The 53,289-nt window shown below is 73.8% G+C and carries 56 protein-coding genes, 2 tRNA genes and 1 pseudogene (1 of these 59 only partly in view); 29 read left to right on the top strand and 30 right to left on the bottom strand.

The genetic code is table 11. The features are described from left to right. Both PSR1_RS03140 and PSR1_RS03135 read right to left on the bottom strand, forming a co-directional pair. Positions 1-59: the 5' end (the start) of a hypothetical protein gene (locus PSR1_RS03140; protein WP_059436186.1), read on the bottom strand. Its footprint begins 277 nt before the window's first position; the window shows 59 of its 336 coding nt (coding positions 1-59); it begins with the start codon at positions 57-59; the stop codon falls past the left edge of the window. 344 nt (positions 60-403) lie between these two features. Beyond that, positions 404-1,372: a LysR family transcriptional regulator gene (locus PSR1_RS03135; RefSeq protein ID WP_237757799.1), complete on the bottom strand. Its 969-nt coding sequence runs from the start codon at positions 1,370-1,372 to the stop codon at positions 404-406. Positions 1,373-1,445: 73 nt separating this feature from the next. Between PSR1_RS03135 and PSR1_RS03130 the strand changes: the two genes are divergently transcribed. The 3 genes from PSR1_RS03130 to PSR1_RS03120 all read left to right on the top strand — a co-directional run bounded on the left by PSR1_RS03130 (position 1,446) and on the right by PSR1_RS03120 (position 3,510). Beyond that, positions 1,446-2,039, top strand: coding sequence for an arsinothricin resistance N-acetyltransferase ArsN1 family B (locus PSR1_RS03130; protein ID WP_059436184.1), 594 nt, complete (start codon positions 1,446-1,448; stop codon positions 2,037-2,039). A 104-nt stretch (positions 2,040-2,143) separates the two neighbouring features. Continuing rightward, entirely contained in the window at positions 2,144-2,503 is a 360-nt protein-coding gene (gene yedF, locus PSR1_RS03125) for a sulfurtransferase-like selenium metabolism protein YedF (protein WP_059436183.1), read from the top strand. 14 nt (positions 2,504-2,517) lie between these two features. Continuing rightward, on the top strand, positions 2,518-3,510 hold the full coding sequence (locus PSR1_RS03120) for an aldo/keto reductase (RefSeq protein WP_059436182.1): 993 nt from the start codon (positions 2,518-2,520) through the stop codon (positions 3,508-3,510). On the opposite strand, the gene PSR1_RS03115 is transcribed toward PSR1_RS03120, so the two are convergent. Next, positions 3,507-3,878, bottom strand: a complete 372-nt coding sequence (locus PSR1_RS03115) for an antibiotic biosynthesis monooxygenase (protein WP_059436181.1) — start codon at positions 3,876-3,878, stop codon at positions 3,507-3,509. The genes PSR1_RS03120 and PSR1_RS03115 overlap by 4 nt on opposite strands. 86 nt (positions 3,879-3,964) lie before the next feature. On the opposite strand from PSR1_RS03115, the gene PSR1_RS03110 reads away from it, so the two are divergent. Further along, entirely contained in the window at positions 3,965-4,738 is a 774-nt protein-coding gene (locus tag PSR1_RS03110; RefSeq protein WP_059436180.1) for an AraC family transcriptional regulator, read from the top strand. Here the strand turns inward: PSR1_RS03110 and PSR1_RS03105 are convergent. Further along, complete coding sequence (locus PSR1_RS03105; RefSeq protein ID WP_059436179.1) at positions 4,711-5,292, bottom strand: pyridoxamine 5'-phosphate oxidase family protein; 582 nt, start codon at positions 5,290-5,292, stop codon at positions 4,711-4,713. The genes PSR1_RS03110 and PSR1_RS03105 overlap by 28 nt on opposite strands. An 80-nt stretch (positions 5,293-5,372) precedes the next feature. Next, a complete protein-coding gene (locus tag PSR1_RS03100; protein WP_059436178.1) occupies positions 5,373-6,383 on the bottom strand; it encodes an alpha/beta fold hydrolase in 1,011 nt (336 codons plus the stop codon). A gap of 122 nt (positions 6,384-6,505) precedes the next feature. Between PSR1_RS03100 and PSR1_RS03095 the strand changes: the two genes are divergently transcribed. Continuing rightward, positions 6,506-7,462 carry a LysR family transcriptional regulator gene (locus tag PSR1_RS03095; RefSeq protein ID WP_059436177.1) on the top strand — a complete coding sequence of 319 codons (957 nt, stop codon included), beginning with the start codon at positions 6,506-6,508 and terminating at the stop codon, positions 7,460-7,462. Here the strand turns inward: PSR1_RS03095 and PSR1_RS03090 are convergent. Both PSR1_RS03090 and PSR1_RS03085 read right to left on the bottom strand, forming a co-directional pair. After that, the gene (locus tag PSR1_RS03090; RefSeq protein WP_059436176.1) at positions 7,449-7,919 is read right to left on the bottom strand and encodes a hypothetical protein; all 471 of its coding nucleotides are present in this window, start codon (positions 7,917-7,919) and stop codon (positions 7,449-7,451) included. The two genes, PSR1_RS03095 and PSR1_RS03090, sit on opposite strands and share 14 nt — an antisense overlap. A gap of 54 nt (positions 7,920-7,973) precedes the next feature. Further along, a complete protein-coding gene (locus PSR1_RS03085) occupies positions 7,974-8,912 on the bottom strand; it encodes an alpha/beta fold hydrolase (protein ID WP_059436175.1) in 939 nt (312 codons plus the stop codon). A gap of 116 nt (positions 8,913-9,028) precedes the next feature. On the opposite strand from PSR1_RS03085, the gene PSR1_RS03080 reads away from it, so the two are divergent. After that, positions 9,029-9,628, top strand: a complete 600-nt coding sequence (locus PSR1_RS03080; RefSeq protein WP_059436174.1) for an ABATE domain-containing protein — start codon at positions 9,029-9,031, stop codon at positions 9,626-9,628. A 10-nt stretch (positions 9,629-9,638) separates the two neighbouring features. Here the strand turns inward: PSR1_RS03080 and PSR1_RS03075 are convergent, their stop codons facing one another. Next, positions 9,639-10,550, bottom strand: a complete 912-nt coding sequence (locus PSR1_RS03075; RefSeq protein WP_059436173.1) for an SDR family oxidoreductase — start codon at positions 10,548-10,550, stop codon at positions 9,639-9,641. 202 nt (positions 10,551-10,752) lie between these two features. Between PSR1_RS03075 and PSR1_RS03070 the strand changes: the two genes are divergently transcribed. The 4 genes from PSR1_RS03070 to PSR1_RS03055 all read left to right on the top strand — a co-directional run bounded on the left by PSR1_RS03070 (position 10,753) and on the right by PSR1_RS03055 (position 15,633). Next, positions 10,753-12,240, top strand: a complete 1,488-nt coding sequence (locus PSR1_RS03070) for an MFS transporter (RefSeq protein ID WP_059436172.1) — start codon at positions 10,753-10,755, stop codon at positions 12,238-12,240. Between the two features lie 195 nt (positions 12,241-12,435). Beyond that, positions 12,436-13,626, top strand: a complete 1,191-nt coding sequence (locus PSR1_RS03065) for a right-handed parallel beta-helix repeat-containing protein (protein ID WP_059436171.1) — start codon at positions 12,436-12,438, stop codon at positions 13,624-13,626. A gap of 123 nt (positions 13,627-13,749) precedes the next feature. Continuing rightward, positions 13,750-14,322: a TMEM175 family protein gene (locus PSR1_RS03060; RefSeq protein WP_059436170.1), complete on the top strand. Its 573-nt coding sequence runs from the start codon at positions 13,750-13,752 to the stop codon at positions 14,320-14,322. Between the two features lie 195 nt (positions 14,323-14,517). Continuing rightward, a complete protein-coding gene (locus PSR1_RS03055) occupies positions 14,518-15,633 on the top strand; it encodes a beta-propeller fold lactonase family protein (RefSeq protein WP_059436169.1) in 1,116 nt (371 codons plus the stop codon). A 97-nt stretch (positions 15,634-15,730) separates the two neighbouring features. Here PSR1_RS03055 and PSR1_RS03050 read toward each other — a convergent pair whose 3' ends face one another. Beyond that, entirely contained in the window at positions 15,731-16,645 is a 915-nt protein-coding gene (locus PSR1_RS03050; protein ID WP_059436168.1) for a LysR substrate-binding domain-containing protein, read from the bottom strand. A gap of 119 nt (positions 16,646-16,764) precedes the next feature. On the opposite strand from PSR1_RS03050, the gene PSR1_RS03045 reads away from it, so the two are divergent. The 5 genes from PSR1_RS03045 to PSR1_RS03025 all read left to right on the top strand — a co-directional run bounded on the left by PSR1_RS03045 (position 16,765) and on the right by PSR1_RS03025 (position 19,468). Beyond that, entirely contained in the window at positions 16,765-17,316 is a 552-nt protein-coding gene (locus PSR1_RS03045; RefSeq protein ID WP_059436167.1) for a carboxymuconolactone decarboxylase family protein, read from the top strand. Between the two features lie 155 nt (positions 17,317-17,471). Beyond that, positions 17,472-17,801: a hypothetical protein gene (locus PSR1_RS03040; RefSeq protein ID WP_059436166.1), complete on the top strand. Its 330-nt coding sequence runs from the start codon at positions 17,472-17,474 to the stop codon at positions 17,799-17,801. 160 nt (positions 17,802-17,961) lie between these two features. Further along, complete coding sequence (locus PSR1_RS03035) at positions 17,962-18,630, top strand: RNA polymerase sigma factor (protein WP_237757798.1); 669 nt, start codon at positions 17,962-17,964, stop codon at positions 18,628-18,630. 8 nt (positions 18,631-18,638) lie between these two features. Then, complete coding sequence (locus PSR1_RS03030; RefSeq protein ID WP_059436165.1) at positions 18,639-18,887, top strand: anti-sigma factor; 249 nt, start codon at positions 18,639-18,641, stop codon at positions 18,885-18,887. After that, positions 18,884-19,468: a hypothetical protein gene (locus tag PSR1_RS03025; protein ID WP_152643286.1), complete on the top strand. Its 585-nt coding sequence runs from the start codon at positions 18,884-18,886 to the stop codon at positions 19,466-19,468. Before PSR1_RS03030 ends, PSR1_RS03025 begins: the two co-directional genes overlap by 4 nt. 13 nt (positions 19,469-19,481) lie before the next feature. On the opposite strand, the gene PSR1_RS03020 is transcribed toward PSR1_RS03025, so the two are convergent. The 3 genes from PSR1_RS03020 to PSR1_RS03010 form a co-directional block, all read right to left on the bottom strand. After that, complete coding sequence (locus tag PSR1_RS03020) at positions 19,482-20,426, bottom strand: DMT family transporter (protein ID WP_059436163.1); 945 nt, start codon at positions 20,424-20,426, stop codon at positions 19,482-19,484. A gap of 4 nt (positions 20,427-20,430) precedes the next feature. Next, positions 20,431-20,937: a redoxin domain-containing protein gene (locus PSR1_RS03015; protein WP_059436162.1), complete on the bottom strand. Its 507-nt coding sequence runs from the start codon at positions 20,935-20,937 to the stop codon at positions 20,431-20,433. Positions 20,938-21,032: 95 nt separating this feature from the next. Then, positions 21,033-21,803 carry an SDR family NAD(P)-dependent oxidoreductase gene (locus PSR1_RS03010; RefSeq protein ID WP_059436161.1) on the bottom strand — a complete coding sequence of 257 codons (771 nt, stop codon included), beginning with the start codon at positions 21,801-21,803 and terminating at the stop codon, positions 21,033-21,035. A gap of 119 nt (positions 21,804-21,922) precedes the next feature. Between PSR1_RS03010 and PSR1_RS03005 the strand changes: the two genes are divergently transcribed. Further along, positions 21,923-22,816 carry a LysR family transcriptional regulator gene (locus PSR1_RS03005; protein WP_059436160.1) on the top strand — a complete coding sequence of 298 codons (894 nt, stop codon included), beginning with the start codon at positions 21,923-21,925 and terminating at the stop codon, positions 22,814-22,816. Positions 22,817-22,861: 45 nt separating this feature from the next. Here the strand turns inward: PSR1_RS03005 and PSR1_RS03000 are convergent, their stop codons facing one another. Genes PSR1_RS03000 through PSR1_RS02990 form a run of 3 tightly spaced genes read right to left on the bottom strand, consistent with a single transcriptional unit; the run spans position 22,862 to position 24,061 of the window. After that, positions 22,862-23,287: a hypothetical protein gene (locus PSR1_RS03000; RefSeq protein WP_059436159.1), complete on the bottom strand. Its 426-nt coding sequence runs from the start codon at positions 23,285-23,287 to the stop codon at positions 22,862-22,864. Further along, complete coding sequence (locus PSR1_RS02995; protein ID WP_059436158.1) at positions 23,284-23,562, bottom strand: hypothetical protein; 279 nt, start codon at positions 23,560-23,562, stop codon at positions 23,284-23,286. Before PSR1_RS02995 ends, PSR1_RS03000 begins: the two co-directional genes overlap by 4 nt. Then, complete coding sequence (locus PSR1_RS02990) at positions 23,555-24,061, bottom strand: RNA polymerase sigma factor (protein ID WP_059436157.1); 507 nt, start codon at positions 24,059-24,061, stop codon at positions 23,555-23,557. The genes PSR1_RS02995 and PSR1_RS02990 overlap by 8 nt, the downstream gene beginning before the upstream one ends. 128 nt (positions 24,062-24,189) lie before the next feature. On the opposite strand from PSR1_RS02990, the gene PSR1_RS02985 reads away from it, so the two are divergent. From PSR1_RS02985 to PSR1_RS02975, 3 genes are all read left to right on the top strand, one after another. After that, positions 24,190-24,843, top strand: coding sequence for a hypothetical protein (locus PSR1_RS02985; RefSeq protein WP_059436156.1), 654 nt, complete (start codon positions 24,190-24,192; stop codon positions 24,841-24,843). Positions 24,844-24,869: 26 nt separating this feature from the next. Continuing rightward, positions 24,870-25,250, top strand: a complete 381-nt coding sequence (locus PSR1_RS02980) for a hypothetical protein (protein ID WP_059436155.1) — start codon at positions 24,870-24,872, stop codon at positions 25,248-25,250. Between the two features lie 139 nt (positions 25,251-25,389). Continuing rightward, entirely contained in the window at positions 25,390-26,307 is a 918-nt protein-coding gene (locus PSR1_RS02975; protein WP_152643285.1) for a hypothetical protein, read from the top strand. Here the strand turns inward: PSR1_RS02975 and PSR1_RS02970 are convergent. Both PSR1_RS02970 and PSR1_RS02965 read right to left on the bottom strand, forming a co-directional pair. Further along, the gene (locus PSR1_RS02970) at positions 26,304-27,635 is read right to left on the bottom strand and encodes a DUF2314 domain-containing protein (RefSeq protein WP_059436153.1); all 1,332 of its coding nucleotides are present in this window, start codon (positions 27,633-27,635) and stop codon (positions 26,304-26,306) included. The genes PSR1_RS02975 and PSR1_RS02970 overlap by 4 nt on opposite strands. Beyond that, positions 27,632-27,931: a hypothetical protein gene (locus tag PSR1_RS02965; RefSeq protein WP_059436152.1), complete on the bottom strand. Its 300-nt coding sequence runs from the start codon at positions 27,929-27,931 to the stop codon at positions 27,632-27,634. Before PSR1_RS02965 ends, PSR1_RS02970 begins: the two co-directional genes overlap by 4 nt. On the opposite strand from PSR1_RS02965, the gene PSR1_RS02960 reads away from it, so the two are divergent. The 3 genes from PSR1_RS02960 to PSR1_RS24160 all read left to right on the top strand — a co-directional run bounded on the left by PSR1_RS02960 (position 27,918) and on the right by PSR1_RS24160 (position 30,982). Next, on the top strand, positions 27,918-29,003 hold the full coding sequence (locus PSR1_RS02960) for an AAA family ATPase (RefSeq protein WP_059436151.1): 1,086 nt from the start codon (positions 27,918-27,920) through the stop codon (positions 29,001-29,003). The two genes, PSR1_RS02965 and PSR1_RS02960, sit on opposite strands and share 14 nt — an antisense overlap. A gap of 505 nt (positions 29,004-29,508) precedes the next feature. Next, positions 29,509-29,682, top strand: a complete 174-nt coding sequence (locus tag PSR1_RS24950) for a helix-turn-helix domain-containing protein (protein WP_370539081.1) — start codon at positions 29,509-29,511, stop codon at positions 29,680-29,682. A 235-nt stretch (positions 29,683-29,917) separates the two neighbouring features. Further along, positions 29,918-30,982 (top strand): hypothetical protein, encoded by a 1,065-nt coding sequence (locus PSR1_RS24160; protein ID WP_059436150.1) that lies wholly within the window; start codon positions 29,918-29,920, stop codon positions 30,980-30,982. A 139-nt stretch (positions 30,983-31,121) separates the two neighbouring features. Here PSR1_RS24160 and PSR1_RS02950 read toward each other — a convergent pair whose 3' ends face one another. The 6 genes and pseudogenes from PSR1_RS02950 to PSR1_RS02930 all read right to left on the bottom strand — a co-directional run bounded on the left by PSR1_RS02950 (position 31,122) and on the right by PSR1_RS02930 (position 35,799). Beyond that, positions 31,122-33,068, bottom strand: a complete 1,947-nt coding sequence (locus PSR1_RS02950; RefSeq protein WP_152643284.1) for a DUF3732 domain-containing protein — start codon at positions 33,066-33,068, stop codon at positions 31,122-31,124. A gap of 2 nt (positions 33,069-33,070) precedes the next feature. After that, positions 33,071-33,568, bottom strand: a complete 498-nt coding sequence (locus PSR1_RS23715) for a three component ABC system middle component (RefSeq protein WP_152643283.1) — start codon at positions 33,566-33,568, stop codon at positions 33,071-33,073. Then, the gene (locus PSR1_RS02940; protein ID WP_059436147.1) at positions 33,565-34,773 is read right to left on the bottom strand and encodes an ABC-three component system protein; all 1,209 of its coding nucleotides are present in this window, start codon (positions 34,771-34,773) and stop codon (positions 33,565-33,567) included. The genes PSR1_RS23715 and PSR1_RS02940 overlap by 4 nt, the downstream gene beginning before the upstream one ends. A gap of 537 nt (positions 34,774-35,310) precedes the next feature. Then, positions 35,311-35,451 (bottom strand): annotated as a pseudogene (locus tag PSR1_RS23325) (IS481 family transposase); the annotation flags it as partial. A 190-nt stretch (positions 35,452-35,641) separates the two neighbouring features. Continuing rightward, positions 35,642-35,718, bottom strand: a tRNA-Asp gene (locus PSR1_RS02935). A gap of 6 nt (positions 35,719-35,724) precedes the next feature. Beyond that, positions 35,725-35,799 (bottom strand) — tRNA-Val (locus PSR1_RS02930). A 158-nt stretch (positions 35,800-35,957) separates the two neighbouring features. Between PSR1_RS02930 and PSR1_RS24775 the strand changes: the two genes are divergently transcribed. Further along, positions 35,958-38,654, top strand: coding sequence for an SNF2-related protein (locus PSR1_RS24775; protein ID WP_059436146.1), 2,697 nt, complete (start codon positions 35,958-35,960; stop codon positions 38,652-38,654). 95 nt (positions 38,655-38,749) lie between these two features. On the opposite strand, the gene argE is transcribed toward PSR1_RS24775, so the two are convergent. Together argE and PSR1_RS02915 are read right to left on the bottom strand one after the other, a co-directional pair. Continuing rightward, positions 38,750-39,865: an acetylornithine deacetylase gene (gene argE / locus PSR1_RS02920; RefSeq protein WP_059436145.1), complete on the bottom strand. Its 1,116-nt coding sequence runs from the start codon at positions 39,863-39,865 to the stop codon at positions 38,750-38,752. 45 nt (positions 39,866-39,910) lie between these two features. Beyond that, positions 39,911-41,308 carry a formimidoylglutamate deiminase gene (locus PSR1_RS02915; RefSeq protein ID WP_059436144.1) on the bottom strand — a complete coding sequence of 466 codons (1,398 nt, stop codon included), beginning with the start codon at positions 41,306-41,308 and terminating at the stop codon, positions 39,911-39,913. A 158-nt stretch (positions 41,309-41,466) separates the two neighbouring features. On the opposite strand from PSR1_RS02915, the gene dapF reads away from it, so the two are divergent. The 4 genes from dapF to PSR1_RS02895 are packed head-to-tail and all read left to right on the top strand — an operon-like array spanning position 41,467 to position 46,425. Beyond that, positions 41,467-42,267: a diaminopimelate epimerase gene (gene dapF / locus PSR1_RS02910; protein WP_059436143.1), complete on the top strand. Its 801-nt coding sequence runs from the start codon at positions 41,467-41,469 to the stop codon at positions 42,265-42,267. Then, positions 42,268-44,136 (top strand): response regulator, encoded by a 1,869-nt coding sequence (locus tag PSR1_RS02905; protein ID WP_059436142.1) that lies wholly within the window; start codon positions 42,268-42,270, stop codon positions 44,134-44,136. Between the two features lie 12 nt (positions 44,137-44,148). After that, entirely contained in the window at positions 44,149-45,615 is a 1,467-nt protein-coding gene (locus tag PSR1_RS02900) for a DUF4388 domain-containing protein (protein WP_059436141.1), read from the top strand. Positions 45,616-45,624: 9 nt separating this feature from the next. Next, positions 45,625-46,425: a PhzF family phenazine biosynthesis protein gene (locus PSR1_RS02895; RefSeq protein ID WP_059436140.1), complete on the top strand. Its 801-nt coding sequence runs from the start codon at positions 45,625-45,627 to the stop codon at positions 46,423-46,425. Between the two features lie 26 nt (positions 46,426-46,451). Here the strand turns inward: PSR1_RS02895 and PSR1_RS02890 are convergent, their stop codons facing one another. The 4 genes from PSR1_RS02890 to PSR1_RS02875 form a co-directional block, all read right to left on the bottom strand. Next, positions 46,452-46,769 (bottom strand): hypothetical protein, encoded by a 318-nt coding sequence (locus tag PSR1_RS02890; RefSeq protein WP_059436139.1) that lies wholly within the window; start codon positions 46,767-46,769, stop codon positions 46,452-46,454. Between the two features lie 101 nt (positions 46,770-46,870). Further along, on the bottom strand, positions 46,871-47,305 hold the full coding sequence (locus PSR1_RS02885; protein ID WP_059436138.1) for a bacteriohemerythrin: 435 nt from the start codon (positions 47,303-47,305) through the stop codon (positions 46,871-46,873). Between the two features lie 154 nt (positions 47,306-47,459). After that, positions 47,460-48,881 (bottom strand): pitrilysin family protein, encoded by a 1,422-nt coding sequence (locus PSR1_RS02880; RefSeq protein WP_059436137.1) that lies wholly within the window; start codon positions 48,879-48,881, stop codon positions 47,460-47,462. Further along, complete coding sequence (locus PSR1_RS02875; RefSeq protein WP_059436136.1) at positions 48,878-50,428, bottom strand: HAMP domain-containing sensor histidine kinase; 1,551 nt, start codon at positions 50,426-50,428, stop codon at positions 48,878-48,880. The genes PSR1_RS02880 and PSR1_RS02875 overlap by 4 nt, the downstream gene beginning before the upstream one ends. A gap of 168 nt (positions 50,429-50,596) precedes the next feature. Between PSR1_RS02875 and PSR1_RS02870 the strand changes: the two genes are divergently transcribed. Beyond that, positions 50,597-51,472, top strand: a complete 876-nt coding sequence (locus PSR1_RS02870) for a hypothetical protein (RefSeq protein ID WP_059436135.1) — start codon at positions 50,597-50,599, stop codon at positions 51,470-51,472. A gap of 89 nt (positions 51,473-51,561) precedes the next feature. Here PSR1_RS02870 and PSR1_RS02865 read toward each other — a convergent pair whose 3' ends face one another. After that, positions 51,562-52,188, bottom strand: a complete 627-nt coding sequence (locus tag PSR1_RS02865) for a DUF1054 family protein (RefSeq protein ID WP_059436134.1) — start codon at positions 52,186-52,188, stop codon at positions 51,562-51,564. Positions 52,189-52,268: 80 nt separating this feature from the next. Between PSR1_RS02865 and PSR1_RS02860 the strand changes: the two genes are divergently transcribed. Further along, the gene (locus tag PSR1_RS02860) at positions 52,269-53,273 is read left to right on the top strand and encodes a YafY family protein (RefSeq protein WP_059436133.1); all 1,005 of its coding nucleotides are present in this window, start codon (positions 52,269-52,271) and stop codon (positions 53,271-53,273) included. Positions 53,274-53,289 lie beyond the last annotated feature (16 nt).

The raw sequence follows: 53,289 nt of genomic DNA, 5'->3' as shown, positions 1-53,289 counted from the left end.
AGCCCGGCGATGATGCCGAGCCCGCCCGCGCGCAGCTGGTAGTACTCCAAGGTCTTCATCGGGCACGTTCCTTTCCCGTCCTGCCGCCCGGAGGCGCAGGCTGGACGACGCATCGCTGGGGACACCCCCCGGCGCGCCCACGGAACCGATTGGCAGCGCAGCCGGAACCGACGTTCATCCGAATACGGCCCCCGGCGGGTTGTCAACGGTGTGTAGATATACGGACAGTGAATCGCGTCCAGGGGCGCGAGGCGCAAGGGGATTGAGAGGGCCGCGGAGCGCGGGGCTCGCCTCCGCCGCCGACGTGGACTTCGCCCTTCGGGTGAGGGAGTCCCGCGGCGCGCGGGCGAGGTCCACACACGTACCGTGCGGATTTCGCACCCATCGTGCTGGCCGGCGGCCGCTACCGCGCGGCGCGCTTCCGCCGCTCCAGCACCCCCAGCGCCGCCGCCTGCCGGCGCAGCAGCTCCACCAGCGCGGCCGCGGCCGGCGAGAGCGGGCCGCCGCGCCGGCGCCGCACCAGCGCCGTGTCCCGGTGGAGGCGCGGGAGCTCGCGCACCGCGACCTCCGCCAGGGCGCCGCGCGCCAGGTCCTCGGCGACGTAGGTCCGCACGAAGAACCCGACCCCCGCGCCCTCCAGCGCGAGCGCGCGGGCCGTCTCCATGGGGAGCTCCACCGGCGTCCCGGCCTGCTCGGCGAGGCGGGTCAGGAGCGGGTGGTGCGCCTGCCACCACCGCAACCGGAACATGGGCCGGCCCAGCTCGACCAGCTCGCCGGCCGTGAGGGCCGGGCGCGTGGTGATGGGGTGGCCGGGGCGCGCCACCAGCACCACCGGCTCGTGGAACCGCAGCACGTCCTGCAGCTCGGCGCCGACCGGATCCGTGCAGGGCCACGTCACGATCCCGAGGTCGACGAGGCCGTCGAGCAGCAGCCCCACGATGCGTTCGTGGTCGCCGGCCCGCACCAGGCAGTCGACCTCGGGGTGGGCGCGCACGAACGCGCCGAGCGCCGGGCCCACCAGGCCGCCCGCGACCGAGCCGAGCGTGCCGAGCCGGACGCGGCCGCGCTGGCCGACCTGCGCGAGCCGCGACGCCTCCAGCCCCTCGGCCAGGACCTCCAGCGCGCGCCGCGCGTACGGCAGCAGGCTCTCGCCCAGCGCGGTGAGCGCCACCCGGCGGCCGCGCGTGAACAGCGCGCCGCCCACCTGCTCCTCCAGCGCGCGGATGCGCGCGCTCACCGCCGGCTGGCCGAGGCCGAGCGCGATCGCGGCGCGGGTGAAGCTCCCCTCCCGCGCCACCTGGTCGAACGCCGCGAGCTGCTCCCGGTCCATGCAGCCTCCATCGAGGTCGTCGATGCGAACTATACGGTTCATCGGCTGTGTCAATCGAGCGGCACGGCTATGTTGAGCGGCGTCCGGGGCCTCGACGCGCCCCGCGGAGGACGCCATGAGGACCATCCGGATGGCCACGCCCGACGACGCCGGCGACGTCGCGGAGATCTACGGCGCGGTGGTGACGGGGACGCCCATCTCGTTCGAGCTGGAGCCGCCCGGCCCCGAGGAGCTGGCGCGGCGGATGGAGGCGGTGCTCGCGCTCGCGCCGTGGCTGGTCTGCGAGGACGGGGGGCGGGTGGACGGGTACGTCTACGCCTCGCGCCACCACGAGCGCGCCGCGTACCGGTGGAGCGTGGACGTGACGGTGTACGTGCGCGAGGGCCGGCGCCGCGGCGGCATCGGGCGCGCGCTCTACACGGCGCTCCTCGAGCTGCTCCGCGCGCAGGGCTTCCACGCCGCCCACGCCGGGATCACGCTGCCGAACGCCGGGAGCGTGGGCCTGCACGAGGCGCTCGGCTTCCGCCCGATCGGCGTGTACCCGCGCGTCGGCTGGAAGATGGGCGCCTGGCACGACGTCGGGTACTGGCAGCTCGAGCTGCGCGAGCGGACCGGCTCGCCCGGGCCGATCCTGCCGGTCGAGGCGCTCCGCCGGTCGGCCGCGTGGGACCGCGCCCTGGCCGCCGGCGAGGCCCTGCTCGCGCGGTAGCCGCCCGCCGGCCGCTCCGACCCTTCCCCACGCCGCGGCGCCCCGGGTGTATGGATGGCCGGAACGGCGCCGCGCGCGGAGCGCGGCGGGCGCGCGGAGGAGCGATGGCGGACACGGCGGCGCGGCAGGGCGGCACGGTGGTGGTGGTGAACGCGGAGCAGATGGGCCGCGGGGACGACGGGCTCGGGGCGAAGCTGCTCGCGAACTACCTGCGCACGCTCGCGTCCCTCGAGCCGAAGCCCGAGGCGATCGTGTTCTACAACGGCGCCGTGCGGCTGCTCGGCCCCGGCTCGGCGCACCTGGAGGCGCTGCGCCAGCTCGACGACGCCGGCGTGGACCTGCTCGCGTGCATCACCTGCCTCGAGTTCTTCCAGCTCACCGGCAAGCTCGAGGTCGGCCACGTCAGCAACATGCGCGAGATCGCGCAGCGCACGCTGGCCGCGGCGAAGGTGATCACCCTCTGACGGAGGAGGCGTCCATGGCGCTCGCGACGCGCAGGCTGGGCAGCCAGGGGCTCGAGGTCTCGGCGCTCGGCCTCGGCTGCATGGGGATGAGCCAGTCGTACGGCGAGGCCGACGAGGCCGAGTCGATCGCCACGCTGCACCGGGCGCTCGAGCTGGGCGTCACCTTCCTCGACACCGCCGAGGTGTACGGGCCCTTCCACAACGAGGAGCTGCTCGGCCGCGCGCTGGCCGGGAAGCGCGACCGGGCGGTCGTCGCCACCAAGTTCGGCTTCGACCTCGCCGGGGGCGCGCGCAGGGGCGGCCTCGACAGCCGTCCCGAGCACGTGCGAGCGGCGGTGGAGGGCTCGCTCCGGCGGCTGCGCACCGACCGGATCGACCTCCTCTACCAGCACCGGGTCGATCCCGCGGTGCCGATCGAGGACGTGGTCGGGGCCATGTCGCGCCTGGTGGACGAGGGCAAGGTGCGGTACCTCGGCCTCTCCGAGGCGGGGGCGAGGACCCTCCGCCGCGCGCACGCCGTCCACCCGATCACCGCCCTGCAGAGCGAGTACTCGCTGTGGGAGCGGAACCTGCAGCCGGAGATCCTCCCGCTGCTCCGCGAGCTGGGCATCGGGCTGGTGGCGTTCTCGCCGCTCGGGCGCGGCTTCCTCACCGGCGCGGTGCGCCGGGCCGAGGAGTACCCCGACACCGACTTCCGCCGGCGCGACCCGCGCTTCCAGGGCGCGAACTACGACGCGAACGTGCGCGCCGCCGACGCGGTCCGCGCGCTCGCCGCGCGCAAGGGCGCGACGCCCGGCCAGCTCGCGCTCGCGTGGCTGCTGCACGAGGGCGACGACATCGTGCCCATCCCCGGGACGAAGCGCCGGCGGTACCTCGAGGAGAACGTCGCGGCCGGGGCGATCGCGCTCTCGCCCGCGGAGCGGGCCGAGCTGGACGCGGCGCTCTCGCCGGGCAAGGTGGCCGGCCCGCGCTACGACGAGGACCGGATGCGGACGGTGGACCGCTAGGGCTCTCGCGCCGGGTCCGGCGGGCGCAGCACCTCGTACCCGCCCAGCTCGGACCGGACCCGCCACCGGGCGAGGGCGGCGGTCCGGTCGAAGCCGATCCGCTCGTAGTGCGCGCGCACCGCCGCGACGGCGCCGTCGAGCGCCGCCCGGCTCTCCCACACGGCGAGCGTCAGGACGTCGAAGCGCGACGGTCCGCCGGTCTTGCGGAACACGAGGTGGCCGCGGAAGCCGGGGAGCCCGGCGAGGACCTCGAGGTTGCCGTGCATGGCGGCCTCGAACTCGGCGCGCGCGTCCTCGGGGACCTCGAACGCGTCGATGCGGAACTGCAGGGCGGGATCGTCCTCGAGGGGCGTGGTGAGCAGGGTCATGCCGGGGATCTGCGGCGCGCGGCGGCCCGGCGATTGTACGAATTCATGGCGTTGCGCCCGGGCCGGCGCGCCGCCAAGTATCGGCCGTGCAGGTGCGAACGTTCCCGCCCGGCGCCGCGCTCGCGGACGTCGTCCGCTGCTTCCAGATCGTGGAGGCGCCGGAGGAGGCGACGCGCACGCTCCTCCCCGACCCGGGCGTGGTCGTCGCGTTCCGCTACCGGGGCGCCGCCGTGCGGATCGAGGGCGCGGAGGCGACGCGGATCCCGGACGCCGCGGTCACCGGGCCGCGCGGGACGATCCGGCGCATCCGGACGCTCGCCGGCGGCGGCCTGGTGGTGGCGAAGCTCCGCGAGGACGGCGCCGCCCGGCTCCTCGACGTGCCGGTGCGCGAGCTGTACGGGGCCGTGCTGCCCGCGGACGCGCTCGCGCCGCGCGCCGCCGTGGCTCGCACCGCCGCCCGGATCGCGGAGGCGGCCACCGACGCGGAGCGCGTGGCGAGCCTCGAGGCGTTCCTGCTCGCCCGCAGGGCCGCGCGCGCGCCGGACCGGCTGGTCGCGGCGGCGGTGGAGGCCATCCGCGCGCGGCGCGGCGGCCTGCGGATCGCCGCGCTCGCGCGGCAGCTCGGGCTGGGCCAGGACGCGCTCGAGAAGCGCTTCCGGGCCGTGGTCGGCACCTCGCCCAAGCAGCTCGCCTCGCTGCTGCGCCTGCACCATGCGATCGAGGTCCACCTGGGCGGCGCGCCGCTGTCGAGCGCGCCGTACCAGGCCGGCTACTACGACCAGTCGCACTTCATCCGCGAGTTCCGGGCGGTGACGGGCGAGCCGCCCGGGCGCTACTTCGCCGCCGGCACCCACGGCTGACCGGGCCCGAGGCCGGCCTCGAGCTCGGCCTCGGTGAAGCGCGGCGTGATGTGCTGGGAGCAGTTCCAGTCGAACGCCGCCACCTCCACCACGAAGGCGCGCTCGACCCGCCCCGCGGCGGGCGAGGGCGCGAGCGCCGCGAGGAGCGCCGGGTCCTCCGGCCCGACCAGCCGCGCGTGGCCGAGCAGCTTCAGGCGCGTGCGCGCCGGGTAGTCCATGAAGAACAGCGCCACCCGGTCGTCGTGCCCGACGTTGCCGACGGTGACGTACTGCCGGTTGCCGCGGTAGTCGGCGAACGCGATCGTCCGCGGTCCGAGCACGTGCACGAAGCCCGGCGGGCCGCCGCGGTGCTGCAGGTACGGCCAGCCGGTCTCGCCCACGCTCGCGAGGTAGAAGCTGTCGCGCGCGGCGATGAACCCGGCCTCGTCCGGGCCGAGCGCGTCGTGGTGGTCGGGGCCGCCCTCCATCCGCGCGTAGGCGGCCCGGCTGCCCATCTCCTCCTGCACCGCGCGGACCGCGGGCGTGAAGGCGAGCTCGGCGAATCGGTGTCCCATGGTGACGCTCCGTGAGCGAGGGCCGCCCGGTCCCGCGCCCGGCGCCGCGAGGCGGCCGGGCGGGGACCGGACCGGCCGGATCAGGTCCCCGACGCCTTCGCCCCGACGGCGCGACCGAGGAAGTCGCGGACGAGCCGCGCGATGTGCGGGCCGTGCGTCTCGAGCGCGAAGTGGCCGGTGTCGAGCAGGTGGATCTCGGCGGCCGGGTTGTCGCGCCGGTAGGGCTCCGCGCCGGCCGCCACGAAGATGGCGTCGTTCTTCCCCCAGACCACCAGCGTGGGCGGACGGTGCGCCCGGAAGTAGGCCTGCCACGCCGGGTAGAGCGGGAGGTTGGTGCGGTAGTCGTGGAACAGGTCGAGCTGGATCTCCTGGTTGCCGGGGCGGTCGAGCCGGGACTGGTCCATCGTCCAGGTGTCCGGGCTCACCAGCGACGCGTCGGGCACGCCGTTCGTGTACTGCCAGTGCGTGGCCTTCAGCGAGGTGAGCCAGCGAATCGCCTCGCGGTCCTCGGCGCTCCCCGAGGCCCAGTACGCCTTGATGGGATCCCAGAACTCGCGGATGCCCTCGTGGTAGGCGTTGCCGTTCTGGACCACGAGCGCGGTCACCCGGTCCGGGTGCGCGGTGGCGAGCCGGAAGCCCACCGGCGCGCCGTAGTCCATCACGTAGAGCGCATAGCGGCGGAGGCCGAGCTGCTGGGTGAGCGCGTCCACCACCTCCGCGTAGCGGTCGAACGTGTACGCGAACGCGTCGCGGGCCGGCATGCCGGAGTGGCCGAAGCCGGGGTAGTCGGGGGCGATCACGTGGTAGCGGTCCGCGAGCGCCGGGATGAGGTTGCGGAACATGTGCGAGGACGTCGGGAAGCCGTGCAGCAGGAGCACCGCCGGCGCGCCGGGCCGGCCGGCCTCCCGGTAGAAGACCTCCACGCCGTCCACGGTGGCGGTCCGGTAGCGGACCTGGACGGCGGGCGCCGCCTGGGCCGCGGGCGCGGCGGCGGTGCGGGCCGGCAGCGCGGCCGGGGTGAGCGCCAGCGCGGCGAGCAGCGCCGCGGGGAGGTGCCGCGCCGGGCGGCGGTTCGGGGGGATGCGGATCACGTGGACCTCTCTCGTTCGGTGGGCGGGGGCGGAAGTGCCCCCGGACGCGAGAGAAGGTGGCGCGGGCGGCGCCTCGAAAGAATACGTGGGGCGCGCAACGCATTCTTTCGCGAGGAGGAAGGATGGACCGGGTCCACCAGCTCCAGGTGCTCGTGGCGGTGGCGGAGACGGGCGGGTTCGCCCGGGCGGGCGCGCGGCTCCGCATCTCGCCGCCGGCGGTCACGCGCGCGATCTCGGCGCTCGAGGCGCGGCTCGGCGCGCGCCTGTTCAACCGCACCACGCGCACCGTGCGGCCCACCGAGGCGGGCCTGCGCCTGCTCGAGCGCGCGCGGCGGCTCCTCGCGGACCTCGAGACCGCCGAGCGCGAGGCGGCCGGGGAGCGGGCCGCGCCCACCGGCCACCTCACGCTCACCGCCTCGGTGACGTTCGGCCGCTGGGCGCTCGCTCCGGCGGTGCGCGCGTTCCTGGGCCTGCACCCGGGCGTCACCGCCTCGCTCGTGCTGGTGGACCGGGTCGTGAACCTGGTGGAGGAGGGGGTGGACGTGGCGGTGCGCATCGGCCAGCTCCCGGACTCCGACCTGGTGGCGCGCAGGCTCGGCGAGATCCGGCGGGTGCTGGTGGCGAGCCCGGCGTACCTGCGCACGCGCGGCGCCCCGGCCTCGCCCGCCCGGCTCCGCGAGCACGCCGTGATCGCCTTCACCGGCCTCCAGGCCGGCCGCGAGTGGAGCTTCTCCGAGGGCGGCCGGCGGGTGGGCGTGGCGGTCGTGCCGCGCCTGGTGGTGAACGACGCGCTCGCGGCGCTCGACGCCGCCGAGGCCGGCGAGGGCATCACGGTGGCGCTCTCCTACCTCGTGGCGGAGCGGATCGCCGCCGGCCGGCTCGTCCCCGTGCTGGGCCGCTTCGCCCCGGCGCCCGCGCCCGTCCAGCTCGTCCACCCGCACGCGCGGCTGGTCGCGCCCAAGGTGCGCGCCTTCGTGGACTTCGCCGCGCCGCGGCTCGCGGCGGCGATCGCGGCGCTGCCGCCCATCCCGGAGCGGCCCGCGGGGCCCAGGCGTCCGGCGCGCGCTACTCGCGCATGAGCGGGTTCGACGGCGCCTTCGCGGCGTCGCCGCCCGCGCGACACAGCCGCGCCCAGTGGCGGTCGCCCGGGAAGTGCGAGAGCAGCGCCGCGAACGCGATCGCCCACAGCGGAAGCGCGCGAGGGTCGCGTGTCACCATGAACACCACCACCGCGAACAGCGCGGCGCCCTCGCACATCGCGGTGGCGACGATGAGCCGGGTGAGCGCCAGCCGCTCGCGGGTGAGCGCGGGGCCGGCGGACGGCGCGGCCGGGCGCATCCGGACCGCCCAGAGCCAGGACACCGGCACCTCGACCGCCACCAGCACGGTCAGCACCAGCAGGAGCGGCTGCGCGATCCCGGGGGCGGGCTCGCCGCGGAGCCGCACCGCGAACGCCACCACCAGGAACAGCACCGGCGCCACGGCCAGCACGCCCCAGATCATCACCGCGTTGCGACGCTCCGGCAAACGGTCCATGCGACCTCCCTGGACCAGCAGTGTACCGGATCCCGCCGCGGAGTCCGCGCGCGGTCACCGCGCCATCGCGCGGAGGATGAGCCTGGCGACCGCAGGCGCCTGCTCCTCCAGCAGGAAGTGCCCGCCGTCGAGGAGGTGGATCTCGGCGCGCGGCAGGTCGCGCCGGTAGGCCTCGGCGCCGGCGGCGAGGAAGATCGGATCGCCGCGCCCCCAGACGACCAGCGTCCGGGGCCGGTGCGCGCGGAGATAGGCGTGCCACGCGGCGTAGCGGGCCACGTTCTCGCGATAGTCGAGGAACAGGGCGAGCTGGATCGCCTCGTTGCCCGGCCGGTCGAGGAGCGCCTGATCCAGGACCCACGCATCCGGGTTCAGGGCCTCGGGGGCGCGGGCGCCCGCGGTGTACTGGAAGCGCGTGCCCTCGGGACGGAGGAAGGCCCGCACCCTGGCGGTCGCCTCGGGACCCTGGTCGCTCCAGTACGCCTGGAACGCCTCTCGCGTCAGCGCGCTCAGCCCCTCCTCGTACGCGTTCGCGTTCTGGATCACCAGGCCGCGCACGCGCTCCGGGTGGCGCGCGGCGAGGCGGAAGCCGATCGGGCCGCCGTAGTCCTGCAGGTAGAGCACGTAGCGCTCGAGCCCCAGCTGCTCGAGCAGCGTCTCCATCGTCTCCGCCAGGCGATCGAACGTGTAGCGGTACGCGCCGGGCGGCGGCGCGTCGGAGTGGCCGAAGCCGGGGTAGTCCGGTGCCACCACGTGGAAGCGCGTGGCGAGCAGCGGGATGAGGTCGCGGAACATGTGCGACGACGAGGGGAAGCCGTGCAGGAGCACGATGGCCGGTGCGTCGGGCGGGCCGGCCTCGCGGAAGAAGATGCCGACGCCGTCCACGGTCGCCCGGCGGTAGCGGACGGCCAGGGGTGAGCCGGCGGCGACGGCCGGGACGGCGGCGAGGGCGATGGCCAGGGCGCCGGCGGCGAGGGTGGGCTTCGGGCTGGACATGAGGGCTCCGGTGCGTGGCCCGGGAGGCGGGGCCGGTAACGAGAAACAGCGCCTTTGACGCGTTACCGAATCGTAACGTGCAAAACGCGGTTGGACCCGTTACGGATGGGGAGCTGATGGATCCACGCCCGCTGCTCGTCGGCAGCCACCCCGCCGCCGACTTCCTCAACACGACCGTCTCGACGGCGGACGGTCCCGTGGAGCGCCTGGTGGACGGCCGGGCGCTCCTGGACTGGCTCGTGGCGGTCGGCCTGCTGGAGGCGCCCGCCGCCGCCGCCGCGCGCGCGCGCTGGCCCGCTGCCGACCTGGATCGGGTCGCCGCCGAGGCGCGCCGGCTGCGCGAGCGCGCGCGTCGCGTGCTCGAGGACTGGCGCGCCGGGCGGGCGCTGCGCCCCGGGCGGCTCCTGCCGCTGAACGCGCTGCTCGAGCGCGGCAGCGCGCACCGCGCGCTCGCGCTCCGCGGTGGCCGGTGGACGCTCGTGGAGCGCGCCCGCCTGGACGCGCCGGCTCAGCTCCTCGTCCCGGTGGCGCAGGCGCTCGCGGCGCTGCTCGCGGACGAGGAGCCGGAGCGCGTGAGGTCGTGCGCCGGCGCCGGCTGCACGCTCTGGTTCGTCGACCGCACCCGGAGCGGCCGCCGCCGCTTCTGCAGCGCCGAGCTCTGCGGCAACCGCGCGCGCGTGGCCGCCTACCGGCAGCGGCACGGGCGCGGCGGCTGAGCCGCGCGCGTCACCGGTAGCCGGTCACGTCCGCGGGCTTCCCCGGATCCTGCACCTCGACCATGTAGCGCCAGGCGTCGGGCCGGCTCCCGTCCACGTCGGTGAAGCCGTAGACCTTCGCGAGCTGGCCGCTCGAGAGCGACTGGCCGTTCCAGCGCGCCACCTCGGGATCCGCCGCCAGCGCGGCCACCGCCCGGCCCACGAACGCGGGCGTCTCGGAGATGGCGAAGTGCGGCTCCTTCGCCAGGGCGTCGCGCCAGTTCGCCTCGGTGACGCCGAACAGCTCGAGCATCAGCTCCGAGCGCAGCCAGCCCGGGGTGAGCGCCACCGCCGTCGCGCGGTGCGGCGCGAGCTCGTGCCCGAGCGCCCAGGCCATGCGCAGGTTGGCGGCCTTGACGAGGTCGTAGAAGAACGACACCCGGTAGTTCCGCGCGTTGTACTCGGCGGTGCCGTCGGTCACCTCCACCACGAGGCCGCCCGGCGAGCGGATGAGGAGCGGCAGCGCGTGGTGCGCCGTGATGGCGTGCGTGTCCACCGCGAGCCGGAGCGTGTGGAGCCCGTACTCGAGGTCGGACTCCCAGACCGTCCTGTTCCACTCCATCTTCGTGCCGCCGAAGATGTCGTTCACGAGCACGTGGAGCGCGCCCTGCTCGCGGTCGATGCGCTCGACCAGCGCGCGGACCTCTCCCGGCACCAGGTGATCCACGGCGACGGCGATGCCGCGCCCGCCGGCGCGGGTCACGAGCTCGGCCGTCTCCTCGATGGTCTCGGGCCGGTCCATCTCCGAGCGCCGCGCGCGCGTGCTGCGGCCGGTGCAGTACACCGTCGCACCTGCGGCGCCGAGCTCGACCGCGATCCCACGTCCCGCGGCCCGCGTCGCGCCGGCCACGAGGGCGACCTTTCCTTCCAGGGGCTTCGTCATGGTGGAGCTCCTCCGGTTTCGGGCCGGACCATTTACTCACGGCGAACCGCGCCCGCCACGCTTTGCGGCCGCCTCCCCATCGGTGGCATCGTCCCCGGACGCGCCTCGCCCGCGACCCTCGCCGTGCCCCTCCCCGGACGCTTCCCCAAAGAGCCGCGCGTCCACGCTGGACGCCGCGGCGGCGGGCGACGACCGTCATCGCATGGGCGGGGCGCGCACCCTCACGGCGGCAGGCGGGGAGACGTCCTTCCGCGGCGACGATCGCCTCCTGCTCGGCATCATCCTGGGCGTCCTGACCTTCTGGCTGTTCGCGCAGACGACGCTCAACATCGCGCCGGACATGCGCCGCGACCTCGGCACCGGCGAGAGCGTCATGAACATCGCCGTGGCGCTCACCGCGCTGTTCTCCGGCATCTTCATCGTGGTCATGGGCGGCCTCGCCGATCGCGTCGGGCGCGTGAGGATGGTCAGGCTGGGGTTCCTGGCGAGCATCGCCGGTTCGCTGCTGGTTGGCCTCGCGCCGGCCGGCGCGCTGGCCGTGCCGTTCCTCCTGGCGGGCCGCGCGCTGCAGGGGCTCTCGGGCGCGTGCATCATGCCGGCGAGCCTCGCGCTCGTGAAGGCGTACTGGGACGGCGCGGAGCGGCAGCGCGCGATCAGCCTGTGGTCGATCGGCTCCTGGGGCGGCTCGGGGGTGTGCTCCCTGTTCGGCGGGCTCGTGACGCAGAACCTGGGCTGGCGCTACATCTTCTTCGCCTCGGTGCTGGTCGCCGTCATCGGCCTGCTGCTGCTGCGCGGGACGCCGGAGAGCCGCGCCGAGGGCGGCGCGACCGACTACCGGTTCGACCTCGCCGGCGTGCTCGCGTTCATGGTCGCGATGGTGGCCCTGCAGGTGGTGGTCACGCAGGGGAACCAGCTCGGCTGGACCAGCCCGGCGTCGCTCGGCCTCGTCGCGGCGACGCTCCTCTTCGGCGGGCTGTTCCTCCGGATCGAGCGCAGGGCCCGCAGCCCCTTCATCGACTTCGGGCTGTTCCGGAGCTCTACCTACACCGGCGCGACCGTCTCCAACTTCCTGCTGAACGGCGTCGCCGGGACGCTGATCGTGTCGCTGCAGCTGGTGCAGGTCGGCGGCGGCATGACCGCCCAGCGCGCGGGGGTCCTGACGCTGGGCTACGCCGTCGCCATCATCGCGTTCATCCGCGTGGGCGAGAAGCTGCTCCGGCGCTTCGGCGCGCGCCGGCCCATGCTCTGGGGCTGCGCGATCACCGGCGCGTCCATCCTGCTGCTCGCCCCGTCCAACGTGATGCTGGCGCGGTACGAGGTGATGGCCGTGATCGGCTACACCCTGTTCGGCGTCGGGCTGGCGTTCTACGCGACGCCCTCGACCGACGCGGCGCTCTCGAACCTGCCTGCGTCGCAGGCCGGCGCCGGGTCGGGCCTCTACAAGATGGCCTCGTCCCTCGGCGCCGCCTTCGGGGTGGCGATCTCCGCGGCGATCTTCACCGCGCTCCGCGCCGCGCCTCGGAGCGTGAGCTGGCTCGAGGGCGTGATCACGTTCCAGGGGCGGCAGGACAACCTGGCCGTGCGCGAGGCCGCCATCGTCGCGCTGGGCTTCAACGAGCTGATGGTCGTCGTCGCCATCGTCTCCATCGTCCTCACCATCCCGCAGGGCGGGCGGGACCGGGGCGGCTGAGCGCCTCGCCGGCGCGAGGTGCGCGAACGGGCCGGATCCCGGCCAGCACGGACTTCCGGACGCACCCGGTGCCGCTAGCGCGATCCGCCGGCCCCCAGGGATCGGCTCGACGCCTCGCACGGACGGTCCTTGAATCTCGTTGCGACGCCTCGAGACGGGGCTGGCAGGAGCGCATGGCGCCGCAGGGGGAACACCATGGAAACCACGAGCGTCGCGGGCCGGCTGGCCCTGGCGTGCGGAGCGGTGCTGCTCGGAATCGGCGGAGGCGGCGTCGCGCGCGCGACCGAGTGCGGCGACACGGTCACCTCGAGCCTGAAGCTGGAGAAGGACCTGACCTGCGAGACGAGCGGCCTCGTCATCGGCGCCGATGACGTGACGATCGATCTCGCCGGCCACACCATCACCGGCGTCCCGGGGACGCCCGGCGACCCCGCGTGGTCGGGGGTGAAGACCGACCACCTGCTGACCCTGCGGAACGTCCGCGTGATGAACGGCACCATCGTCGGCTTCCGGTACGGCGTCGCGATCCGCCACGGCACGGCCGGAGCGGTGATCCAGAACCTCGCCTTCGCCGACCAGATCGACATGAGCGTGTTCGTGCGCGACAGCAGCGGCGTGCGGATCACCAACGTGAAGGTGACGGACTCGGGGCCCATCGCGATCCGGTACGGCACCGACGTCCGCATCTCGATGGCCGCGATCTCCCTCGCGAGCCGCAGCCCGGCGATCGTCGCCCGGGACAGCGCCGGCGTGTCGATCCGGACGCTGGCGGCGTCCGGCCCCGTCCCGGACTACTTCGGCGGCGTCGCACCGGAGAGCGGCATCCTCCTCGAGCGCGTGACGAACGCCGACGTGCAGGGCGTGTACGTCCGCGGCTTCAAGGACGGCGTGGGCTTCGCGTGCGGGAGCTGTGCCCCGGGCGACGTGCCGAACTCGGGGAGCGTGAGGGACAGCGTGTTCACCGACGACCAGGCCGGCGTCAACGTCGAGTACGCCGCGAACGTCACCGTCGCCGGCAACCACGTCACGCGCGCCGGGCGCTGGCACCCGGACTACTGGTTCGTCGGCGGCGGGATCACGGCCGCCTGGTGCACCGGCCTCGCGGTCGTGGACAACGCGGTGAGCGAGAGCATCCAGGGGCTCGGCTTCATCGACGTCACGGGCTCGAGGATCGAGGGGAACAAGGTCCTCGACAACGTGCTCTCCGGCATCGGGCTCAACATCCAGGTGGGCGGGTCGTTCGGGAACACCGTCGCGTCGAACATCGTGCTCGGGACGACCGCGGGCTACGACATCTGGGCCCTGAGCGGACCGAACACCTGGAAGGGCAACCTGTGCCGGACCGCGTACGGCGACGGCGTCTCCTGCGCGATCGTGGTTCCCTGAACGCCGGCACGCGGTCGCGCGACGGCGCCGGCGTCGCAGCTCGAAAATCGGGGCGTGCACCCGATCGCGCTGGAGAGGTCCCTCGGCCAGGACTCATCCTGGCGCGATGCGGGTGCACGCACCATGAACAAGGGCCGCCTCGAGGCGTTCAGCGACGGCGTCCTCGCGATCATCATCACCATCATGGTGCTCGAGCTGAAGGTGCCGCCCGGCGACACGCTCGAGGCGCTCGCCGCGATGCGCTCGACGTTCCTCGGCTACGTGCTGAGCTTCGTGTACGTCGGCATCTACTGGAACAACCACCACCACCTGCTGCACACCGTCCACGGCGTGACGGGCGGCATCATGTGGGCGAACCTCCACCTGCTGTTCTGGCTGTCGCTCATCCCCGCCGTCACCGCCTGGGCCGACCACTACCCGGCGTCGCCCTGGCCGACGGCCCTCTACGGCGTCGTCCTGCTCGCGTCGGCGCTGGCGTGGCTCGTCCTGCAGCGCGCCATCATCCGCGCCGGCGGCTCGCTCCGGCGGATGATCGGCGCGGACCTGAAGGGCAAGCTGTCGCCGATCCTCTACCTGACCGCGATCGCGCTCTCGTTCGTCCGCACCTGGGCCGCCGACGCCGTCTACGCGCTCGTCGCCGCGCTCTGGTTCATCCCCGACCGCCGGATCGAGCGGAGGTCCGGGGCGGGCGAGTGAGCGGCGGGCGGCGGCGGAACGACCTCCTCGCCGATCGCGCAACGAACGGCGGAGCGCCCGGGCGAACTGCCCGAACGGCGCGGCCTTTCACGCGGGCCGGGCGCGCGCGGCGGGGCTGCGCCCGGGGCGGGGCACGTAACGAACTCGCGACAGGCGCACACCGGAGCGCGGCTCGACGCCAAAGGAGAAGAACGCATGCACTCGAAGATCACACATGCAGCTGCGCTGGCCCTGTTCCTCGCCACCTCGCCTGCGCGGGCGGACGCCCCGCGCGCGGACGGCGGCGCCGTCTTCACGATGACCGACGATGCCACCGGCAACGCGGTGCTGGCGTTCGCCCGCGGGCAGGACGGCACGCTGACCGCCACCGGCGTGTATCCCACCGAGGGCGCCGGCTCGGGAGGCGGCGAGCCGGTCCTCGGCTCGCAGGGCGCCGTCACCCTCAGCTCGGATGGCCGGTTCCTCCTCGTCGTCAACGCCGGCTCGGACGACATCTCGTCGTTCCGGATCGACGGGGCCCGGCTGACGCTCGTCGGGCGGGCGCCGTCGGGGGGCACGTTCCCCGTGAGCGTGGCCGAGCACGGGGGGCTCGTCTACGCGCTGAACGCCGGCGGTGACGGCGACATCTCCGGGCTCCTGCTGGACGAGCACGGCGCCCTCACCCCGCTGGCCGACTCGACGCGACCCCTCGGCAGCACGGCGGCCGGCGCCGCCCAGGTCGCCTTCGACCGCTCGGGGAAGGTCCTGGCGGTCACGGAGAAGGCGGCGCAGGAGATCGTGCTGTATGCCGTCGACCGGCAGGGCCGCGCCTCCGCGCCGACCCCGGCGCCGTCGTCCGGCGCCGTGCCGTTCGGGTTCGCGTTCACGCTCGGCGACGTCCTGGTGGTGAGCGAGGCAGGCGGCGGGGTCTCCGGGACGAGCGCGGTGTCGTCGTACGCGGTGGATGGGGTCTCGGCGGAGGTGGTGAGCTCCTCCGTGCCCAACTTCCAGCGCGCGGCCTGCTGGCTGGTGATCACGAGGAACGGGCGGCACGCGTACGTGGCCAACGCCGGGAGCGGCGACATCTCCGCGTACCGGATCGATCGGCAGGGCGAGCTCACGCTTCCGCCGGGGGCGGAGACCGCGGCCACGCTGCCGGGCGGAAAGCCGCTCGACCTCGCCCTCGCCGGTGGCGACGCCTTCCTGTACGCGGTCGACGCCAGCGGCCACTCGATCGCGGGCTTCTCCGTGGGCGACGACGGCGCGCTGACGCCGTTCGCGTCGGGCGTCAGCGGCCTGCCTGCCTCGGCCGTCGGCCTCGCGGCGAAGTGAGCGAGCACGCCGGTCGCGGGCACCTCCCGGCTCGCCGGGGCGGTGCCCGCGACCTCGGCGGGAACCGGAGCGGCGTGAACCCGACCCTCCGAGCGCCTCACTCCGAGGGCGCCCCGAGGGCCCTGCGGAGCGTCTCGACGCTGGCGTCCACGAAGGCGCGCACGATCGGCGTCACGAAGCGGCCGGCCGGCGTGACCACCTGGACCGGGATGGGCGGGGGCTCGAACGCCGCCAGGATCCGGACGAGCGTCCCCGCGCGAACGTGCGCGTCCACCTGATACGAGAGCAGGCAGGTCGGGCCCAGGCCGGCGAGGGCGGCGTCCACGGCGGCCTCGGCCGTGTTCACCACCAGGCGCGTCGAGACCGGCGCGACGAGGCTCCGGCCATCCCGCGAGAACGTCCAGTGATCCGGCACCGGGGTCACCGGGAGGCAGGCGACGCAGGTGTGCCGCTCCAGCGCCCGAGGAGTCCGCGGCGCACCGTGGGCCCGGAGGTAGGCAGGGCTGACGTAGACCCCCCGCCGCACCTCGCCGGCGCGGGTGGCCCGCAAGGACGAGTCGGGGAGCCGGCCGAGGCGGACCGCGACGTCGAGCCCCTCGTCGACGAGCGAGACCACGCGATCGAGCAGGACGAGCTGGACCGTCGTCGCCGGGTGGGCGCGCAGGAACGCCTCGACGATGGGGAGGACGTGGAGGCGGCCGAACACGACCGGCGCGGTCACGCGCAGGCGCCCGCCGAGCTCGTGCGGCTCGGCCGCGCCGCCGCCGGCCCCTTCGAGCTCCTCGAACGCGACGAGCGCGCGGCGTGCCCGGTCGAGCGCCTGCGCTCCGAAGTCCGTGAGCGCGACCGAGCGCGTGGTCCGGTCGAGCAGCCGCGCCCGGAGGCGCTCCTCGAGGGCAGCCACCGCCCGCGTGACCGCGGCCGGTGAGCGGCCCAGCCGCCGCGCCGCTGCGGCGAAGCTCCGGGCCTCCGCGACGGCAGCGAACGTCGTCCACGCGTCGATGCGATCCAAGGTCGTTCCTCCGCATGCAATGGAGAACTGTCGCGCACTCCATTGTTGCGCGTGCCTCCGGTCGCAACACTTTGCACCCAACCCGCCGCCTCACGGCGGCACCACCGGAAGGAGCCGTCATGTCCCGCATTCCCCCCGTCGACCCCACCACCGCCGAGGGCAAGCCCCGCGAGCTGTTCGCGGGGATCCAGAAGGCCCTGGGCACCGTCCCGAACCTCTACCGCGTGATCGGGAGGTCGCCCGTCGCGCTCGAGGGGGCGCTCGCCCTCGCCGGCGCGCTCGCGCGGGGGCGGCTCCGCCCGCGCCTGCGCGAGCAGATCGCGCTGGCCGTCGCGCAGCAGAACGGCTGCGACTACTGCCTCTCCGCTCACACCGCGCTGGGCAAGGGCCTCCAGGTGTCGGACGCCGACCTGGCCCTGGCGCGCGAGGGGAGGGCCACCGATCCGCAGGACGACGCCGCGCTGCGCTTCGTCGTTCGCGTCGTCGAGCGGCGCGGGCGCGTCGACGACGAGGATCTCGAGGCGGTCCGGCGCGCCGGGTTCGACGACGGGCAGGTCGTCGAGCTCGTCGCCAACACCGTGCTGAACGTCTTCACGAACTACCTGAACCAGGTCGCCGACACGGAGATCGACTTCCCCGTCGTCCGCGCGGCCCCGGCGAAGGCGGCCTAGCCACACGGGGGCGCGGGTCCGGCGCGGTCGAGCGTGCCGGGCCCGTGCTCCCCGGGTCATGGGATGGCGCGCGTAACGATCTCACCCCGGCCACGCACTCGACCACGGCCGGCGAACGGCCGGTGACGACCTAACCCATTGAAGAGGGATTCCCGATGAAGAAGCTCCTGCTGGTCGCGCTCTGCAGCACGTCGCTCCTGTCCCTCGCTCGCGCGGAGGGCAGCGGCGGGATGGAAGGCGGCGCCGCGATGAAGACCGAGGGCGCCATGAAGCCGGGCGGGGCGCAGGCGCCCCGCGCCGGGAGGAAGGAGACGAAGAAGCAGGCGGTGGATCCGAAGGCGAAGCACGGCGGCATGGACCACGCGAAGCGCGACGGCATGGACCACGCGAAGCGCGACGGCATGGACAGCGCGAAGCACGGCGCGATGGAGCACGGCGCCGGCATGGGCCACGCCGACGGTCAGATGGGCGACGGGGCGAAGTGACCCGGGGAGGACGAGGTGCGCCAAGGGCACGAATGGTTCGGCGGCGTGTGACCCTCGAGGCCGGGAGCCTCCCGATGGGGCCCGCGCGTAACGGCGCCGCCGGCCGCGGACACTCCCGCGCGCGGGGCGGCCGTGGCGCCGCGAGTCGCGGGAGGTCCCGTTGAACGGCGCAGCGACGAGGGCGATCGACTCCCCGACCCCGGGGCTCCACGACGAGTGGGGGCTGGTCGCCGCGCTGCGACTCGGCGACGAGGCTGCCTTCCTGGCCCTCGTGAAGCGCTACCACGGCGCCATGGTCCGGATCGCGCGCATGTACCTGCGCTCCGACGCGACCGCCGAGGACGCGGTCCAGGAGGCGTGGCTCGGCGTCCTGAAGGGGATCGACGACTTCGAGGGCCGCGCCTCGGTGAAGAGCTGGATCTTCCGCATCACCGCGTACTGCGCGAAGGGCAGGAGCGTGCGCGAGGGCCGGTTCGTGCCGCTGTCGTCGCTCGAGGAGGACGGCGACGACGGACCGGCGGTGGCACCGGAGCGCTTCCAGCCGGAGGGTGCGCGCTACGCGAACAACTGGTCCCAGCCTCCCCAGCCGTGGGCGGACGAGCGGCTCGCGGCCGTCGAGACGGCCGCGCTCGCGAGGGCGGAGATCGAGCGGCTCCCGGTCCGGCAGCGGACGGTGATGACGCTCCGCGACGTGGAGGGGCTCGACTCCGACGAGGTCTGCGCGATCCTCGGCATCTCCGAGGGCAACCAGCGCGTGCTCCTGCACCGCGCGCGCTCGAAGGTCAGGGCCGCGCTCGAGCAGCACCTCGAGAAGGGGGGGCGCCCGTGAGGACTCCCGTGTCCGCGACCGAGCTGTCCTGCCGCGAGCTCGTGGAGCTGGCCTCCGACTACGTCGAGCGTCGGCTGCCGCTCGCCGAGCGCACGCGCTTCGAGATGCACCTCTGCTACTGCGCGCCGTGCAGGGTCTACCTGGACCAGATCCGCGCGACCATCGCGACCGCCGGCCGCCTGACCGAGGACGACCTGCCGGCAGGCTCGCGCGAGACGCTGCTCGCGGCGTTCCGCGAGTGGAAGAAGACGCCGTGAGCGTCACGGAGCCGGGAGAGGAGGGGAGGGGCGTGATCGCGTACAAGTTCCTGTCCCGCGGCGCCGTCGGCCCGTTCAGCGGGTTCCGGTGGCCGACCCCCGACGGCGGCGCGGCCGGCCCCTGGGTCGAGGCGCGGCCGGAGGACGGGATCCACGCCTGCCGGCCCGTGGACCTGCCCTACTGGATCGACGAGGAGCTCTGGGACGCGGAGCTCTCGGACGACGCGCGGGAGACGTCGCACCAGCTCGTGGCGTCGCGGGGCCGGCTGGTGAGGCGCGTCGAGGCGTGGCCCGAGATCGCGCGCGCGTTCGCCGCGCACTGCTCCGAGACCGTCCGCGCGCGGGTCGAGGCCGCGCTCGCCGCCGGCGGGGTCACGGCGGAGCGCGCGGCGTTGCTCCGCGGGTACTCCGGCGACGCGGAGGCGTTCGCGCGGGCAGGGAACGTCGCCGCGGCGGCCTTCGCTGCTGCGCGGGCGGCCGCGGTGCTGGCCGGCGACCCGGAGGGCTTCGCCGCCGAACGGAGCCGCCAGGCCGCCTGGCTCGAGCGCGCGCTCGCGTCCGCGCGCCTGCCCCGGGCCTGAGCGCCGGGGCCCGTCAGGCCTCGGCGCGTGCCCGGCCGCCGCTCGACGGGCGCGCGGCCGCGACCATGCCGACGGTGACCACCGCGACGCCGGCCAGCGCGGCGCCGCTCGGGTGCTCGGAGAGCAGCGGGATCGCGGCGAGCGTGGTGATGCAGGGGACGGCCGCGGCGAAGAGCGCCGTCGTGGCGGGCCCCAGCGCCGCGACCGCGCGCGTGTAGACGAAGATGGACGCCGCCCCGACCAGCGCGCCCTGCACGACCGCCTGCAGCAGGAGCTCCCGCGGGCCCACGACGAGGAGCGCCTTCCCGGGCCACGCCGCATAGGGCGGGAGGAAGGCGACCGACGAGAGCACCGCGACCGTCGCGGCCGCGGTCGCCGGAGGCAGGTCGACGCGACGGGCCATCACGCCGTAGGCGGACCAGGAGAGGGACGCGAGCAGGAGCAGGCCGTCTCCCGCGAGCTGGCCTGCGCTGGCGACCGCCAGGCTGTCGTACGCCATGAGCGCGATGCCAAGCCCGATGAGGACGAGCCCGGCCGCGCGCGGCCCGGCCCGCCGACGCTCCGCCGTGGCGCGCACGAGCGCGGAGGTGAACAGCGGCAGCGTGCCGTGCAGGAGCACCGCGCCATGCGCGGCGGGGGCCAGGGAGAAGCCGGCGTACGCGAGGAGCGCGAAGCCCAGCCCGCCGAGGAATGCCAGCGCCCCCGCGTCGCGCCAGGTCGCGCGGCGGCCGCCGCGGAGGAGCAACGGCAGGAGCAGGGTGCCGCCGATGCCGAACCGGAGGGCGGCGAGGTCCGGCAGCCGCAGGCTGGACGAGAGGCCCAGGCGCGAGGCGAGCGTGAAGCTCGAGAAGAGCAGGACCGAGAGCACGGCGCAGGCGACGCCGACGGCGCGGTCCCTCGCCGTGGCCTCCCGGGGCCGCGCGCCCCGCGGCGCCTCCATCGCGGACGGGTCGCGCATCGCGTCAGGCGTGCGACTTCAGGTACTTCACCAGGCCGAGCACGTCCTGCCACACGAGCCGCCCGATGGCGCCGGAGCTGTACACGGCCAGCAACACCGTGCCTCCGGGGCCGAGCACGAACCCGGCGGACTGCAGGTGCGGCGGCGCGTGGGTCGGGTGTGGATCGTAGTAGACGCCCAACCTCCCGGCGACCGCGTCGAGGGAGGCCCCGAAGGCGACCGGAAACTCGAGCCGGTGCTCCTTCACCATGGCCGAGGCCTGGTCACCGGCGTCGGTCGAGAGGCTGACCACGCCGATGCCCTCCTCGGCGAGCCTCGCCAGACCGGACTGGAAGGCCCTGAGCTGGGCGACGCAGAACGGACACCACGCGCCCCGGTTGACGAGCACCACGCCGTACGGGTGCGGAAGATCGGCCGGCAGCGTGAGCGATGTCCCGTCGGTCAGCGTGAGCTCGAGCGCCGGGAAAGGATCGCCTGCGTCGAGGAGGGGTGCGTTCGGCTTTCGTGCCACGGCGGTCTCCCGGGTGTGGTTCGTCTCCGGAGACAGTGGCCTCCATCCGGCGCGGCGTTACGTGGGGACCTTGTGCGGGCAGAGCGGCCCGCGGGTCACAGGCCCTGGCCGCCCGACGCCTCGATCCGCTGACCGTTGATCCACGCGCCCTCGGGCGAGAGCAGGAGCGCGACCGCGCCGCCGATGTCGTCGGGCAGGCCCACCCGGCCCAGCGCGGTCATGGAGGCGACCATCCGGTTCACCTCGGGATCGTCGCGGACCCTTCCGCCGCTGAAGTCGGTCGCGATCGCGCCGGGGGCGATCACGTTGGCGGTGATCCGCCGCGGGCCCAGCTCCTTCGCCAGGTAGCGCGTGAACACCTCCACCGCGGCCTTCATCGCGCCGTACGCGGCCGAGCCGGGGAAGGTCATGCGCGTCAGCCCGCTCGACACGTTGAGGATGCGCCCGCCGTCCGCGATGAGCGGCAGGAGCCGCTGCGAGAGCAGGAACGGCGCCTTGAGGTGGACGGCGTAGATCTCGTCGAGCTGCGCCTCGGTGGTCTCCGCGATGCTGGCGTGGAGTGCGATCCCGGCGTTGTTGACGAGGTAGTCGAGCTGCCGGGTCCCCCAGGTCCGCTCCAGCTCCGCCGCCACGCGCCCCGCGAAGGCGGCGAACGACCCGCTGTCGGCGACGTCGAGCGGGAGGGCGACCGCCGTTCGCCCGAGGGCGCGGATGCGCTCGCGGACCTCGCTCGCCTCGGTGGCCGCGGAGCGGTAGGTGAAGAGGACGTCGACCCCTCGCTCCGCGAGGTGCAACGCCATGCTCCGCCCGAGGCCGCGGCTGCCGCCGGTGATGAGCGCGATCGGGGTCTTCGAGGTTCCTGCCATGGTCCTTCCTCCTGCACCGTGGCTTGTCGTTCGGTGCGGGGGAACAGTAAAGGCCGGATGGGAGCGCGAGAAGCAGATCGGGACGTGACACACTGTCTCGTAAAGGCGAACATTGGCCCATGAACCTCGACGCGCTGCGGATGTTCGTGAAGGTGGCCGAGCTGGCGAGCTTCACGCGGGCGGCCGAGCACCTCGGCCTCTCGAAGGCGCGGGTGTCCGGCGGGGTGCGCGACCTGGAGGCCCTGCTCGGCACGCGGCTCCTGCAGCGGTCCACGCGCGCCGTGCGCCTCACCCCGAGCGGCGAGGAGCTGCTCGGCCGCGCGCGGCAGCTCGTCGCCGAGGCGGACGAGCTGGCCGCGATGTTCCAGGCGCCGAGCATGCTCCGGGGGCGCGTGCGCGTGGACATGCCCCAGAGCCTCGCGCGCTCGCTGTTCATCCCGAGGCTCCCCGAGCTGCTCGCCGCGCACCCGAACCTCGAGGTGCAGCTCAGCACGACCGACCGCCGCGTGGACGTCGTCCGCGAGGGCTTCGACTGCGTGCTGCGCGTCGGAAAGCTCGACGCCTCCGGGCTGCTCGCGCGCCGGCTCGGCGAGATGCCCATGATGAACTGCGCCAGCCCCGGATACCTGAGACGCTACGGCACCCCGCGGTCGCTGGAGGACCTCGACGGCCACCTGCTCGTGCACTACGCCTCGCGGTTCGGGGACGGCGCGCCGGGGTTCGAGTACCGGGACGGCGACGCCTATCGCGAGCGTCCGATGCGCGCCGTCGTGACGGTCAACAGCAGCGACTCGTTCCACGCCGCGTGCCTCGCCGGCCTGGGCATCATCCAGGCGCCGCGGGCAGGCCTGCTCCCGTCCGTCACCGCCGGCGACCTCGTCGAGATCCTGCCGCAGCACACGTGCGAGCCGCTCCCGGTGTCGCTCGTCCACCCGCACGGGCGCAACGCGCCGCGTCCGGTGCGGCTGGTGATGGGCTGGATCACCGAGCTCATCAAGGCGCAGCTGGGGTGACCGGGCGGTGGCGCTGCGCGACGAGGACGCGGCGGTATGGCGAGATCACTCGACCGGCGCCGCCGGCGCGGCTGGGGTCGCCGCGATCGACCGGGCCAGCCGCCGCTCGAGCTCCTCCACCGTGCGGTCGAACGCGGGGCGCTGCCGCTCGTCGAGCACCCCCCGCATCTCGGCCCACTGCCTCCGCCGCGCGGCCTCGAGCTGCGGGTACACGGTGCGCCGGATCGCGGCGAGCTCGCCCTGGTGGCGCTCGAGCACCGTGCGGAGCGCGTCGCGCTGCTCGCGGGAGAGGTCCAGCTCCCGGTTCAGGCGGAACAGGATCGCGCGGGTGCGGGCCTGCTCCGGCGGGCCCTCGAGCAGCCGGGCCACGGCGCGCTGGACCACCGCGCGCGAGAGCACCGCGCCGGTCACGCCGCCCGCGACGAACACGAGCGCCAGCACGAGCACCACCTGCCAGCGGGCGCGGGTCACGGCATCGCCTCCAGCACGTAGGCGGAGCGCGAGACCTGGTCCTCGAAGGTCCGCTCGGCGCGCCAGCCCAGCAACAGCATCGCCGCGGTGAGCGCCGCCGCGCCCAGCGCGAGCGGCCGGGCCCGGCCGGCGATGAGCATCCAGGCGGGCGGCTCGCGCAGCCGGGCCGCGACGGCGGCCTCCAGCCGCGCCACCAGCGCCGCGGGCGGCGCGAGCGCCTCGGTGGCGGCCCGCAGCCGGGCGAGGCGCGCGTCGTCGGTCTCGTGGTCAGCCATGCTTCCTCCTCTCGCGCAGGAACGCCCGCGCGCGCACCAGCCGCTGCTCCACCGCACCCTCCGAGCACCCGAGGAGGCTCGCGATCTCCGCGGCGCTGCGGCCCTCGAGCTCCTTCAGCACGAGCGCGACGCGCTGCTCGGGCGGGAGGTCCTCCAGCCACCCGGACAGCTCGCGCAGCGCGGCGCGCGCCTCGAGCGAGCTGCTCGGGTCCAGCACCTCGTCCACCGGCGCGCCCCGGGACTCCCGGGCGCTGCGCCGCCGGCGCGACCGCAGGACGTCCAGCGCCGCGTTCACCACGATGCGGTGGAGCCAGGTCTCGGTGGACGACCGTCCCTCGAACCCGCGTCCCGCGAGCTGGGTGCAGGCCCGCACGTAGCTCTCCTGCAAGACGTCCTCCGCCTCGGACGGATCGCCGGTGAGGCGCGCGGCGAGCCGGTAGAGCCGCGGCGCGGTCTCCCGGATGATCCGCTCGATGTCGGCCTCTCGATGGTCCGGCACGCCGCCCGCTCGCTCCGATCTCGTCGCGCTCTTCCCTTCGACGCCGCCGCCGGCCCGCACCCTACGGCGCCGCGAATCATGGTGGGACGCCGCGTAGGGCGCCACGGCGCGGCGGCGTCCGAAGGGGCATGACCCACACCGAACCGCTGTCCCTGCTCGCCCTCGCCGTCCTCGCGCTCTCCTCCCCCGCGCCGGCCGCCGCCTCCGACGCGGACCTCGTCGCCCGCGCCCGCGCCAGGGAGGCCGCCCAGCTCGCGGAGCTGGCGCGTTCGCCGGTGCAGGTCCAGGCCGAGGGGCGCGCCTCGGGCGGCCGGCGCTCCCGCGAGATCGCCTGGACCCGCGAGATCACCTACGCGCCCGACGGGACCGTGCAGGTTCGCCAGCTCTCCGGCTCGGGCGGCGGCGCGCGCGGCGGTCGCGGCGGCGGCGTCCAGCTCCTCGGGCCGCTCACGCTCGCGCCGTTCTCCTTGCCCGGCGCGCAGGTCGCGGTGCGCCCGTCGCCGGGGCCGGGCGGCAGCGCCCTCGTCGAGGTGAGGTCGCCCGCCGGCGGCGCCATCTCGGCCGTCGTGGTCGAGGTGGATCCGGCGACCGGCGCGAAGCGCGCGCTCGAGGTGGTGCCGGGTGGCGGGGAGGGCGGACGCGTGTCGGAGGCCCGGGCCCGGGTCACCTTCGACGCCGACGGCGCGATCGCGCGGCTCGAGTCGCACGCCGAGATCCAGGGCCGCCGCGGCTCGGGGACCGTCGAGGTGCACGGCCACCGCGTCGCCGCCCCGCAGCGCTGAGCCGCCCGCGTCCCCGAGGAGGAGCCATGATCGCCCCGCTCACCGCCGTCTCGTCCCTCGTCGCCGCCGCGACCGTGGTGGTCACCCACCCGCGCACGATCGTCGTGAGGCCTGCACCCCCGCCGCCGCGCGCCGTGGTCGTGGTGCCCGCGCGCCCCCCGCCGCCCCCGCCGCCGCCTCCCCCCATGTCGAGGCGCGAGGCCGTCGAGCGCGGCTACGGCTGGTGCGGCCGGAGCGGCTACGCGTGCGTCCTCGTGGAGGTGCATCCCCGCGCCGCCGTGTGGGACGTCCACTTCCGGGCCAGCCGCCCCGGCGCCACCGGGCCGCTCCGCGTCACGTTCGACCGGCAGACGCGTGCGCTCGTCGAGGCGGTCGAGCCGGGGCCGAGGGCGCCGCCGGCGCGCTGACGATCCCCACCGGCACCGACCGCGCCGCTGTCTTCGCGCGGAGTGCGATGCTACGCTGGGCACTTCAGCGACCCGTCAGAGGTCGCTTCACGCGAGACACCCCCTCCCCGCCGCGGTCGGCGTCGCGTCCGTTCTCCCCATGACCACACCGAAGCTCCCGCTCGCAACCCTCGCCGCGATGGCCCTCGTCGGCTGCGCGACGAATGCCTCTTCACGCTCCGCCCATCCGTCACCTCCCGACGACCCGGCGACCGCGAGCTTCGAGGCGGTGGTCGTGGGGACGATCCACCGGGCACACCTCACCGAGTCCGCCTATCCGCTCTCGCAGCTGGCCGGGCTCATCGAGACCTATCGCCCCGACCTCATCCTCGTCGAGATTCGCCCCGAGCCCTTCGCGCTCGGACACCTCGAGGACGGGCCGTTCGAGATGACCTACGTGACCTGGCTCGGCCATAGCAAGGGCATCGCGGTCAGCCCCATCGACTGGTTCCGGGACGAGGACCTCGGCGTCGACGCCGATCCCGAGCCCGAACCTGCCGACCGGCACGCGTACGAGGAGGAGACGGCCGCGCTCGACGCGCGCATGGACCGCCCGCTCACCTTCGCCGAGGTCCACTCGCCTCGCCAGGATGCGGCGGTCCTGTCCATGCTGAACGTCCGCGCGCGCTACCTCGCGGGCAATCCCGGCTGGAACCGGCGCCAGGCGTGGCTCCACCAGCAGGCGCTGGAGGCCATCCGCCGGCGCGGCGCGCACAGGGTGCTCGCGTTCGTCGGGGCGTTCCACCGACCGGAGCTCGAGGCCTTCCTCGCAGCCGAGGGCGGGTCCGTCCGCAGCCCGCGCTCCATCCCGTTCGCCGCGACCGCGCGCACGCCCGCGCCGCCGCAGGTCGTCCAGCTCTGGCGCGAGGGCGCCGCGCGGCTGAGGGCGCAGGCGGCCAAGGCCCCGGCGAAGCGCGCCGAGGCGCTCACGAGCAAGGCGAGGTACTTCGAGGTCGCGGCGGATCGGGCAGGGCAGTGCTGCGTCGACCCGGCGGCGTTCGACGCGCCATCGTCCTAGTCGCTCGCGCTCGCGCTCATCGCCTCGCGGAGCTCCGGCAGGTTGGCGCGGATGAAGCGCAGCGTGCGCGTCTGGCGCGGGTCGATGCGGCCGCCCGGCGTGAAGATCACCCAGTCGCTGAGCAGCTCCAGCGGGTGGACGGCGCGGTCCCCCTCCTTCAGCCCCGCGATGTGGAACGGCGCGTTGACGAGGGTGGCGTCCACGGCGCCCGCCTGGAAGCCGTGCACCTGGAACCACAGGTGCTCGCGACCGTCCTCCCCCCCGCCGTCCACGCGCAGCCCGAGCTTCACCAGCGCCGGGAAGTCGAACTCGGCGAGCTCCTCCACGGCGCCGCGGAGGACGTCGAGCGTCTCCCGGGCGCGCCGCGCCATGAGCTCGGTGGCGGAGATCGAGTAGTGGATGAGGACCTCCTCCGGCACCGGGGCCTGGAGGAAGCGCGACGGGCGCGGCGCACCGCGGCCGACGAGGCGCGCGAGCCAGCCGCCGCTCGCGGCATCGCAGACGACCACGTGGCCGTCGAGGTGCTCGTCGTCCACGCAGGCGCGGTAGTCGGCGTGGTCGCGGCCCGCGCCCGCGAGGAACGTGCGCGCCGGCACCGCCAGGACCAGCTCCCGATCCACGAGCGGCATCGGCTCCCCGCCCGGCGCGAGCCGCCCCTCGACGACGCCGAAGGCGAGCGCGCGGAGCAGGTCGTGCGCGTGGCCGTGCACCGCGGGATCCGGAGCGAGCACGTCGAAGTCCCGGAAGCCGATCTCCTTCAGGCCGTGGCTGTGGAGCCAGAACACCGGCCGGTCGCCGTCGCCGGAGGCCGGCGCGTCCGGGTCGTACAGGAGGTGCAGCGTGTGGATCGCGTCGATGTCGAGGTCCGCGTCGTGCGCGAGCTCGTCGTCGAGGGCGTCCCGAGACCAGAACGCCTGGGCCTGGTGATCGACCGCGGCCACCCCCTCACGTCCCATCACCGCGCGCAGGAAGCGCAGCAGGTCCTTGCGGTCGGCGAGGACGTTGCCGGAGCGCGAGCCGGTGCTGACCGCCACGGCGTACCGGCAGGATTTCACCGCCTCCTTCTCCGCGCCCGTCAGCCGCCCGTCCATGTCGGCGAGGCTGCCCGGGGGGAGCGGCGGGTCCGGCATCACCACCAGCGTCGCCTCTCCCCAGCCGTCGTGCTCGAGCGCCGCGGTCCAGCCGCCGTCGGCGCCGCGCGTCACCGCTCCGAGCCGCACGCCGTGCTCGCCGACCGAGGCGAAGTCTTCGGGCCGCGCCGCCCACTTCCCGCGGAACAGCACCGAACCGGCCTGGGCGACGGCGGGCTTCCGATTCCACCAGCTCATGCGATCACCTCCCCGGCGGAGGATACACGGAGGGCGAAACCGGTGACGACGACGGACGATGAACGAAGGCGCATGAGGTCGGCGCGAGGAGGACAGCCGACCACACCGTCGTCGAGACCTGCGCTCAACGTCCGGCCAGCCTCGATGCCGCGGGAGCCGCAAGGACCGAGGTCCTTCACCCGCTGGGGCGCGGGCGGGACGAAGTCGGCGCGGCCGGGGTCGAACGCGTTGCCGCCGATCCAGTCGCACGCGTAGGATCCACGCAACGCGCCGGCGGGGACCATGCTGACCGACATCGACATCGAAGGGTTCCGGTCGGTGCGGGCGGTGGAACTTCGCCTCGCCCCCGTCACCGTCGTGCTCGGCGCGAACGGGACGGGCAAGACGAACCTCTACCAGGCGCTCCGTCTACTCCAGGCCGCGGCTTCAGGAACGCTCGCACGTACGGTCGCGGACTCGGGCGGGATGCCGTCCGTCCTCTGGGCGGGCGCACGGAGGAAAGGAGCCATCCGCCTGCGGGTGGCCGCGACGATCGACGAGTTCACGTACGAGCTGGCCCTCGGCCTCCCGACGCCATCGGAGGCGGTGTTTCCCACCGATCCCTTCGTGAAGGAGGAGCGGATACGCTTCGACGGTGCGCTCCTGCTCGATCGGGCGAAGGCGTCAGCAAAGCTTCGGGACGCCGACGGTCGTCCCGTGACGCGTGCCTTCGACCTCTGGGCATCGGAATCAGCGCTCGCGCGGCTGTCCGAGCCGCAGCGGTATCCGGCGCTCTTTGCCATCAGGGAAGCGCTTCTGGCGTGGCGGTTCTATCACCAGTTCCGCACCGACGAAGGCTCGCCCATCCGGCAGTCGCAGGTGGCGGTGAGCACACCGGTCCTGGCGCATGACGGGCGTGATCTCGCCGCGTCGCTTCGAACGATCCAGGAGATCGGGGACGAAAGGGCGCTCGCGGCCGCCGTGGACCGCTTGATGCCGAGCGCCCGCCTCGACGTCGCGGACGGCACGATCGTTCGCGTCGAGACGCCGGGCCTGCGCAGGCCGCTGGACGCCCGCGAGCTGTCGGACGGCACGCTCCGGTACCTCTGCCTGGCGGCTGCCCTGCTGTCACCGCGGCCACCACCTCTCCTCGCCCTGAACGAGCCCGAGACGAGCCTTCACGAGAGCGTCCTCCCCGCACTCGCAGACCTGATGTCTGCCATGCCTCGGACGACGCAGCTCTGGGTCACGACGCACGCGAGGTCGCTTGCGGACGCGCTTGCATCTCGCGGCGCGAAGGTCGTCGAGCTGCAGAAGGTGGACGGAGAAACGAGAGTCGTCGGCGCGCAGCTTGTGGAACCGGACGAGGGCGACGAATCGGAACCATGAGCCCTGGCAGCTCGAGCGGCTCCTTCCCTGGGCTCATGGCCTCTCCGAGGTGAACCGGCTGCGGTTCGGGCTGGACCGGCTCGCGCCGGGCCCCTCGATTCCGCCTGCCCTGAGCCTGCCGAAGGGCTCGGGGTGAGCGGGCGGGGGCGGCGGGCGTGGGAGGGCGGGCGTGGTGCGCGCTCGGAGGCAGGTTCCCCCACGAAGGCGGAACCTCGGATCGCGACGCCGAAAAAGACGAAGGCCGGGACCCTTGCTCAGGATCCCGGCCTCGTGGAGTGGCGGGGTGTAGGGGACTCGAACCCCTGGCCTCCGGCGTGACAGCCAGTGAAACCACGCTGGGTGGAGGTGTCGGGATTCGCAAGGTGGCGGAAACACTGGCAGCGGACCCGGCGAGGAGTCCAGCGGGTCGCCGGCTTTCGCAGGCGTTCTCCGGCCACTTGGCATCCAGGGAGCGGGGCGCGGCGGCGGGGCTGGAGCGGCTGCTGACGGTGCGGGGGTCGCGGGCGTGCTCGGGGTGGCGACGTCGACGGTGTACCAACTGTGTGCAGCCGGGAAGCTCCGGCACCGCCGCGTCTCGAACGCCATCAGATGTGCGCCGACCGATGTAGCCGCCTTCGCTCGCGAAAGAATCGCGGGAAACGGATGTGAACGCGTGTCGACGAACGGTGAACTACTGTAAGCAGGACCCGCCGTTGCCCTTCATCGCTGCGGAACCGTCCGCCTTCCCGTTCCCTCGCGTTCCACGTGGTCCCGCCCCCGATCCGGCGTTCGGAGCGGCGGCGGGGCACATGTGGCGCACATGGAGGCGGCTCCCAGTCGGTCATCTCGCCCGTTCCACGCTGTGCGCGCCTTGGCGGCCGCGATGCCGCGAACCCGTTCCCATGGCTCGCCACTTCAGCCAAGATTCTACGGCCATGGCGACGGACTTCTTCGAGTGGGATGAGCTGTCCAGGGCGGCCGACGATGCTCTGCGCCCCGAGCGAATGTTTGAGGGCTCCCGCGACTTTCTCCGCGGTTGGGAGGTGCTCTGGGCGATTCACCAGTCCATTGCAGCGAAGGGAAGTGGGGAGCAGACCCCAATCAGCGCATGCGCCATGTGCGCGAGCATGGCGCTCGAACTCGCTTTGAAGAGCCTGATCACGCTTGAACAGAAGGAGCCCGTAGCGAGCCACAGCTTCGCGAGGCTCTTCAGACAGGTTTCAGGGCGGTTGCGCGAAGAGGTCGCGTCGCAGGTGCGCTTCGATGGCGCTTCGACATCCGTAAACGCAGTCACCAGTTGTCTGAAGTCGTGCGAGGGAACGCTTGATAAGTGGCGGTACAGGCATGAGCATCGCGACATCGACTTCAACCAGGGTCATATGATGTCCGTGACCCTGGCTCTCCATGAAGTCGTGTCGCGGCGACTCGTGGAGTGGCGCAAGCGGTCGCACCCGATCCAGACGCAAAGGGCGTCATTCACTGAGGAACGGGCGCGTGCATTGGTGGCGCGCGCCCTCGAGCGACTGCACCACGAGGAGAGCGACCTTGCAGACGACGTTAACGAGCGAACCTGGTCGCACCGCTTTGCCGTACACTTAGAACGGGAGGTGCGAAGGATGGATGTGCGTCTTCTACCGGAAGGCATCACTCGCGGAAACCTAAGCGTCGACTGCGAATACAACCGGCGAGGGGACGATCCGAAGAGGCTTCACGAGCTAGCAGCGCGGGTGAAGGCCGAAGCGGACGGACTCGATTCCGTCGCCGACATGGATGCGCTTACCGTTTATCCGGACGTCATCGTGCACCGCCGCGGCAAGCTCGGACCCAACCTGATCGCCATCGAAGTTAAGCGTGCCAACGCGCGTCGTGAAGCGATCGAGTGGGATATGGAGAAGCTCACGACATACAAGAGCGAACTGGGATACATTCACGCGTTCCTAGTCGTATTTGGCAGGAGAAGACCGAGGATCGTCGCCGCACGCGCGAGCCCAATGCCCTAATAGATGCTGCATCGTTGTCGCTTAGCAGCTGCGACCGGCGCACCGTTCTGTCGCGCGTCCCTCCGCCCCTGGTCGTGTGAGAGCGTCCCCGCCGAGGCGAATTAGCCGTCCGGCGACGAGTCCAGGGCCTCGTTCGAAACTAGGCGCGGTCGGACGCTCGCGGCCAGTCGTCGGGCACCAGTTGGAGAGTGCCCCGCCAGCGCTCGACGACTGCGGCCTGGTACCAGGTTTCAGCGATGTCGGCGTGCTCCGTCAGCACTACTTGGAAGCCAGGGGCGGACTCCTTCACTGCTCGGAAGATGCGCTTGAACATGCGGACGACAGAGTTCCGCTCCTCTTCCGATACCTTGCCCATCTTGCCCTCGTCGAGATCCTTCTCGGGCGGGAAGTAGACTTGGGACGGCTGGTCGAGGAAGAGGAACCCGGGAACCGGTCGCTTCCGCTGAAGGAACCACTGATGAAGCGCCAAGTGCGCGATCAGGTGGTAGCCCACCCAGTTCTCGCCGCTTCCCATCCGGCTCATGGGCACAGGCCCATCAGCCGTGTCCGCGACAATCGTCAGCTTCGCGAGATCGAATCGCAGCGGAAATCGAGAATGCTCAAGGTGAAGCTCTCGAGCCCACTCCGTCATGCGCTGTCCCAGAATCGAAGTGATCGACTCGAGGCGCTCATGCACCCGTTCGTCGCTCAACTCAAGCTCAAGCTCTGCACATCGCGCCTTTAGCTCGCCTATCTCGGCGGATAAGGCCTTAGTATCCGGAAGCTCAGGGATACTCTCCAAGTACAAACTGATGCGTCCGACAACGTGCGCCCGTCGAGCGGCCTCGTCCTCTGCACGCGAGACAAGTTCGTTCGACGCCCTCACGGCCTCAAGCTGACTGCGGTTCTTAAGAAGATCCTCCTGGACAACCAGCAGCCGCTTCTCGAGCTCAGCGACTACTCTCTCGACGTGTGGAGCGGCTCTCGTAACTGCCTCCAAGCGTGACCCCAGCTCCGACAACACGCCACTTAGTTTCGCGATCGGCGGCGGCTGGTTCGCTTCCGGCAAGTGCTGTGTGCAGAGGGGGCAGGTGTGGCCCGGCTCCGCTCCAGAGAACATGCCGATGCTTTGCAGTCGCGACCTCTGCTCAGCGGCCTCGGTTGAAAACGCGTTCTCGTCGGCCTCATAGGCACGAGCGGCGGCGATTTCGAAGCGGATTCGTCTCTGCTTATCGAGCAGGCGCCCGCGTTCGTCAGACAGTCTTGCGTACTCCCCACCACCGGCCGTTGCGACTTCGGGTCTCGCAAGCGGGGTCGCGGCAACGCTGCGGAGCGCCGAGATGGTGGCCTCCCACGATGTCGGCGCGGCATCGGTTAGTCCCGCCTCGCGTGCTTGCGCAATAAGCGCATCAGCCTTGCTGACGCCCTCACCACGGAGAGCATTGATCTCCGCCATTCGGCGCTCACGCGAACGAAGCTGCTCGCGCAGCCGGCGAAGCTCGTCTCGCTTCTTTACGTGCTCATCGTCTACCGCTCCCAGGAAATATGGGAGTGTGTCGCGAAGCGCCTGTGCAAGAAAGTGGTCGCCCGAGCCATGAAAGAGTTCATCGCGGCGGATGATCTCGTCCTGAGGCTGGAAACAAAGCGGCAGTGCGTGTCGAATATTCGCAGCGAGGGGCGCCCGAGTCTGACCGGGGGGTGGCTCGTGAATATTGTCGCCGATGCCAGCCCACCGCCCCAAGAGCGCGATCAGCCCTTTTGTGTTCGTCGTCTGCCGAAGCTCGCTCGCTTCGGGAATCGCAACAGAGGTCGCGGTCGCGACGAAGCAGTCCTCGCTCGATACCGCGCGAGGGCCCGGGCATCTCCGCGCAATGAATCCTTGTCCCTCGCCGATCTTCAGGTGAAGACCAAACCAAGACACCGAGCGCCGGATCGGCCCCTCGGGCACTCGACACTCGCCACTGCCGAAACAGTAGTCGACGATATCCACCAGAGCTGACTTCCCTGTCTTGGACGCTCCAGTGACGATGTTGACCTTACCGGGCTTGAGTGTCAGGGCCCGGCGCCGGCCGTCGTGGCTGAAAAGGACGATGGCCAGGATTTGCATGCTCACGGCCGAACCCCCAAGAGCGCCATGACGGTGGCAGGAGTGCCCGCCGACGCGAACCACCTTCCGATGAAGTGGGCACGGTTTGCGCACAACCGCACCTCGTCGCTCGCCCTCTTGAGCTCCTCGGCGATCTTCTTCTTGAAGTCACCGCTATCTGAGAGACCGCTCGGCGAGAGAAGCAGCATTCCGTGCGCGCAACCAAACAGAAGGGCCTCCCTTGTGAACGGCACGAGCGCTCGCGCTCGTGCCGGGAACCGGGCGCGCGTCAAAGCATGTTCCTCGAGCCACACCGGGAGCGACGTGGTCACCGCCTTTGGAAGGGATTCGCGCGTCTCGCGGTGAAGTACGAGAGGCAGGACCAGGAAGGACAGTTCAAGCGGGAACGCCGAACTGGAAACGGAGCGAAATCCAGCGGACGCGCTCCAGAGAAGCACCGCACAGAAGCTTGGGTTTAGTAGCGCCCTCTCTTCAGCGGCGCGCTCTTCCCATCGTGTCATTCGACCGTCTCCCCGATGAGGAGCTTCGAGAGGAGCTGCTGGAACTCGGGGTGCCATCCAACCCGCAAATCGTCTGCGAGCATGTGGAACGATCCACGCGTTATGAAGGGTTCAGTTACCGAGGGTCGAATCGGGATCAGGACTGTCTCTGCCCACTTCAGGACCTGAAGCGCGGCACTCCGCTTGGCGTCCTCTGCCGCTTGGTCGCCGAGTTCGTCACGCACGGCCTCGAAAATCAACTCCCATTGCTCGCACAGCCTCCGCTCATACTTGTCTAAGTCGCCAACAAGGAGGAGGTCGTCACGTATCCAGCGTGATCGCTGCTCGAACGCGCGATAATAGTCGCGCACCCCGGCAGCGATCCGCTTACGCCCAGCCTTCGCTATCTCGAGCTGCCGGACGAACGTCGACTCGGAATGGGCGGCGTGCGTCGCCTCATCCAGCTCAAACTCCAGCAGGTCATCGTCGATCGGCAACGCGTCTTGCTTGAACTGATCTCGGAGATCCGACATCTGCGCTTCGATCTCCGTTGCCAGTATCCGATCCACCTGTCCGTGCGAGGATAGGTGTTTTAGAACTCGGCGAAACCACCAACCCTCGAGCCGCTCTAGAAACGCTTCTTGGTGGCTGCGCTCTACAGCCCAAAAGACTTCGCTACGAAGCTGCTCACCGAGTTCGAGGACCGTCGGAACGCCGTCAATAACAACGATCGAGTCGACCAGTCGTCGGCGCACCACCGCGGGCGCCGCCAGGAAAACCGCGTACGCCGGAGCGTTCGCCGCGGACTGAGACGTTTGTGCTGTTGCCTCGAGCGCTTGAAGCGCGGCTTCGACATTCCGCTCCTCGATTCGAAGCTGCGCCGCAATCGACCCCGGCGGCGCTTTCGCAGTCGTGAGCAGGTAGAGCGTGGTCCCGAGACCAGCGGCCGGGAGAGTCTCGAACCAGACCCTCAGCGATTTCCACAAGTCGGCGCTGGCGTTCGTGAGTGAGGACTCTCGCGCTCGATGATGTTTCGTCTGGAGTAGTTCGGCCGCATCCCCGCCCACCGTCTCGAGTGCAACGTCGTCGAGGACCTCGATGGATACAAGGAAGTCGCTGCCACGCTTTAGACGGCGCAGCGCCCACAGAAGGCCGACCCTGACCTGGTAGAGATAGCCGAGGGCGGCGTCGGCTGCGGAGAACGGGGATCCAGTTGTCGCCGCCATGCTTACCCCCGAACCACGACCCGAACGCGAAGTGTACCCTTGGCCGGCTGTCGTTGCGAGTTGTAGGCCAGCGGAAACCTGCCGTGAGCAACGATCCCAGGATGGCCCAGCCCGACCTGAGTGGCGGGACGCGATGGATTCGGCGGCGGCCTCCACTCCGAAGACGCTCTCGGCGTGGCCGCTGATCCGAAAGCAGGTCAGAGGACGCGAACGTACACGCGACGATGCGCGCCAACGGCTCACGCGCTTGCGACGTTCAACGTGGCGGCTCGAGGGCGAACTCGCGTTCGCGGCGTTCGCCTCGTGACGCCCCGAATGTGCATTTGGGACCACGTGGTCCAACGCGGCGAACGGAGTCCTTGAACCATGTGGTTCAAAATGGAGCAAACGGCCGTTCCCGGGGGCTGTGCCCCGGAGTCACCAGGGTTGGCAGCAGGATTCGGATCAGGGTTGAGACCAGTGTTCGATGAGGTAAATCCGCGAGAACAGGAACCAGTCAAGACATCGGTGACAGCCCAGGTGTGAGTCGACGAGACCTCAGGCGCTTACAGGAATGCGTTCTCGCGCGCGCTCCGAGGGACGAACGGTGGTGACGGTCTCCATGACAGTTCCACCGAGGTACGCGTGATCGATCGGCAGGATCTCGATCATGCCCAGGTCGACGTCGAAGAAGCTGGCGTGTCAGTGGAGCGCGCCCTCCTGGCGGCGGCCCTACGCTCGGGGTGAGCGGGCAGGGGAAGGGCGGGCGTGGGAGGCTGCGTGGTGCGCGCTGGGAGGCAGGTTCCCGCACGAAGGCGGAACCTCGGATCGCGCGCCGCCAAAAAAGACGAAGGCCGGGACCCTTGCTCAGGATCCCGGCCTCGTGGAGTGGCGGGGTGTAGGGGACTCGAACCCCTGGCCTCCGGCGTGACAGGCCGGCGTTATAACCGACTTAACTAACACCCCAAGAACTGGTGGGCGGAACAGGCTTCGAACCTGTGACCCTCGCCTTGTAAGGGCGACGCTCTACCCCTGAGCTATCCGCCCAAGGCGCGAAAGCGTGGGGTTTCTAGCTTGACCCGCTGGCGCTGTCAACGGGCTCTCTCACGGGAGGGCCCGGGACGGAACCAGCCGTCCGCTCGGGGGGATGGATCGGCGGATGGTCTTGCTGGACCGTCCCGGGTGCGGATGGTAAGGGGCGCGCGATGGCCTGGAAAGCAGGGATGAAGGTGGTCCACCGCGCCCAGCGGGCGTGGGGCGTCGGGGTGGTGGTGCAGGTCGCGGACGAGGGCCGCCGCCTGGCGGTCCGGTTCGCGGGCCGCGAAGGCATCACGGTGGTCTCGGGCCGCGATCAGGCCCTGGTCGAGGTCCCGGCCGACACGCCGATCGAGCAGGTGGCCTCGGGGCCGATCGAGGCGCTCGCCTCCGCCCAGCCGGCCACGGCCTCGGCGTTCGCGCTCCGCACCCGGGTGAACCGCCTGGAGGCCCTGCGCCGCGCCGACTCCCTGGGCGCGCTCCTCTCCTCCCGCGTGCACGTCCTGCCGCACCAGGTGGGCGCGGCGGGGCGCATCCTCTCCGACCGGATGCCGCGCTTCGTCCTGGCGGACGAGGTGGGCCTGGGCAAGACGGTCGAGGCGGGCCTGGTGTTCGCGGGCATGCGGCAGCTGGGGCTGGCCGAGCGCGTCCTGGTGGTCGTCCCGGAGCACCTCGCCTTCCAGTGGCTCGCCGAGCTCTTCCACAAGTTCAACGCGCTGTTCGCGCTCCTCACCCCGGACCGGATAGAGGCGCTGGGCGGCCCGGAGGCGGCGCTCGCCCGCTCGCCCCACGCCATCGTCTCCTTCGAGGCGCTCCGCGCGGACCCGGAGCTGGCCGAGGCGGCGGCGGACCTGCCGCTCGACCTCGTGGTGGTGGACGAGGCGCACCACCTGGCCGACGACGCGCTGCACGATCGGGTCGCGCCGATCTGCCGCGCCTCCTTCGGCGTGCTCCTCCTCACCGCGACCCCGGTCCGCCTGGATCCGCGCGAGTACTTCCGCCTGCTCTCGCTGGTCGAGCCGGTTCCCTCCACCTCGCTCGACGACTTCCTCGCCCGCCTGGAGCAGCACGAGGCCTACGCGCAGGTGGCCCGCGACCTCCTCGCGGGCGGCGACCTCGGCGCGGCGGCGGAGCGGCTCCGCGCGCTCGCTCCGGACGACCCGGTGTTCTCGAAGGCCCCGCCGGCGCTCGACCGGGCCGCGCTCCTCGCGCACCTCGCCGACCGCTACGGCCTGTCCTCCCGGCTCATCCGCAACCGCCGCGTGAAGGTGGGCGCGTTCACCTCCCGCGTGCTCCGCCGCGTGGACGTGGGCGAGGGCGAGAAGCCGAAGGCGCTCGTGGACCTGTGCGCGCGGCTCGCGCGCGGGGGCGACAAGGTGCTCGTGTTCGGCGGCGACCTCGAGGCGCTGCGCGGGCTCCAGGGCGGGCTCGCCGAGGCCGGGCTGGAGGCGCTCCTCTACGACGACGCGCCCTCGCTCGAGGCGCGCGACCGGCTGGTGGCCCGCTTCCGCGACCCGGAGGGCCCGATGCTGCTCCTCTCCGGCGAGTCGGGCGGCGAGGGGCGCAACTTCCAGTTCGCGCACCACCTGGTTTGCGCCGACCTGCCGGCGTCGCCGCTCGTGCTGGAGCAGCGCATCGGTCGGCTCGACCGCCTGGGCCAGACGCGCCCGGTCGAGATCCACGTGCCGGTGGAGCCGGGCGACGAGGCGTTCCTCGCCGACCTGTACGAGCAGGAGATCGGCATCTTCGACGAGCCGGTGGGCGGCCTGGACGCGGTGCTGGCCTCGCTGCCGGACGAGCTGGCGGCGCTGCAGCGCAAGCGGTCGGACCGCACCCGCGAGGCGTTCCGCAAGGACCTCTCCCGGCGCGTGGCCGCCGCCCGCAAGGCGCAGCACGAGGGCGACCCGCTCCTCGACATCCGCTCCGCCTCGCTGCCGGAGCTGGCGCGCCTGGTGCGCGGCGCGTTCGAGCGCATGGGCGAGGAGGCGCCGGACGGCATCGACGGCGGCGACGGCGCGGGCGCCGCGCTGGAGCAGTCGCTCATCACGCTCTCGCGCTGGCTGGAGGAGGAGCTGGAGGACGTCTGCGCCGACGTGGGGCGCCGGGTCGGCATGGACGTGGACACCGACCAGAACGTCCAGCCGTTCGAGGTCTCCTTCACGCTCGGCTCGGGCATGCGCATCGAGGCGCTGCCGGGGATGCAGATCCCCGACGAGCCGGAGACGTTCGTGGGCAGCTTCTGGCGCGAGACGGCGGTCGCCCGCGACGAGCTGCACTGGTACGCGACCGGCCACAAGCTGGTGGAGGCGCTGCTGGGGCTGGTGCGCGACGGCGACGCGGGACGGAGCGCCGCGGTGAAGCGCGAGTGGGCGCCGCGCCGGGGCGGGCTGTACGCGCGCTTCGAGCCGCGGCTCGCCACCGCTGCCGACGTGGCGCCGGGCGCGCGGGTCGCCTCGCGGCAGGCCTCGCGCTACCTCGACCTCTCGCCCATCGCGGTGGTGGTGGACCTGGAGGCGGGCAACCGCGTCCTGCCCGGCGCCGCGCATCGGCTCGAGGACGAGATCGACGACGTGCAGGACGCGCGGGTGGGCGCGCCGCCGCCGGCGGCGCTGGAGGCGGCCCGCACCGCCGCCGAGCGCGAGGCGCGGCTGGTGCTGGAGCGCCGCCGCGAGGAGGCGGTGGGCCTGCTGCTCGCGCACGCCGACGCCGAGGAGGAGCGGCTCATCGAGGCCGCGTTCGCCGGCGGCGCGCCGCGCGAGCGGATCGACGGGGCGCTGGCCGTGCTGCGCCACCACCGCGACGTGGTGGCGAAGGCCATCGAGCGGGTGAAGGTGGACCTCGACGCGGCGGCGCTGATCGTCCCGTGAGCTGGGGCAGGCCCTGCGCCCCGCTCATGGTTCGACGGGGCTCACCATGAGCGGGCTTCTGTTGACCCGCTCACACTGGACGGAGTCGAAGGGCGTCACGCGCAGAAGCGCGCGATGGCGTTCCCGAGGATGGTCACCGCGCGCTCGACCTGGTCGAGCGGCACGGACTCGCCGGTGCGGTGCGCCTCGCGGATGTCGCCGGGCCCGAACACGCAGGCCTCGGCGCCCATGCCGATGAGCTCGGGCAGCTCGGTGCCGAACGGCACGGTCGCGGCGGCGTTCCCGCTCTCCGCCTCGAGGAAGCGGACGATCTCGGCGCCGGGCGGCGTCACCGCGGCCGCGTCGGTGCGGAGCGGGACGACGTTCACCTTCACCTTGCCGCCGCTCGCCGCCGCCAGCCGGGCGCAGGCGTCCTCGAGCAGCCGGAGCGCGCGCTTGGGGTCGTGCCCGGGGAGCGGCCGCCACTCGAACGTGAAGCGGCACTCGCCGGCGATGATGTTGCGGGCCTTGCCGCCGCGGATGACGCCCACGTTCCAGGTGGTGTACGGCGGCGAGAACGCCTGGTCGGTCTCGCGGGTCAGGTCCGCGCCGATGGCCTCGAGCTCGGGCCAGAGCCGGCCGACGTGGTGGATGGCGGAGGCGCCGACCTCGGGGTAGGCGCTGTGCCCCTCGATCCCGCTCACCACCACCTCGACCGCGCAGTAGCCCTTGTGCGCGCGGATGGGGGTGAGCCGCGTCGGCTCGCCCACGATGGCGTGGGCCGGGTGGAGCGCGCCCTCGGCGAGCAGCCGCTTCGCGCCGAGGCAGCCGATCTCCTCGTCGGCGGTGAACACGAGCGTGAGCGGCAGCCGGCCCGGCGCGGCGGCGCGCGCGGCGGTGAGCGCGGCGGCGAGGAACGCCTTCGTGTCGGCGGAGCCGCGGCCGACGAGCCGCCCGTCCACGAGCTCGCCGGAGAGCGCCTCCTTCCACTCCGGGTCGAACGGCACGCAGTCGGTGTGCCCCACGAGCGCGAGCCCGCCCGGCACGTCCGGCCCGCGGCGGCAGACGAGGTTGCCCTTCTCGACCCCGGCCGCGTCGGTCCAGCGCTGGCGGCGGGTGGCGAAGCCGGCGGCGTGCGCCTCGCGCTCGAGCAGGTCGAGCGCGGGCAGGTTGGTGCGGGCGGAGGTCGTGTCGAGCGCGACCAGGGACCGGAGCAGCGGGACGAGATCCATGCGGCCCCGAGCCTACGCGAGCCGGGGCCGCCGCGCCGCTTCTCTCTACGCGCCGCCCCACAGGGCGCGCATGGCCGCCCGGAAGTCCGCCAGCAGGTCCGCGCCGGTGGGCCGCCCTGGCGGCGCCCACCCGTCCTCGACCACCGGCCGCCCTGCGACGAACGTGCTCCGCACCGCCCCCGGCTGCGCGCCGAACACGAGCGAGGGGAGCAGCGCGTCCCGCTCGCCGCCGGCGATCGACGGGTCGTCCACGTCGAGGAGCACGAAGTCGGCGGGCTCGCCCACCGCGAGCCGCCCGCCCTCGAGCCCGAGCGACGCCATCCCGCCCGCGGTCACCGCCTCGAACAGCCGCGCCGCGAGCGCGCCCGGCGGATCGTCCAGCACCGCCCGCTCGCCGCGCACCAGCCGGAGCTGCAGCTCGAGGGCCCGGGCCTCGCCGAGCGGGTCCGCCTCGGCGTGCGCGTCCACCCCGAGCGCCAGCCGCGCCCCCGCCGCCACCAGCCGGTCGGCCGGGACCACCCCGTCGCCCAGGTTGCGCTCGGTCAGCGGGCAGGCGCAGACGGTCGCGCCGGCGCGGCCGATCGCCGCCACGTCGGCGTCGTCGAGGTGGATGGCGTGCACGAGCGTGGTTCGGGCCTCGAGCGCGCCCGCCTCGGCGAGGAGCGCCACCGGGCTCCGGCCGTGCTCGGCGCGGCAGGCCGCCACCTCGGCCGGCTGCTCCGCGGCGTGCACGTGCAGCGGCAGCCCGCGCGCGCGCGCCGCGCCGGCGAGCGCCGAGAGCCACGCCGGCGGGCAGGCCCGGACGCTGTGCGGCGCGATGCCCACCCGGACGCCGTCGTCGTTGCGGACCTGGCGGGCGAGGTGGTCGAGCCGCTCCAGGAACACCTCCGGCGACGGCTCCACGAAGCGGCGCTGGGCCGGATCCGGCTCGGTCCCCGCGCCGGCCCGCGCGTAGGCGGCGCGGAGCAGCACGATGCGCAGGCCGACGGCGCGGGCGGCGCGGACCACGCGCAGCTCCAGCTCCGAGGGATCGGCGTAGGGTCGGCCGCCGGGGTCGAGGTGCAGGTAGTGGAACTCGCCGGCGCAGGTGACGCCGGCCCGGGCCAGCTCGAAGAACGCGAACCGGGCCACCGCCTCGAGCAGGTCGGGGTCGAGGCGGCGCGCGGCCGCGTACATGGCCGAGCGCCAGCTCCAGAAGTCGCTCCGGCCGGCGGCGCCCCCGCGCGCCTCGGTGCGGCCCCGCAGCGCGCGCTGGAAGGAGTGGCCGTGGGCGGAGACGAAGCCGGGGACCAGGATCCGGCCGGGGAGCGGGACGCGCTCGAAGCCGGGCAGCGGCGGGCCGACGGCGGCGACGACGCCGTCCTTGACCGAGAGCGCGGCCCCCTCGTGGAGGGAGCCGCCGGCGAGGAGGAGCTCGGGCTGGAACGCCTGCGCGGTGGTCACGGTCCCAGGGTTACCCCGCGGACGGCCGCGCCGCCAGCCCGCGCGCGGGCGCCGGCCGGGCGGCCGTCTTCGCCGGCGGCGGCCCCGCCGGCGGTATCGCCGCGGCGGGACCCGGAGCGCTCGCGGCGCACCGGGAGCGCGGGGCCCGCCGCCGGTATATGATGCGCCGCGTGCCGCTGCCCTTCGTGAAGTACCACGGCCTCGGGAACGACTTCGTGGTGGTGGACGGGCCGCTCATGGACGCCGAGCGCGCCCGGCGGATCTGCGACCGCCGCCGCGGCGTGGGCGCCGATGGCGTGCTCACCGTGCTGCCGCCGCGCACCGCGGGCGCCGCCGCCACCATGCACATCTTCAACTCCGACGGCTCGGTGGCCGCCATGTGCGGGAACGGCATCCGCTGCGTGGCCCGGCACCTCGCCGACACGCGCGGCCTCGACGGCGACCTCGTCATCGACACCGACTCCGGCCCGAAGCGCTGCACCATCCACCGCGGCCCGGGCGGCGCGGTCGAGGCGGTCTCGGTGGAGATGGGCCCGGCGCGGCTCGAGGGCGAGCAGCCGTTCCGGGTGGACGGCGAGGCGCTCCGGGCGCTCCGTGTCTCGATGGGCAACCCGCACGCGGTGCTGTTCGACGCGCCGGAGCGGGCGCGCGCGCTCGCGGTCGGGCCCGCCATCGAGCGGCTCGTGCCGGGCGGCGTGAACGTGGGCTTCGCCCGGCCCGGCCCCTCGGGCATCGACCTCGTGGTCTGGGAGCGGGGCGCCGGGCTCACCGACGCCTGCGGCACCGGGGCCTGCGCCGCGGCGGTGGCCTCGGTCTCGCGCGGCCTCGCCCGCGCCGGCGTGCCGGTGGAGGTCCGGCTCCCGGGCGGCGCGCTCGCCATCACCGTGGCCCCCGATCTCGTCGGCGTCACCATGCGCGGCCCGGCCGAGCGCGCCTTCACCGGCGAGACGGACCTCTAGATGGCGAACGGGCGGATCCTGGTCGTCGACGACGAGCGCTTCTTCCAGGAGCTGTTCCGCGACGTGCTGACCGGCGCCGGGCACGCGGTCCGCACCTCCTCCTCGGCGGAGGAGGCGCTGGAGGTGCTCGCCGCCGAGCGGGTGGACCTGCTGCTCACCGACATGGTGATGCCGGGCCTGGACGGCCTGGGGCTCATCCGCGAGGCGCGGCGGCGCGACCCGGAGCTCGAGGTGGTCGCGGTCACCGGCCGCGAGGACGTGAAGCTCGCGGTCGAGTCGATGAAGGCCGGCTGCTCCGACTTCCTCACGAAGCCGCTCGAGCCCGGGGAGCTGCTCCGCGTGGCGGAGCGGGTGCTGGCGCGGGTGCGGCTCCGCCGCGAGCACAGCCAGCTCCTCACCGAGAACCTCGAGTTCGTGAAGGCCCAGGCGCTCTACCGGCAGGGCCTGCAGATCCTGGCCACGCTCGACGGCGAGCGGCTGGTGGACCTGGCGCTCTCGGTGCTGGCGCGCACCACCGACGCGCAGGGCGCGGCGCTGTGGGTGGCCGACGAGAAGGGGCAGCTCGCGCTGCGCGGCTACCGGGGCCTCGTCGATCGGGCGGCGCTGCCGGTCCGGGTGGACCCGCGCGATCCCGCCTTCGCCGACGCGCTGCGCGGCGGCGCGCCCTTCCTGGCGCCGGAGGGCTGGGGCGGCGAGGCGTTCCTGGTGCCGCTCGTGGCCGACGACGAGCCGCTCGGCCTGGCGCTGCTCTCCGACCGCGCGCGCGGGCGCTTCGGCCGGGACGAGCACGCGGCCGCGCTCGTGGTGGCCGACTTCACCGCCATCGCGGTGAAGAACGCGCGCCGCTTCCAGGCGGTGGAGCGGGTGGGGCTGCGCGACCGCGAGACCGGCGCGTACAACCTCTCCTACTTCGTGGACTACGCCGGCAAGGAGTTCTACAAGGCGCGCCGCTACGGCCGGGCGTTCTCGCTGGTGGTGCTCTCGGTGGACAACGTCGAGCAGCTCCGCAAGGAGGCGGGGCGCGAGCCGTTCCGGCGCCTGATGCGCGACCTGGTGGCGGCGGTGGGCCGGGCGGTCCGCGACGCCGACATCCTCGCGAAGGTGTCGGAGAGCGAGTACTACGTGCTGCTCCCCGAGACCGACTACTTCGGCGCGCTCATGTTCGTGCGCCGCGCCACCGAGGAGGTCCGGCGCGAGGCGTCGGTCCGGACCATGGAGGAGCGCGTGCCGGTGCTCCTCTCGATCGGCGCCGCCAGCTTCCCGAAGGACGGGGAGGACTTCGACGAGCTGCTGCACTGGGCGCGCGATCGCGTGCAGGACCAGCGCGGCTCGCTCCTGCGCCGCCTGCACCTCGGCGACCTCGAGCCGGGCGCGTTCTGGGAGCTGACCGACGTGCTGCTCTCCGGCTCGGCGCGCCTGCCGGACAGCTCGGCCAGCGCGCGGCTGCAGCCCGACGCCGAGCTGTTCGCGGCCGCGCAGCGCGAGGCGGCCCGCGAGATCGCGCGCGACCCGCGCGCCCGCGGCCTGCTCTACGTGGGCCTGCGCAGCGCGCTCGCCGCGTCGCCGGTCCGCGCGGCCCTGCCCGCCGGCGATCCGGCCGCGCGCGCCGGCGACCCCTCCGCCCGCGTCTACCTGCTCGGCCCGCGCGGCACCGACGCCGAGGCGGCGCCGCACCCGCTCGTCACCGAGGTGTACGTGGACGGCGACCAGCGCTTCGCCGGGCACGAGTTCCTGCTGTTCCTCTCCGAGCGCTCCGCCTACGCGCTGCTCTCCGGCCCGGACGGCCGGACCTTCCACACCTCCGACATGCCGCTGGTGGACGCGCTGGTCTCGAAGCTGCAGAGCGCGTACGACCTCCAGCCCATCTGAGCGACCGCGCGAATGGCCACCGTCCGCAAGATCCTCGTCGCCGATCCCGACCCGGCCACCGTGCGCGCGCTGGCGCCGGTGCTCCGGCAGCGCGGCTACCAGGTGCACGCGGCCCGCGACGGCTCGCGCGCGCTCCAGGCCGCCATCCTCCGCTTCCCGGACCTCATCCTGCTCGACGAGGACTGCCCGCTGCTCGACGCGCGCAGCTTCGTCCGGATCCTGCGCACCAACCCGCGCACCGAGCGCATCCCGGTGGTGATCACCGGCGCCTCGTCGGACCCGGACCGCTCGCGCCTCGGCCTCTACCTGCGCAAGCCGTTCAACCTGGACGAGGTGCTGGCGCGGGTGGAGCAGGTGTTCCGCCGCGCCGAGGCGTCGCGGGCGGTCTCCGGCGACGGTCGCGAGATCGAGGGGAACCTGGCGCAGATCCCGCTGGTGGACCTGCTGCAGATCCTCTCGGTGAACCGGAAGTCCGGCACGCTCACGGTCGAGCGCGAGGGCGAGCGCGCCTCCATCTCGCTCGCCGAGGGGCGGGTGGTGGACGCGGCCATGGGCGCGGTCGTCGGCGAGAAGGCGCTGTTCCGGCTCCTCACCCACCGTGAAGGCCAGTTCGCGTTCCTCCCCGGCCTGCCGCCCGCGGCGCAGCGGATCGACCGGCGCGTCGAGGAGCTGGTGCTCGAGGGCCTCCGCCAGGCCGACGAGGTCGCGCGGCTGCTCCCGGAGCTGCCCGCGCCCGAGGACGGCGTCGAGCTGGCCGTCCACCCGAGCGAGATCCCGGCCGGCCTGCACCCGGTCACCGAGGAGGTGCTGGGCCTCTTGCAGTCCGGCGCCCCGCGCCCGTTCCACGAGCTGCTCGACCGCTGCCGCGCCACCGATCTCGAGGCGATGCGGGCGGTGGGCGCGCTGCTCGAGCACGGCTACGCGCGCCGGCGCGAGGCGCTCTCCCCGGAGCCGCGCGGCCAGCTCCTCGCGCCGCACGAGCTGCACGCGCTCCGCGCCCGCATCGCCCGCGGCCGCTCCTCCGGGCCGCAGACCGTCGGCAAGGTCGTCGTGGCCGGCGGCGGGCCGCTCGCGCGCCGCGCCGCGCTCTCGCGCTTCCAGGCGGTGCCCGGCTTCCGCCCGGAGCCGGAGCCGCCCGCCGGCGGCTTCGGGACGGTGGGGCGCGTCACGCTGGCGGACGGGGTGCGGGTGGACCTCGCCGAGCTGCCCGGCGATCGCGCGCTCATGCCGCTGTGGCGGCCGTTCTCGGCGGGCGCGGTGGGCGCGCTGGTGCTCCTGCCCGCCGACGGGATCGACCCGCTGCTCGAGGAGCTGGTGAAGGTGCAGCGGCTGCCGGTGGTGGTGTGCGGGCCGTCGGAGGCGCGCGTGCCGGACGTGCTGCGCGAGGCGCCGGGCGGCTTCGCGTTCGAGGGCAGCGACGCGGCCGAGGGGCTGCGCGCGCTCCTCGCGGGCGCTGGCGCGCGCGGGCCGCTCGTGTAGAACGGGCGCATGCGCATCCCGATCTGGCAGGTGGACGCCTTCGTCACCGGCGGCGTCTTCACCGGCAACCCCGCCGCGGTCTGCCCGCTCGACGCCTGGCTGCCGGACGAGACCCTGCTCGCCATCGCCGCCGAGAACGCGCTCTCCGAGACCGCGTTCCTGGTCGCCGAGGGCGAGGGCTGGCACCTGCGCTGGTTCACGCCCGAGATCGAGGTCGAGCTGTGCGGGCACGCCACGCTCGCCTCGGCGCACGTGGTCTTCGAGCACCTGGCCCGCGGGCGCGACGCCGTCGCGTTCCGGACGCAGGCCGGCACGCTCGGCGTGACCCGCGACGCCGCCGGCCGGATCGCGCTGTCGCTGCCCCGCCGGCCGCCCGCGCCGGCCGAGGCGCCGCCCGCGCTGGTGCGGGCGCTGCGGGGGCGCGCGCCCGAGGCGACGCTGCTCGGCCGCGACTACCTGGCGGTGCTCGCGACGGAGGAGGAGGTCCGCGCGCTCCGCCCGGACCTCGGCGCGGTGGCGGAGCTGCCCGGGCACGGCATCGTCGTCACCGCGCCCGCGAGCACGCCCGGGGTGGACTTCGTGTCGCGCTACTTCGCCCCGCAGGTCGGCATCCCCGAGGACCCGGTCACCGGCTCGGCGCACTGCACGCTGGTGCCCTACTGGGCGGACCGGCTCGGCCGGCGGACGCTGGAGGCGCTGCAGGTCTCGCGGCGCGGCGGGCGGCTCGGCTGCGAGGACCAGCCGGCCGCGGACAAGGTCCGCCTCGCCGGCCGCGCGGCCGAGTTCCTGTCGGGGTCCATCGAGGTCTGACCGCCTTCGCGGCCGACGGGCGGCGCCTACGCCGGGTCCGCCCCGGCCGCGGCCAGCGCCGCCCTCGCCACCGGGCTGGTGAGCAGCAGCCGGTACTCGGCGCGCGTCAGCCAGGCGGTGCGGGCGCCGCGCTTGCCGCGCAGCGTGAGCCGCACCCGCTCGGCGTCGCGCGCCACCGTGGCGGTCGCGCCGTCGGAGAGGTCGTGCTCGAGCGAGCGGAGGTGCCGGTGGATGCGCAGCGCGCGCTTCCCCTCCGGGGACGAGAGCGCGAGGAAGTAGCGGTTCCGGCTGAAGCCGGGGTCCTCGCGGAGGCGCTCGACGGCGCGGATGACGAAGTCCGCCATTGCGCCCCCGAGCGTAGCACGAACGCCGCCCGCCCGAGCGCGCCGGTCGCACCCGTCGGCGTGGGGTGCACGGCGCGCCGGCGCGTCGCGCGAGCGAGCGGCTAGGCGGGCTTGCGCTCGGCGGTCGTCGGCCGGCGCAGGTGCTCGCGGGCGAACGCGCCGAGGGCCACGTCGTGGACCGCGACGTGCGCCTCGACCCACGTGGCCACCGCCTGCTCCACGTCGTGCACCAGCACGGCGGTGGGGCCGTTCGCGTCGTGGCGGCGGGCCAGCTCGCGCACGGTGGCGAGGAACGCCTCGTGCTCTCGGAGGTGCCGCTCGCGCTCGGGATAGCCGAGGGCGAGCATGAGCGTGTCCTCGGCGGCGAGGTGACGGACGGCGTCCTCGCGCAGGAACGCGATCGTGCGCGAGACCTCCGCGCGATCGCCGGCGAGCATCGCGTCGTGCAGCCGATCCATCCGCTCGAACATCTCGGCGTGCTCGGCGTCGAGCTCCGGGATGCCGACCGACAGCACGCTGGTCCACTGCAACGCCATGGCGGCCCCCGAGCCACGTCCACGGTAACCACGCACGGGACGGGTGGGGAGGGCGGGGCTGACCCAGGTCAAGCGAGCGAGGGCGCCGGCCCACGCAGGACGACACCGTGGGTGAGAGATCCCGCGGTCGCGGGATCGGCCGCACCCGCGCTGCCTAGCGCGGCAGGGCGTCGGTGCCGTGGACCACGCGCTCCACCGCCGCACGCTCGCGGCGCCGCGACGGCCCGACCACCACCGCCACCAGGTTGCGGCGGCGGAAGGTCTCGCGGGACACGCGCAGCAGGTCGGCCGCGGTCACCTGCTCGACGCGCCGGCAGCGCTCCTCGAAGCCCTCCGGCGCGGAGAGGACCTCGCCGGCGCCGTACCAGCCGGCCAGGTCGGCGGCGGAGTCGAGCGAGAAGGCGAGCGTCATGCGGTGGCGCCGCTGGACCCGGAGCAGCTCCTCCTCCGGCACCGGGCGCTCGGCCAGCCCGCCCAGCACGCGCAGCACCTCCTCGATGACCCGCGGCAGCTTGGCGGGCGCGCACGCGCCGTCGATGACGGTCATGCCGGCGTCGGCGAAGGTGTCGATGCCGGCGTGCAGCGAGTAGGCGAGGCCGCGCCGCTCCACGATCTCGAACGGCAGGCGCGAGGAGAGCCCGTCGTCCAGGATCCGGCGCAGGCACATGTGCGCCGGGTAGTCGGGGTGGCGCTCGGGCGGGCAGGGGAAGGAGAGCGAGAACTCCGCCTGCGCGTCGTCGTGCTCCACCATCTCGAGCCGCGGCCCCTCGGGCCAGGCCGGCGCCGGGAGGTCCACGCTGAGCTGCCCGCGCGGGAGCCGGCCCAGGTGCTCCTCCGCCAGGTCGGCCACCTGGTCCGGGCGCACCGGCCCGGCCACCGCCAGCACCAGGTTCGCCCCGGTGTAGAAGCGCTCGAGGTGCGCGCGCACGTCGCGCGGCCGGAGGCGCCGCACGATCTCCTGCGTGCCGGCGATCTTGAAGCCGAGCGGGTGCCGGCCGAAGACGATCTTCTTCGAGAGGTTGTCCGGGTCGATGTCGCGGCCGGACGCGTCCACCTCGTCGAGGATCTCCTCGAGGATGACCTCGCGCTCGACGTCCATCTCCTTGAGGAGCGGCCGCCGGATCAGGTCGCCGAGCACCGCCAGCCCGGTGCCCACCTCCTCCGGGTGGATGGGCGTGTAGTAGCAGCCGTGGTCGCGCGCGGTGATCCCGTTCAGGCTCCCGCCGGCGGCCTCCACCTCGGCGTTCATCGCCACGGTGTCGGGGTAGCCCACCGACCCGCGGAAGAAAAGGTGCTCGAGGAAGTGCGAGACGCCGTTGCGCGCCTCGGTCTCGTGGCGCGAGCCGGCGCGCACGTACAGCGCGATCATGGCCGAGTGCAGCCCGGGCGCCCGGGCGGTGAGCACGCGCAGGCCGTTCGGCAGCACGGTCCGGTGGACCTCGCCCCAGTCCTCCTGCGCGCGCCGGACCCGCGCCGCCACCCGCGCGCGCGGCAGCGCCACGCGGAACGCGCCGCCCCGCTTCCCGGGCGCGTCCTTGCGCCGCTTCACCCGCACCTGCCGACCCGACCGCCTCATGTGGCTGCACCCACCTCGTGTTCCACCCTGTCCTCGATCGCCGGGAAGCGGAGGGTGAACACCGTTCCCCGGCCCACGGTGCTCTCGCACCGGATGGTCCCGCCGTGCTCCTCGACGACCTGCTGGGTGAACGCGAGCCCCAGGCCGGTGCCGCGTTCCTTCGTGGAGTAGAACGGCTCGAAGATGCGCGTAAGGTCACCTGGGGGGATCCCCCCGCCGGTGTCCCCCAGCTCGACCTCCACGGCCGCGCCGGAGTCCGCCCGGCGGGTGACCACGCGCACGGTCCCGCCTCCGGGCATCGCCTCCCGGCTGTTCCGCAGCAGGTTCAGGAACACCGCGCGGAGCTGCCCCTCGTCGCAGCGCACCCCGGGCAGGCCGGGCGCGAGCGCGCGGTGCACGTCCACGCGCGCCGCGGCGAGCTCGGGGCCGAGGAAGTCGAGCAGGCCGCCCAGGATCTCGTTGAGGTCGTGGCGCTCGAGCTGCGGGCGCGGGAGGCGCGCGAAGCGGAGGTACTCCTCCGTCACCGCGTTCAGCCGGTCCACCTCGCGCGAGATCGCGGACACCAGCCCGGTCGCCTCCGCCGGCGGCGCCGGCAGCGCGGCGATCTCCTCGGCGAGCAGCTCGGCGTTCAGGCCGATGGCGTTCAGCGGGTTGCGGATCTCGTGCGTGATCTGCGCCGAGATGCGGCCGACCGCGGCCAGCCGCTCGGCCCGGAGCAGCTCGGCGCGCTGCCGGTCGAGCGAGGCGGCCATGGCGTTGAACTCGTGCGCCAGGACCGAGATCTCGTCCCGGCCTCGCGCCTCCACCTTGCGGGTGAGGTCGCCGGCCGCGACCGCCTTCACGCCCTCGGTCAACGTCTGGATGGGCGCGAGCAGGCGCTGCGAGATGGCCGCCGCGCCCACGCCCACCGCCAGCGCGAGCAGGGAGTAGATCACCGTCAGCGCGACGGTGTTGCCCTCGGTCCGCTCGGCGTCGTGCACGCGGTCGGCGATCTGCGTCTCGAGCGCGACCTGCAGCAGCTTCACGTCCAGGCTGAGCCCCTTCTCCAGCTGCCGCACCGCCGCCACCCGCGCGTCGAACGCCGCCGCGCCCGGGCCCATCCCCGCGCCGGCCTCGAGCGCGTCGAGCAGCGCGCGCGCCTCGCGGTCGTAGTCGGCCCAGCGCGCGGCGAGGCCGTCCAGCCGGGCGAGCACGTCGCCGAGGAAGCGGGCGTCGTCGCCGGAGGCGTCGATCCGCGCGCCGGCGGCCACGCGCTTGCCCTCCTCGATCTTCTCGCGCACCAGCGCGGGGAAGTGCGCCCTCGCCACGGGGAGGTAGGCCCGGCGGGCGGCGGGGTCGAGCACCCGCGCCTCCAGCGCGCGGGCGGTGACCCAGTCCTTCACGTCGAGCTGCGCCGCGATCCGGGTGAGCGGGATGTAGCCGGAGGACAGCGTGCGCAGGTCGCGCCGCAGATCGTGGAGGCGCGCCACGCCGAACCCCGCCACCGCGGCGAACGCCGCGAGGGCGACCGCGAAGGTGAGGAAGATCTTGGTGGCGACGCGTCGCATGGGGGGGAGCCGGCGATCCTACCGTGCCCGGCCCGGCGGCGGGCGGGAACGTTCCTAACCGGCGCCGGCCGGAAGCGCCGTGCCGGGCGCCCGCTCGCATGGCCGTGGTGCTTCCCAGGCGCGAGGACCTGGGGTAGTGAAAGAGTCCCACACCGGAGCCTTCACCCCATGACCGGCCTCGCCCTCGTCGTCGCCCTCGTCGGCATCGCCATCGCCGTGCTCTCCTTCCGCAGCGCCAGCGCCGCCAGGGCCGCGCTGGCCGCGCGCGCCGCGGAGGACGCGAAGCGCGGCGAGGAGCTGGAGGCGGCCCGCAAGGCGGAGCGCGCCGCCCGCGCCGAGGCGAAGGAGCGGCGCGACGAGGCCACCGCCGTGAAGGCGGAGCTGGAGCGCACCAAGAAGAAGGCGTTCGAGCAGCAGGAGGCGGCGAAGAAGGCCGGCGGCGCCCAGGCGCTCCGCGCCGAGATCGACAAGCTCGCCGCCCGGCTCGCCGAGGCCCGCGCCGAGGCCGAGCACCAGGCCACCCGCGCGCGCGCGCTGGAGAAGGAGCTCGAGAAGTCCGCCGCCGCGGTGAAGCGGCTCGAGGCCCGGCCGGTCGCCGCCGCGCCCGCGCCCGCGCCGGTCGCGCCCGCGCCGCAGCCCGCGGCGCCGGCCGCCCCGGCCGCGCCCAGCGTCGATGCCGGGCGCCTCGCGGCGGAGAAGGACCGGGCCGACAAGGCCGAGGCGAAGCTCGCCGAGGCGCGCAAGCGGGTCGCCGACCTGGAGAAGGACGTGAAGAGCGTCCGCGGCCGGCTCGAGACCGAGAAGCGCGTCTACATCGTCCAGAAGAGCGAGCTCGAGCTCGCCGGCGATCGCTACGCCGAGCTGCGCCGGCGCCACGAGGCGCTGCGCAAGGATCACGACGAGCTGGTCGAGGCCGTGCGCCAGGCCGCGCGCGAGGAGCGGCGCCTCACGCAGCAGGAGGCCGCCCGCGCCGAGGCGGCGACCCCGCCGGCCGCGCCGGAGGGCGAGGGCGAGGGCGAGGCCGGCGGATCGACCGCGGCCTGACGCGCGCGGCGAGCTGCCTCCGCTCGCCCCTCGACAGGCTCGGGGTGAGCGGAATCCCGGAGCCGCTCACCTCGAGCGGATCCGGCGCCTCACTCCGCGTTCGCGAGCACCTTGTACAGGGGCGCCAGGTCGCGGAACACGCCCAGCAGGTCGCCGAGCGCGATGCTCCGCGCCTCCTCCTGCGTCCACGCGATCCCCAGGTCGAGCCCCGGGCCGCCGGGCGCGAGCGCCTCGCCCATCTCGAGCCAGAACGCGGTCGAGTGGGCAGGGGCGAGCTCGGGCAGCTCCTCGTGGTTCCACTCCAGGAACTCGCGGAGCTTGCGGAACGGCTTCCCCTTGCGCGCCAGGTTGGTGGCCTCGCGCTCGAGCGCGCGCTGCATGCCGGCCCGACGGGGCGAGTCGCCGCGCACGCCCACCCGGGCGTGCAGGTGCTCGCGGGTCATCACCACCGCGAGGAAGGCGAGGCCGCGGTAGCCCTTGGGGCTGTCGGAGAAGGCGACCAGCACCTCCTCGGGCGCGGCGTTGCGGCGGCGCGGCAGCTTGCCGGGGTGGACGAACAGCTCCTTGCCTGCGACCCGCGCGAGGCCCGAGCTGCACTGGACGCCGAGGGCGATGAGCTTCGGCTGGAGCTCCTCGTCGAGGGCCCGGGCACGCTCGTCGGGATCGCCGAGCTCGAACAGCGCGAAGTCGGGTGGACCGAGTCCCAGCCCTGCCATCAGCACGCTCCCGCGCTCCCGGGGGAACCGGCAGCTTAGCACATTGACTGGCCGGGCGGGCTCTGCGACGTTCTCGCGCGATGCAGAAGGATCAGCGGCTCCTCGATCTCGCGGCGCTCCTCCTCAAGGCCGCCGAGCCGGTCTCCTGGCGCGAGATCCAGGAGCAGTTCCCCGAGGACTACGGCGGCAAGGGCGAGGCCGCCATCCGCAAGTTCGAGCGCGACAAGGCCGACCTGCTCGAGCTCGGGATCCCGGTGCGGTACGCGAGCGGCGACGAGGATCTCCCCGCCGGCTACCTCATCGACCGGGACGAGTTCTACCTGCCGGACCTGAAGCTCCCGCCCGAGGACCTGGCGCTCCTCTACCTGGCGGGCTCCGCCGCGCTCGCCACCGGGGCGTTCCCGTACGCGCGCGATCTGGCCCACGCGCTCAACAAGCTCTCGTTCGCGGCGCGCGCGCCCGGCGCCTCGGAGGCGGCCGCGGTCGCGGCGCGCCGGCTGGGCGAGGACGACGGCGCCGGGCCGGCCGTCGCGCCCACCGTGGAGGAGCTGTCCCGCGCCATCGCGCTGAAGAAGCGCGTGCGCCTCGCCTACCTGGGCGCCGAGCGCCGCGAGCGGACCGAGCGCGAGGTGGATCCGTACGGCCTGTTCCAGCGCGGCGGCGCCTGGTTCCTGGTGGGCTGGTGCCACCTGCGCCGCGACCTGCGCACGTTCCACGTCTCGCGGATCGAGTCGCTGACGGTGAACCCGTCGGCGCCGCGCACCCCGGACTTCCAGCCGCGCAAGGACTTCTCGCTCGCCGATCACGCCACGCGCGAGGCCTGGGAGTACGCCGTGCACGCGCCGGTGCGGTGCAGGGCGCGGCTCGAGCCGCCCGTCTCGGCGGAGGTGCTCGCCTCGTTCGGCCCGCGCGCCCGCGTGCGGGAGGACGGCGGGGCCACGCTGGTGGAGGTGGACGCGACCAACGGCGAGGGGTTCCTGCGCCACGTGCTCGCGCTCGGCGATCGCGCCGAGCTCCTCGCCCCGAAGGCGCTGCGCGAGCGCGCCCGGGCGGTGCTCGAGCGGCTGGCGGAGGAGCTCGCGTGAGCGCCGCCGGGTCGAA

Origin of the sequence: Anaeromyxobacter sp. PSR-1, from assembly GCF_000964525.1 — a bacterium.
In the GTDB taxonomy this organism is placed as follows: Bacteria; Myxococcota; Myxococcia; order Myxococcales; family Anaeromyxobacteraceae; genus Anaeromyxobacter.
This window is presented reverse-complemented; position numbering and strand designations above follow the sequence as displayed.

Bases quoted from the DNA above. Each gene is read 5' to 3' on its own strand.
- PSR1_RS02905 (WP_059436142.1), top strand. From the start codon at position 42,268: ATGGCGAACGGGCGGATCCTGGTCGTCGACGACGAGCGCTTCTTCCAG.
- PSR1_RS03005 (WP_059436160.1), top strand. From the start codon at position 21,923: ATGAACCTCGACGCGCTGCGGATGTTCGTGAAGGTGGCCGAGCTGGCG.
- PSR1_RS03120 (WP_059436182.1), top strand. From the start codon at position 2,518: ATGGCGCTCGCGACGCGCAGGCTGGGCAGCCAGGGGCTCGAGGTCTCG.
- PSR1_RS02940 (WP_059436147.1), bottom strand. From the start codon at position 34,773: ATGGCGGCGACAACTGGATCCCCGTTCTCCGCAGCCGACGCCGCCCTC.
- PSR1_RS03130 (WP_059436184.1), top strand. From the start codon at position 1,446: ATGAGGACCATCCGGATGGCCACGCCCGACGACGCCGGCGACGTCGCG.
- PSR1_RS02860 (WP_059436133.1), top strand. From the start codon at position 52,269: ATGCAGAAGGATCAGCGGCTCCTCGATCTCGCGGCGCTCCTCCTCAAG.
- PSR1_RS03010 (WP_059436161.1), bottom strand. From the start codon at position 21,803: ATGGCAGGAACCTCGAAGACCCCGATCGCGCTCATCACCGGCGGCAGC.
- PSR1_RS03080 (WP_059436174.1), top strand. From the start codon at position 9,029: ATGGATCCACGCCCGCTGCTCGTCGGCAGCCACCCCGCCGCCGACTTC.
- PSR1_RS02875 (WP_059436136.1), bottom strand. From the start codon at position 50,428: ATGCGACGCGTCGCCACCAAGATCTTCCTCACCTTCGCGGTCGCCCTC.
- PSR1_RS02970 (WP_059436153.1), bottom strand. From the start codon at position 27,635: ATGAGCTGGTGGAATCGGAAGCCCGCCGTCGCCCAGGCCGGTTCGGTG.
- yedF (WP_059436183.1), top strand. From the start codon at position 2,144: ATGGCGGACACGGCGGCGCGGCAGGGCGGCACGGTGGTGGTGGTGAAC.
- PSR1_RS03135 (WP_237757799.1), bottom strand. From the start codon at position 1,372: ATGAACCGTATAGTTCGCATCGACGACCTCGATGGAGGCTGCATGGAC.
- PSR1_RS03090 (WP_059436176.1), bottom strand. From the start codon at position 7,919: ATGGACCGTTTGCCGGAGCGTCGCAACGCGGTGATGATCTGGGGCGTG.
- PSR1_RS02880 (WP_059436137.1), bottom strand. From the start codon at position 48,881: ATGAGGCGGTCGGGTCGGCAGGTGCGGGTGAAGCGGCGCAAGGACGCG.
- PSR1_RS02885 (WP_059436138.1), bottom strand. From the start codon at position 47,305: ATGGCGTTGCAGTGGACCAGCGTGCTGTCGGTCGGCATCCCGGAGCTC.
- PSR1_RS24775 (WP_059436146.1), top strand. From the start codon at position 35,958: ATGGCCTGGAAAGCAGGGATGAAGGTGGTCCACCGCGCCCAGCGGGCG.
- argE (WP_059436145.1), bottom strand. From the start codon at position 39,865: ATGGATCTCGTCCCGCTGCTCCGGTCCCTGGTCGCGCTCGACACGACC.
- PSR1_RS03075 (WP_059436173.1), bottom strand. From the start codon at position 10,550: ATGACGAAGCCCCTGGAAGGAAAGGTCGCCCTCGTGGCCGGCGCGACG.
- PSR1_RS03020 (WP_059436163.1), bottom strand. From the start codon at position 20,426: ATGCGCGACCCGTCCGCGATGGAGGCGCCGCGGGGCGCGCGGCCCCGG.
- PSR1_RS03070 (WP_059436172.1), top strand. From the start codon at position 10,753: ATGGGCGGGGCGCGCACCCTCACGGCGGCAGGCGGGGAGACGTCCTTC.
- PSR1_RS02995 (WP_059436158.1), bottom strand. From the start codon at position 23,562: ATGGCTGACCACGAGACCGACGACGCGCGCCTCGCCCGGCTGCGGGCC.
- PSR1_RS03085 (WP_059436175.1), bottom strand. From the start codon at position 8,912: ATGTCCAGCCCGAAGCCCACCCTCGCCGCCGGCGCCCTGGCCATCGCC.
- PSR1_RS02965 (WP_059436152.1), bottom strand. From the start codon at position 27,931: ATGTCGGTCAGCATGGTCCCCGCCGGCGCGTTGCGTGGATCCTACGCG.
- PSR1_RS02865 (WP_059436134.1), bottom strand. From the start codon at position 52,188: ATGGCAGGGCTGGGACTCGGTCCACCCGACTTCGCGCTGTTCGAGCTC.
- PSR1_RS03060 (WP_059436170.1), top strand. From the start codon at position 13,750: ATGAACAAGGGCCGCCTCGAGGCGTTCAGCGACGGCGTCCTCGCGATC.
- PSR1_RS02985 (WP_059436156.1), top strand. From the start codon at position 24,190: ATGACCCACACCGAACCGCTGTCCCTGCTCGCCCTCGCCGTCCTCGCG.
- PSR1_RS03055 (WP_059436169.1), top strand. From the start codon at position 14,518: ATGCACTCGAAGATCACACATGCAGCTGCGCTGGCCCTGTTCCTCGCC.
- PSR1_RS02900 (WP_059436141.1), top strand. From the start codon at position 44,149: ATGGCCACCGTCCGCAAGATCCTCGTCGCCGATCCCGACCCGGCCACC.
- PSR1_RS03040 (WP_059436166.1), top strand. From the start codon at position 17,472: ATGAAGAAGCTCCTGCTGGTCGCGCTCTGCAGCACGTCGCTCCTGTCC.
- dapF (WP_059436143.1), top strand. From the start codon at position 41,467: ATGATGCGCCGCGTGCCGCTGCCCTTCGTGAAGTACCACGGCCTCGGG.
- PSR1_RS03065 (WP_059436171.1), top strand. From the start codon at position 12,436: ATGGAAACCACGAGCGTCGCGGGCCGGCTGGCCCTGGCGTGCGGAGCG.
- PSR1_RS03105 (WP_059436179.1), bottom strand. From the start codon at position 5,292: ATGGGACACCGATTCGCCGAGCTCGCCTTCACGCCCGCGGTCCGCGCG.
- PSR1_RS02980 (WP_059436155.1), top strand. From the start codon at position 24,870: ATGATCGCCCCGCTCACCGCCGTCTCGTCCCTCGTCGCCGCCGCGACC.
- PSR1_RS02895 (WP_059436140.1), top strand. From the start codon at position 45,625: ATGCGCATCCCGATCTGGCAGGTGGACGCCTTCGTCACCGGCGGCGTC.
- PSR1_RS02870 (WP_059436135.1), top strand. From the start codon at position 50,597: ATGACCGGCCTCGCCCTCGTCGTCGCCCTCGTCGGCATCGCCATCGCC.
- PSR1_RS24160 (WP_059436150.1), top strand. From the start codon at position 29,918: ATGGCGACGGACTTCTTCGAGTGGGATGAGCTGTCCAGGGCGGCCGAC.
- PSR1_RS02950 (WP_152643284.1), bottom strand. From the start codon at position 33,068: ATGCAAATCCTGGCCATCGTCCTTTTCAGCCACGACGGCCGGCGCCGG.
- PSR1_RS02890 (WP_059436139.1), bottom strand. From the start codon at position 46,769: ATGGCGGACTTCGTCATCCGCGCCGTCGAGCGCCTCCGCGAGGACCCC.
- PSR1_RS03095 (WP_059436177.1), top strand. From the start codon at position 6,506: ATGGACCGGGTCCACCAGCTCCAGGTGCTCGTGGCGGTGGCGGAGACG.
- PSR1_RS03115 (WP_059436181.1), bottom strand. From the start codon at position 3,878: ATGACCCTGCTCACCACGCCCCTCGAGGACGATCCCGCCCTGCAGTTC.
- PSR1_RS23715 (WP_152643283.1), bottom strand. From the start codon at position 33,568: ATGACACGATGGGAAGAGCGCGCCGCTGAAGAGAGGGCGCTACTAAAC.
- PSR1_RS02975 (WP_152643285.1), top strand. From the start codon at position 25,390: ATGACCACACCGAAGCTCCCGCTCGCAACCCTCGCCGCGATGGCCCTC.
- PSR1_RS02960 (WP_059436151.1), top strand. From the start codon at position 27,918: ATGCTGACCGACATCGACATCGAAGGGTTCCGGTCGGTGCGGGCGGTG.
- PSR1_RS03045 (WP_059436167.1), top strand. From the start codon at position 16,765: ATGTCCCGCATTCCCCCCGTCGACCCCACCACCGCCGAGGGCAAGCCC.